41 protein-coding genes and 1 pseudogene are annotated in these 45,599 nt (G+C 59.0%); 9 read left to right on the forward strand and 33 right to left on the reverse strand.

Going from position 1 to position 45,599, the window contains the following annotated elements:
• Positions 1-287: 287 nt before the first annotated feature.
• The 3 genes from ACRC4F_RS07840 to ACRC4F_RS07850 all read left to right on the forward strand — a co-directional run bounded on the left by ACRC4F_RS07840 (position 288) and on the right by ACRC4F_RS07850 (position 4,781).
• Positions 288-1,217 carry a LysR substrate-binding domain-containing protein gene (locus tag ACRC4F_RS07840; RefSeq protein ID WP_438658799.1) on the forward strand — a complete coding sequence of 310 codons (930 nt, stop codon included), beginning with the start codon at positions 288-290 and terminating at the stop codon, positions 1,215-1,217.
• 9 nt (positions 1,218-1,226) lie between these two features.
• Positions 1,227-3,302, forward strand: a complete 2,076-nt coding sequence (gene recG / locus ACRC4F_RS07845) for an ATP-dependent DNA helicase RecG (protein WP_403099836.1) — start codon at positions 1,227-1,229, stop codon at positions 3,300-3,302.
• Positions 3,303-3,380: 78 nt separating this feature from the next.
• The gene (locus ACRC4F_RS07850) at positions 3,381-4,781 is read left to right on the forward strand and encodes an aminoacyl-tRNA deacylase and HDOD domain-containing protein (RefSeq protein ID WP_438658800.1); all 1,401 of its coding nucleotides are present in this window, start codon (positions 3,381-3,383) and stop codon (positions 4,779-4,781) included.
• Positions 4,782-5,110: 329 nt separating this feature from the next.
• On the opposite strand, the gene ACRC4F_RS07855 is transcribed toward ACRC4F_RS07850, so the two are convergent.
• Positions 5,111-5,500, reverse strand: a complete 390-nt coding sequence (locus ACRC4F_RS07855) for a hypothetical protein (protein ID WP_008030620.1) — start codon at positions 5,498-5,500, stop codon at positions 5,111-5,113.
• A 487-nt stretch (positions 5,501-5,987) separates the two neighbouring features.
• Here ACRC4F_RS07855 and ACRC4F_RS07860 point away from each other — a divergent pair, with 487 nt between their 5' ends.
• Positions 5,988-6,371, forward strand: a complete 384-nt coding sequence (locus ACRC4F_RS07860; RefSeq protein WP_438658801.1) for a DUF6124 family protein — start codon at positions 5,988-5,990, stop codon at positions 6,369-6,371.
• Positions 6,372-6,414: 43 nt separating this feature from the next.
• Here the strand turns inward: ACRC4F_RS07860 and ACRC4F_RS07865 are convergent, their stop codons facing one another.
• The 29 genes and pseudogenes from ACRC4F_RS07865 to ACRC4F_RS08005 form a co-directional block, all read right to left on the reverse strand.
• A complete protein-coding gene (locus ACRC4F_RS07865; RefSeq protein ID WP_438658802.1) occupies positions 6,415-6,861 on the reverse strand; it encodes a hypothetical protein in 447 nt (148 codons plus the stop codon).
• A 90-nt stretch (positions 6,862-6,951) separates the two neighbouring features.
• A complete protein-coding gene (locus tag ACRC4F_RS07870) occupies positions 6,952-8,076 on the reverse strand; it encodes a lysozyme inhibitor LprI family protein (RefSeq protein ID WP_438658803.1) in 1,125 nt (374 codons plus the stop codon).
• Positions 8,077-8,174: 98 nt separating this feature from the next.
• Entirely contained in the window at positions 8,175-8,681 is a 507-nt protein-coding gene (locus ACRC4F_RS07875) for a hypothetical protein (protein ID WP_438658804.1), read from the reverse strand.
• 2 nt (positions 8,682-8,683) lie between these two features.
• Positions 8,684-10,441: a peptidoglycan-binding domain-containing protein gene (locus tag ACRC4F_RS07880; RefSeq protein ID WP_438658805.1), complete on the reverse strand. Its 1,758-nt coding sequence runs from the start codon at positions 10,439-10,441 to the stop codon at positions 8,684-8,686.
• An 11-nt stretch (positions 10,442-10,452) separates the two neighbouring features.
• The gene (locus tag ACRC4F_RS07885; protein WP_438658829.1) at positions 10,453-10,851 is read right to left on the reverse strand and encodes a peptidoglycan-binding domain-containing protein; all 399 of its coding nucleotides are present in this window, start codon (positions 10,849-10,851) and stop codon (positions 10,453-10,455) included.
• Between the two features lie 9 nt (positions 10,852-10,860).
• Positions 10,861-12,888, reverse strand: a pseudogene (locus ACRC4F_RS07890) (type VI secretion system Vgr family protein); the annotation flags it as partial.
• 28 nt (positions 12,889-12,916) lie between these two features.
• A complete protein-coding gene (locus ACRC4F_RS07895) occupies positions 12,917-13,918 on the reverse strand; it encodes a serine/threonine-protein kinase (RefSeq protein ID WP_438658806.1) in 1,002 nt (333 codons plus the stop codon).
• Positions 13,915-14,643, reverse strand: a complete 729-nt coding sequence (locus tag ACRC4F_RS07900) for a PP2C family protein-serine/threonine phosphatase (protein WP_438658807.1) — start codon at positions 14,641-14,643, stop codon at positions 13,915-13,917. Before ACRC4F_RS07900 ends, ACRC4F_RS07895 begins: the two co-directional genes overlap by 4 nt.
• Positions 14,643-18,182, reverse strand: coding sequence for a type VI secretion system membrane subunit TssM (gene tssM, locus ACRC4F_RS07905; RefSeq protein ID WP_438658808.1), 3,540 nt, complete (start codon positions 18,180-18,182; stop codon positions 14,643-14,645). The genes ACRC4F_RS07900 and tssM overlap by 1 nt, the downstream gene beginning before the upstream one ends.
• A 13-nt stretch (positions 18,183-18,195) precedes the next feature.
• Positions 18,196-19,071 carry a type IVB secretion system protein IcmH/DotU gene (gene icmH / locus ACRC4F_RS07910; RefSeq protein WP_438658809.1) on the reverse strand — a complete coding sequence of 292 codons (876 nt, stop codon included), beginning with the start codon at positions 19,069-19,071 and terminating at the stop codon, positions 18,196-18,198.
• A gap of 5 nt (positions 19,072-19,076) precedes the next feature.
• Positions 19,077-20,408 (reverse strand): type VI secretion system baseplate subunit TssK, encoded by a 1,332-nt coding sequence (tssK, locus tag ACRC4F_RS07915; RefSeq protein WP_438658810.1) that lies wholly within the window; start codon positions 20,406-20,408, stop codon positions 19,077-19,079.
• 2 nt (positions 20,409-20,410) lie between these two features.
• Entirely contained in the window at positions 20,411-20,911 is a 501-nt protein-coding gene (tssJ, locus tag ACRC4F_RS07920) for a type VI secretion system lipoprotein TssJ (RefSeq protein ID WP_438658811.1), read from the reverse strand.
• Between the two features lie 5 nt (positions 20,912-20,916).
• Positions 20,917-22,113, reverse strand: a complete 1,197-nt coding sequence (gene tagH / locus ACRC4F_RS07925; RefSeq protein WP_438658812.1) for a type VI secretion system-associated FHA domain protein TagH — start codon at positions 22,111-22,113, stop codon at positions 20,917-20,919.
• A 17-nt stretch (positions 22,114-22,130) separates the two neighbouring features.
• Positions 22,131-22,271 carry a hypothetical protein gene (locus tag ACRC4F_RS07930; RefSeq protein ID WP_007894589.1) on the reverse strand — a complete coding sequence of 47 codons (141 nt, stop codon included), beginning with the start codon at positions 22,269-22,271 and terminating at the stop codon, positions 22,131-22,133.
• A gap of 324 nt (positions 22,272-22,595) precedes the next feature.
• Positions 22,596-24,113 (reverse strand): sigma-54 interaction domain-containing protein, encoded by a 1,518-nt coding sequence (locus ACRC4F_RS07935; protein ID WP_438658813.1) that lies wholly within the window; start codon positions 24,111-24,113, stop codon positions 22,596-22,598.
• A gap of 10 nt (positions 24,114-24,123) precedes the next feature.
• Positions 24,124-26,772: a type VI secretion system ATPase TssH gene (tssH, locus tag ACRC4F_RS07940; RefSeq protein ID WP_438658814.1), complete on the reverse strand. Its 2,649-nt coding sequence runs from the start codon at positions 26,770-26,772 to the stop codon at positions 24,124-24,126.
• Between the two features lie 13 nt (positions 26,773-26,785).
• Positions 26,786-27,793: a type VI secretion system baseplate subunit TssG gene (gene tssG, locus ACRC4F_RS07945; RefSeq protein ID WP_438658815.1), complete on the reverse strand. Its 1,008-nt coding sequence runs from the start codon at positions 27,791-27,793 to the stop codon at positions 26,786-26,788.
• Positions 27,757-29,544, reverse strand: coding sequence for a type VI secretion system baseplate subunit TssF (gene tssF / locus ACRC4F_RS07950; RefSeq protein ID WP_438658816.1), 1,788 nt, complete (start codon positions 29,542-29,544; stop codon positions 27,757-27,759). The genes tssG and tssF overlap by 37 nt, the downstream gene beginning before the upstream one ends.
• Before the next feature lie 24 nt (positions 29,545-29,568).
• Positions 29,569-29,871: a hypothetical protein gene (locus tag ACRC4F_RS07955; protein WP_438658817.1), complete on the reverse strand. Its 303-nt coding sequence runs from the start codon at positions 29,869-29,871 to the stop codon at positions 29,569-29,571.
• Positions 29,872-30,037: 166 nt separating this feature from the next.
• A complete protein-coding gene (locus ACRC4F_RS07960) occupies positions 30,038-30,421 on the reverse strand; it encodes a hypothetical protein (protein ID WP_438658818.1) in 384 nt (127 codons plus the stop codon).
• The gene (locus tag ACRC4F_RS07965) at positions 30,418-31,413 is read right to left on the reverse strand and encodes a DUF6402 family protein (RefSeq protein WP_438658819.1); all 996 of its coding nucleotides are present in this window, start codon (positions 31,411-31,413) and stop codon (positions 30,418-30,420) included. The genes ACRC4F_RS07960 and ACRC4F_RS07965 overlap by 4 nt, the downstream gene beginning before the upstream one ends.
• 11 nt (positions 31,414-31,424) lie before the next feature.
• Positions 31,425-31,949 (reverse strand): PAAR domain-containing protein, encoded by a 525-nt coding sequence (locus ACRC4F_RS07970; RefSeq protein ID WP_438658820.1) that lies wholly within the window; start codon positions 31,947-31,949, stop codon positions 31,425-31,427.
• Positions 31,950-31,959: 10 nt separating this feature from the next.
• Positions 31,960-32,367, reverse strand: coding sequence for a type VI secretion system baseplate subunit TssE (tssE, locus tag ACRC4F_RS07975; RefSeq protein ID WP_008150080.1), 408 nt, complete (start codon positions 32,365-32,367; stop codon positions 31,960-31,962).
• Between the two features lie 14 nt (positions 32,368-32,381).
• Positions 32,382-33,857, reverse strand: a complete 1,476-nt coding sequence (tssC, locus tag ACRC4F_RS07980; protein WP_109626782.1) for a type VI secretion system contractile sheath large subunit — start codon at positions 33,855-33,857, stop codon at positions 32,382-32,384.
• Between the two features lie 26 nt (positions 33,858-33,883).
• Positions 33,884-34,399, reverse strand: a complete 516-nt coding sequence (gene tssB / locus ACRC4F_RS07985; protein WP_438658821.1) for a type VI secretion system contractile sheath small subunit — start codon at positions 34,397-34,399, stop codon at positions 33,884-33,886.
• A 32-nt stretch (positions 34,400-34,431) separates the two neighbouring features.
• Complete coding sequence (gene tssA, locus ACRC4F_RS07990; RefSeq protein ID WP_438658822.1) at positions 34,432-35,988, reverse strand: type VI secretion system protein TssA; 1,557 nt, start codon at positions 35,986-35,988, stop codon at positions 34,432-34,434.
• Between the two features lie 652 nt (positions 35,989-36,640).
• On the reverse strand, positions 36,641-36,916 hold the full coding sequence (locus tag ACRC4F_RS07995) for an HU family DNA-binding protein (protein WP_003213368.1): 276 nt from the start codon (positions 36,914-36,916) through the stop codon (positions 36,641-36,643).
• A gap of 192 nt (positions 36,917-37,108) precedes the next feature.
• Positions 37,109-38,257, reverse strand: coding sequence for an NAD(P)/FAD-dependent oxidoreductase (locus ACRC4F_RS08000; RefSeq protein WP_438658823.1), 1,149 nt, complete (start codon positions 38,255-38,257; stop codon positions 37,109-37,111).
• 19 nt (positions 38,258-38,276) lie between these two features.
• Positions 38,277-38,444 carry a rubredoxin gene (locus ACRC4F_RS08005; RefSeq protein WP_007954349.1) on the reverse strand — a complete coding sequence of 56 codons (168 nt, stop codon included), beginning with the start codon at positions 38,442-38,444 and terminating at the stop codon, positions 38,277-38,279.
• Positions 38,445-38,646: 202 nt separating this feature from the next.
• Here ACRC4F_RS08005 and ACRC4F_RS08010 point away from each other — a divergent pair, with 202 nt between their 5' ends.
• Both ACRC4F_RS08010 and ubiA read left to right on the forward strand, forming a co-directional pair.
• Positions 38,647-39,210 carry a chorismate--pyruvate lyase family protein gene (locus ACRC4F_RS08010; RefSeq protein WP_438658824.1) on the forward strand — a complete coding sequence of 188 codons (564 nt, stop codon included), beginning with the start codon at positions 38,647-38,649 and terminating at the stop codon, positions 39,208-39,210.
• Positions 39,210-40,100: a 4-hydroxybenzoate octaprenyltransferase gene (gene ubiA / locus ACRC4F_RS08015; protein WP_438658825.1), complete on the forward strand. Its 891-nt coding sequence runs from the start codon at positions 39,210-39,212 to the stop codon at positions 40,098-40,100. The genes ACRC4F_RS08010 and ubiA overlap by 1 nt, the downstream gene beginning before the upstream one ends.
• 130 nt (positions 40,101-40,230) lie before the next feature.
• Here ubiA and ACRC4F_RS08020 read toward each other — a convergent pair whose 3' ends face one another.
• On the reverse strand, positions 40,231-40,617 hold the full coding sequence (locus tag ACRC4F_RS08020) for a COG4315 family predicted lipoprotein (protein ID WP_438658826.1): 387 nt from the start codon (positions 40,615-40,617) through the stop codon (positions 40,231-40,233).
• A gap of 152 nt (positions 40,618-40,769) precedes the next feature.
• On the opposite strand from ACRC4F_RS08020, the gene phoB reads away from it, so the two are divergent.
• The 3 genes from phoB to ACRC4F_RS08035 all read left to right on the forward strand — a co-directional run bounded on the left by phoB (position 40,770) and on the right by ACRC4F_RS08035 (position 44,291).
• Positions 40,770-41,459: a phosphate regulon transcriptional regulator PhoB gene (gene phoB, locus ACRC4F_RS08025; protein WP_008150066.1), complete on the forward strand. Its 690-nt coding sequence runs from the start codon at positions 40,770-40,772 to the stop codon at positions 41,457-41,459.
• A gap of 81 nt (positions 41,460-41,540) precedes the next feature.
• Positions 41,541-42,827: a phosphate regulon sensor histidine kinase PhoR gene (phoR, locus tag ACRC4F_RS08030; protein ID WP_438658830.1), complete on the forward strand. Its 1,287-nt coding sequence runs from the start codon at positions 41,541-41,543 to the stop codon at positions 42,825-42,827.
• A gap of 123 nt (positions 42,828-42,950) precedes the next feature.
• On the forward strand, positions 42,951-44,291 hold the full coding sequence (locus ACRC4F_RS08035; protein WP_438658827.1) for a hemolysin family protein: 1,341 nt from the start codon (positions 42,951-42,953) through the stop codon (positions 44,289-44,291).
• A 114-nt stretch (positions 44,292-44,405) separates the two neighbouring features.
• Here ACRC4F_RS08035 and ACRC4F_RS08040 read toward each other — a convergent pair whose 3' ends face one another.
• Both ACRC4F_RS08040 and ACRC4F_RS08045 read right to left on the reverse strand, forming a co-directional pair.
• A complete protein-coding gene (locus ACRC4F_RS08040; RefSeq protein WP_438658828.1) occupies positions 44,406-45,302 on the reverse strand; it encodes a peptidoglycan DD-metalloendopeptidase family protein in 897 nt (298 codons plus the stop codon).
• Positions 45,303-45,469: 167 nt separating this feature from the next.
• Positions 45,470-45,599 (reverse strand): integrase core domain-containing protein (locus tag ACRC4F_RS08045; protein WP_438657738.1); only part of this gene is annotated, 130 nt, incomplete at its 5' end.

Genomic DNA, 45,599 nt, shown 5'->3' on the forward strand with positions numbered 1-45,599 from the left:
GAAAAACGCCGCCGCTGAATGCAACACAAGACCCCATGTGGGAGCGCGCCTGCTCGCGATAGCGGTGTAACAGCCAACAAAGATGTTGGATGTGAAGACGCCATCGCGAGCAGGCTCGCTCCCACAGGGGTTATGTGCAACGGCATAAAGGCACCGAAAGGTGCCTTTTGCATATCCGCCAGCGGCAAACCGGCATTACCCAGTGTCACTCACCACATGCACTCTGATAACGTGCGTCTATCGATTGCAGCCGGTATGCTTGGCTCGCAACTTCATGGACGCTTGCTATGACTCTCACAGAATTACGCTACATCGTTACCCTCGCCCAAGAGCAGCATTTCGGCCACGCGGCCGAGCGTTGCCATGTCAGCCAGCCGACCCTGTCGGTGGGCGTGAAAAAGCTTGAAGACGAACTCGGTGTGCTGATTTTCGAGCGCAGCAAGAGTGCCGTGCGCCTGACTCCGGTCGGTGAAGGCATCGTTGCCCAGGCACAGAAAGTTCTGGAGCAGGCCCAAGGCATTCGCGAACTGGCCCAGGCTGGCAAAAACCAGCTGACCGCCCCGCTGAAAGTCGGCGCGATCTACACCGTCGGCCCGTACCTGTTCCCGCACCTGATCCCGCAACTGCACCGGGTCGCCCCGCAGATGCCGTTGTACATCGAAGAAAACTTCACCCACGTGCTGCGCGATAAACTGCGCAACGGCGAGCTCGACGCGATCATCATCGCCCTGCCGTTCAACGAAGCTGACGTCCTGACTTTGCAGCTCTACGACGAGCCGTTCTACGTCCTGATGCCGGCCCAGCACCCGTGGACGCAAAAAGAATCCATCGACGCCGCCCTGCTCAACGACAAGAGCCTGCTGCTGCTCGGCGAAGGCCACTGCTTCCGCGATCAAGTGCTGGAAGCCTGCCCGACCCTGACCAAAGGCAACGACGGCGCCAAGCACACCACGGTGGAATCCAGCTCCCTGGAAACCATCCGCCACATGGTCGCGTCCGGCCTGGGCATTTCGATCCTGCCGCTGTCGGCAGTCGACAGCCATCACTACGCCCCCGGCGTGATCGAAGTGCGCCCACTGTCGCCGCCGGTGCCGTTCCGCACCGTGGCCATCGCCTGGCGCGCGAGCTTCCCGCGGCCGAAGGCGATTGAAATCCTCGCCGACTCCATTCGCCTGTGCTCGGTGGCCAAGCCGCCCGCGCCGGTAGCTGCGGCTTAAGTCGCTGTCATGACCGAGTTGTCGCAAGTGTCGGTAACGGCACTCAAGGGTGTCGGTGAGGCCATGGCCGAGAAACTGGCCAAGGTCGGCCTGGAGAATCTCCAGGACGTGCTGTTCCACCTGCCGCTGCGTTATCAGGACCGCACTCGCGTGGTCCCGATCGGCCATTTGCGACCGGGGCAAGACGCCGTTATCGAAGGCACCGTCAGCGGCGCCGACGTGGTCATGGGTCGCCGCCGTAGCCTGGTGGTGCGTCTGCAGGACGGCACCGGCGGACTCAGCCTGCGCTTCTACCACTTCAGCAACGCCCAGAAAGAAGGCCTCAAACGCGGCACGCGGATTCGCTGCTACGGCGAAGCGCGGCCCGGTGCCTCGGGGCTGGAAATCTATCACCCGGAATATCGCGCCATTACCGGTGACGAGCCGCCGCCAGTGGATGAAACCCTGACCCCGGTCTACCCGCTCACCGAAGGCCTGACCCAGCAGCGTTTGCGCCAACTGTGCATGCAAACCCTGACGATGCTCGGCCCCACCAGCCTGCCCGACTGGCTGCCGACCGAACTGGCCCGGGACTATCAACTGGCGCCGCTGGCCGATGCGATCCGCTACCTGCATCACCCGCCCGCCGATGCCGACGTCGATGAACTCGCCCTCGGCCATCACTGGGCGCAGCACCGTTTGGCCTTCGAAGAACTGCTGACCCATCAGCTGTCCCAGCAACGTTTGCGCGAAAGCATGCGTTCCCTGCGCGCGCCGGCGATGCCGAAAGCCACCAAGTTGCCTGCTCAATATCTGGCCAACCTCGGGTTCACTCCGACCGGCGCACAGCAACGGGTCGGCAACGAAATCGCCTACGACTTGAGCCAGCACGAACCGATGCTGCGGCTGATTCAGGGCGACGTCGGAGCGGGTAAAACCGTGGTCGCCGCCCTCGCCGCGCTTCAGGCGTTGGAGGCCGGTTACCAGGTCGCGCTGATGGCGCCCACCGAGATTCTCGCCGAACAACACTTCATCACCTTCAAACGCTGGCTCGAACCGCTGGGCATTGAAGTCGCGTGGCTGGCCGGCAAGCTCAAGGGCAAAAACCGCGTGGCCGCGCTGGAGCAGATCGCCAACGGCGCACCGATGGTGGTCGGCACGCACGCGCTGTTCCAGGACGAAGTGCAGTTCAAGAACCTCGCGCTGGCGATCATCGACGAACAGCACCGCTTCGGCGTGCAGCAGCGCCTGGCCTTGCGCCAGAAAGGCGTCGGCGGGCGGATGTGTCCGCATCAGCTGATCATGACCGCCACGCCGATTCCGCGGACGCTGGCCATGAGCGCTTACGCCGACCTCGACACCTCGATCCTCGACGAATTGCCGCCCGGCCGAACCCCGGTCAACACGGTATTGGTCACCGATACACGGCGCGTCGAAGTCATCGAACGGGTACGCGGTGCCTGTGCCGAAGGGCGTCAGGCCTACTGGGTGTGCACGCTGATTGAAGAATCGGAAGAGCTGACCTGCCAAGCGGCGGAAACCACTTACGAAGACCTCACCGCCGCCCTCGGCGAGTTGAAGGTCGGCTTGATCCACGGCCGCATGAAGCCCGCCGAAAAAGCCGCCGTCATGGCCGAATTCAAGGCGGGCAACCTGCAACTGCTGGTCGCCACCACCGTGATCGAAGTCGGCGTCGACGTCCCGAACGCCAGTCTGATGATCATCGAAAACCCCGAACGCCTTGGCCTCGCGCAGCTGCACCAGCTACGCGGCCGTGTCGGTCGAGGCAGCGCCGCCAGCCATTGCGTGCTGCTCTACCATCCGCCGCTGTCGCAGATTGGCCGTCAGCGCCTGGGCATCATGCGTGAAACCAACGACGGTTTTGTCATCGCCGAAAAAGACCTCGAACTGCGCGGCCCCGGCGAAATGCTCGGCACGCGCCAGACAGGCCTCTTGCAATTCAAGGTCGCCGACCTGATGCGCGACGCTGATTTACTGCCCGCCGTGCGCGACGCCGCCCAGGCCTTGCTGGAGCGCTGGCCGGATCACGTCAGCCCGCTGCTGGACCGCTGGCTGCGCCATGGGCAGCAATACGGCCAAGTGTGAGCACCGTCGCAGTTTGTGGACGATGCTTTTAAACAAGCTGGTTATACTCCTGCAATTGTTTGAATACGGATACAGACCATGACAGAAGCTGCCCTCGCCCCCGACACCCTGCACGCTCCGTCTGTTATTCGGCTGCTGCTGGGCAAACTGGGCATTGCCTACGAAGAAGTGCTCGATCACCACGGCCTCAACGCCTCGCGCAAAGTGCAGGCGGTGCTGGTGGACGATGCGGTCGGCGCCCTGATGGTGCTGTTCCCGCAAAGCCAGTTGCTGGACCTCAATCGCCTCGCCGAACTGACCGGCCGCCGCCTCACCGCGGTGCCCACCGAACGCCTGGTGAAAATGCTCGGCAAGCACAACCTGAGCCTGCTGCCCGGCCTGCCGGCGCTGACCAGTTCGCCGTGCCTGTATGAAGAAAGCCTGCTGCGTGAACCGAAGTTGCTGATCAACTCGGGCGAGCCGGGCCTGCTGCTGGAAATCACCAGCGAAGATTTCAAGACCATGCTGACCAAGGCCAGCGCCGCGAACTTCGGCGAGAACCTGACCAGCATCCGTCCGAACCTCGACCGCCCCGACGATGACCGCGAGGAAATCACCCAGGCCGTCCAGGCGTTCACCGCGCGGCGCATCCAGCAACGTCTGGAAGCAACCATCGAAATTCCACCGCTGGCCGAAACCGCGCAGAAAATCATCAAGCTGCGCGTCGACCCCAACGCCACCATCGACGACATCACCGGCGTGGTCGAAACCGACCCGGCGCTGGCCGCCCAAGTCGTCAGCTGGGCCGCGTCGCCGTACTACGCCTCGCCGGGCAAAATTCGTTCAGTAGAAGATGCGATCGTGCGCGTGCTGGGTTTCGACCTGGTGATCAACCTCGCGCTGGGCCTGGCCTTGGGCAAAACCCTGAGCCTGCCCAAAGACCATCCGCAACACACCACGCCGTACTGGCAGCAATCGATCTACACCGCCGCCGTCATCGAAGGCCTGACCCGCGCCATGCCCCGCGCCCAGCGCCCGGAAGCCGGCCTGACCTACCTCGCCGGCCTGCTGCACAACTTCGGCTACCTGCTGCTGGCCCACGTCTTCCCGCCGCACTTCTCGCTGATCTGCCGCCACCTCGAAGTCAACCCGCACCTGTGCCACAGCTACGTCGAGCAACATCTGCTCGGCATCAGCCGCGAACAGATCGGCTCCTGGCTGATGCGCTACTGGGACATGCCCGACGAACTCGCCACCGCGCTGCGCTTCCAGCACGACCCAACCTACGACGGCGCTTACGCTGAATACCCGAACCTCGTCTGCCTGGCCGTCCGCCTGCTGCGTGGACGCGGCATCGGCTCCGGCCCGGACGAAGACATCCCCGACGCCTTGCTCGAACGCGTAGGCCTGAGCCGCGACAAAGCTAACGACGTCGTCAGCAAAGTGCTTGAGGCTGAAGTGCTGCTACGCGAACTGGCTTCGCAATTCAGCCAAGCCTAAAGCACGAACGGCAAGCCCCACTCCCACAGGATTCACACAATCCCTGTGGGAGCGGGCTTGCCCGCGATGAATCCAACTCAATCCAACTGAATCACCACAACCCCTTGTGGGAGCGAGCCTGCTCGCGATGAATCCAACTCGGTATCTCTGAATCACCACAATCCCTGTGGAGAGGGGATTTATCCCCGTTCGACTGCGCAGCAGTCGCAAACCCCGCCAACACGGTACGCCTGATACAACACAGTCTCAGGTTTCAGGGCCGCTTCGCAGCCCAACGGGGCGGTGCGACGCTTCGCCAAGCCCCCTCGCCACAGGGTTAGTCATCAACCTCAAACCTTGGCTTTAGCCTTCGCCTTCCGCGGCTTCAAATACTTGGTCAACCCCTGAAACCAGATCACCAACGCCGGGTTGCCCTTGATCTGAATCGACTTGTCCTGAATCCCCGTCATAAACGCCAACTGCTTGTTCTTCGCCTGCATCGTGGCAAAGCCATACGCCGCATCCTTGAACGCAATCGCAAACGCCGGCTCGGCATACACGCCCGACTTGCTGGTAATGCGCTGATCCTTCACAAAGAAATGCCGCGCCACTTTCCCGTCCAGGGTCTGTAGCTGGAACACCAATTCCTTGTCACCCAACTGCTGCTGAAACGCAGGATTAGTCCGACTGGCCTTACCCATCAACAAACCCAGCATCCACAGAAGAAAACGAAATTTCATGCGCACAGCCTCAAGAGAAAAGTGAACGGCCGGCGCAGTGTAGCGGCTTCAAGCGAGAACGCCACTGTTGTGCAGCGATAGAAGAAGATGCCGTGGTTTTTGACGCTGATGACTACCAAGTCATTGACGAAACGAGGGTGTTTAAAAGCGTGAAGCTTTTGATCTTTCTACGCTCGACTCCATCGGATATTTCCTTCAACACGTGGTGCTGTTCGTGAACTAGGCAGTCTTGGGCTTCATCGATAGGCTTTGTTCGTCACCGCAAAATCGGTGACACGGACGTGCAAGTCCGAATCCAGGTGCGCAATTGCTTATGGCTATTCATCGAGCGTTTTCCTATGCTCGCGGATCGTTATGGCAGCTGTGCGTCGGAGACCTTCGGGTCTGCCGGTTCCTGGATCGGTCTTGCACACCAACGCACAGCTGCCACCACTTTCGAAGTGCAAAGCGAAACGGTGTCGGTCTCTTAATTCCAGGAGATACATCTATGATCAAGCCAACACCGAATCCACCACAAAACGAAGCCACATCCCCCTACGAATCCCTCGATTCGAAGAAACTCCACGAAGCCGCCGAACGCGCGCTCGACCACCATTTCGCCCCACCACCCGGCGATAAACCCAAGCCTCGCAAAGGCAACCTCTTCGCCGTCTCGCCCGACATCGACACCGAAGCCCTCCTGGCCAACGCCTCGGAAGACCTGCTGTCCATCAGCGCCATCGCCGCCAACCTGGCCGACGACGTGGACGGAGCACGTCGCTCATTAGCCTTGGCGCTAAGCAGATTGGCGGATGGGGTGCGGTTGTTGGTAGAGCGAGCGCTGGATCACATTGATTCGCCCAATCCGGCGGAGCATCGGACGAAGGTGTAAGCAGGAACGGAGCGCGCCAGCATTGGCGCGCTCCCAAAGATTTCTACAGTGCGAAATCCGAGACTTCAGTAAGCATCCAACATTGCCCACGCACGAAGCGATACTCAACCACGTAGTCCGTATCAGGCTTTTGCAAAATGGCCGTCGCCTTATCCCCTCTCTGCTCTTTGACGGTTAGCATCAGACCTTCAGCCTCTCGCTTCGCACGCTCAGGCACGAGTGGAAACTTGATCTGATCGTCACTCAGCGAACGCTTTTCCTGTTGCGGCTCAGGCTCAGCATCCACAGTCACCAGAAAACTAAGGGGGCGTTGGACGAAGACCTTTTGAATAACCGCACTCTCAGAGAAGGAAGCGAGGAAAGTGTTGAAGTCAGAGGATGGGCAGACAACGTCAGCAGTTTGAGCGCGTGAACCCAGTGCAGGGACGGCATAAGCGAGAGGCAAAATCAAAAGAGCGCTCAGTACTAATCGATTGAAAAATCGATTCATCCAATCATCCTTAAAAAGCTCCAATTACGAGTCTTTGGAAAAATTCGGAGAGGGGAACACCTGTCTTCAATAAATATATCTCCATTCTCTTTAATCATCCGGTGCGATAGCAATCTTCAGAAGAGGACCATGAAGGTACACAATAGCCTCGCGACCATTAATGTCTACCGGCGTAGGGTTCTGAATCAAATCCTCACCATCTCCACTTACTATCTTGGTAAGTGTCTTATCCAAAATATTGGCACGCCATATTGTTATGCTGCCGTTCTTAAAATAAAAAATGGGCCGCGACTTACTCCAAATCGGGCTGTGAATATACCAGTCATTCCCCGGTGTATTGACAGGCGCAACAGTTTCCTCTCCAGAGGAGTGCGAATAATATGCCTTTATAGGTCCAAACATCTCAATGCTACCGAACAGCACCCCGCCTATGGCGTGTTCAGTGCTATTTGACCACTGCCGAATTAGTAAACTAGTCTCCTTCGATTGTGAATTCGACCCCAGCTTGTAAACCATTCCTTTCTGCTGATTCCTAGTTATCTGCTCCCGATAGTAAAAAGACCCATTTAAAATTCCGGCAAACCTTTTCCCCTCGTCATTACCGCCTAAATTTAGCGCACCATCGAATCCGATATTTTTAGCGATGGCATAAGTAATGGGTGGTGTAATTGGGTTTTTATCCACATATTCATACAGATTCCCCCTATAAGCTGACAACTGTATATCGTAGTGTCCTTCGAAAATGATGACGTGCAACATTCCTGACAGCATTTCTGCGGAAAGAAGATAACGCTCAGTGACGCCTTTCTCGTTCGGAAGCCCCGTTAACTCCACGGTTTTCCATGAGCGGGAACTCTGCGCATATACTTTGTCTGCCGGCAGAAGTTTTATATCTTTCTCGGCAACAGGAGAAGTTCCTGGCAATGGTGTTAGGAAACTAATTTGTTGATCATAAACGTCTTCCAAACACTCGATTGATTCGCAGGTGTTGCGCTGCGTCTCAAGCCATTCGCTTTCAATAACCTGAAACGTACGTTTATTTTTCAATGGTTTGAAAGCGGCGTTTAGCTGTTCATCCAGGGCGGACAAAGAAGGAGTACCGCAGATCTTTCTCTCTACTTCTGCTGATGCCCTACTACAATCAAAACTTGCTGAGTTAGTATATGAGCAAACAAACAACGCGACCCACAAGAGGAAACTTTTATCTCTAATCACAAAAAATCAATTCCATTCGACAAGACTGAAAGGGGACAGATTTATTTATCGATAGCGAATGCGCCTAATAATTAAACCCATCCCTCTTCGCAAATAGCTTACTCGGACTTCCCCTCATACTTTTTCGATTCGGGATTAAAGCTCCAATTATGAGGTGTGGTTAAAGCATCTTTCCCCTTATAACGAACATTCCCATCACCATCTCTCTGATAGGAGTAAACTTGTATATCTTTGAAACCACTAATAGTTTCAGGAGCCTTATCTAAAACCTCAACCTTAGCAAAATAGTCGCCGCCGACAAACTTCAAATAACCCTTGCACTGAATTAGAAAGCCGTATGTTTTATCTTTGCTAGAGCCTTCACTACCGTAGGAAGTAAAGATAAAGTCTTTTATACCATCGCCGTTGAGATCACCGTTGTAAACTACCTTCCCTTCTTGAACTGAAAATTTATCGCCACTTAACCTCGATAGCGTGTCGATCTGATCCCCGTCTTCGGACCATTGTGAAATAAAGTGCTTCGCCCCCCCAGACGTATCACACACATCTACGGTGGCGGCACTAGCCAAAGGAGAAAACACTAGAAAAGCAAAAATGTATTTCATAGTTAAACTTCCAAGACAAAGGTATTTCTACCAGTTCTAACCGAGCCCTGAGGCTGAGTTGCACCGAAAGCGATACTTGTGGTGATCGTCGAGTTGATAGCAGCAGCAGCCGACAACAATTTTTCTGTCAGCGCCACCTCATGCGCGTCCCCCCAACTAGCCACCGCAGACTGCCAATTTACACCGGCTGTTCCATTTACCGCCTGCTGTACGATTGGCGTGATTTTCTCATAGTCATCATTTACGACATGAGATGGGCGATAGACATGCCACCTTAGAAGAATTGCTACCGATTTTTCCGAAGTAAAAACTTTACCTAAGGTACTGGTTACGGTCGCGGCTCCAACATGAAAAGTAATTTCTTTTTTCATGATATCTGCAACCCTGACCTTGGCCATCGACCACATAGTTGTTTTGTAATCTTGTAAAGTTCTGCCGGCCATTCCCATTCTATAAAACCAGTGCCATGTTTTTAAGTAATGTGCTTCTTCTTTGGTTTTCAACAATTCGTCAAACTCTGTATCCGCATGACTTTGCTGGGCCTGAACAAAAGTGTCATTTGTCAGCTTAACCCACCCGGAATAAGTCTTCAAATCATCCGCGTACAATCTGGAGTCGCCCCAATCATATATCGGATACAAGCCAAAATTTCCAAAAACTTTATTGAACGTCTCGTTGCTTTTATGCTTTAAATACGCAATAAATCCAACAAACTCCCCTTTCCCATACTTTCCATTGTTAAAAAGCCCCATAGTCCAGTGGCATGGCCCAGCGGAGATCAAAGCATTATCCCACGCGTTCAACACATCAAAACGTCCAAAGCATTCTGCCTCTGCTACCACTCGGATCGTGCGATATGTTGATAACGCAGGAGTATTAAGCTGTGAAGGATTGATTGCTGCGCCCGTTATATTTTTAACCGACATATCAGCTTCAGGGGACCAACTATGTGCCTTAGTAGCATTGGGTCCGCCAAAGCTACCTGACTGATAATATCCTACGGACTGATAATCAACTTGAGTTCGCTCGGCAGGAAACTCAAAATAATCTGAAAAATCTCTAACTAGAATTCTGGGCGCTCCGGGAGTGAAACTGTCATGAGCCCATATATTACAACCTGCCGGGGCCAAATTACTTCTTACACCCTGACTCATCGCCCATGCTTCAAACACAACTGGGCACCTGTAATCATTATCCAACCAATGTTCAATGGCTATTCTAGTCTTCTCGTTTACAACACCGCTTATTGGACCATCATACTTCGCTGCGTTAACTACAGACTGGAGACTATCAACATAATAACTGGCAGGAGCAGTAGTAGAACCACTTACCGAGGGAGCTTTACCCGCTTTAGCTACAATGGCTGCAGAGCTATCAAAATATACGTCCAAGTTGTTTACTTTTACGGGCGCCCCTGATTGATCTAGCAAAAGTTGACCCTGCTTTTCTGGTCTAACACATGCCACCCGGTTCATAGATGCATATATCTGAAACTCTCTCACTGCCCAACCAGTGCGAATCCCAAATCCTCCATCCGGCTTACCAGCCACTGAAAATCCTAACGTAACAAGATCTTCTTGCAGCTTTCTCACATGTTCAGGAACAGCAAGTGCAGCACTACTGCCCAAAAATGCCGCTGCCGTCTCGGCGCTAACTACCGTTAACACTGGATTATCGTTGCCTCCCCAACGCGGAGGTGTGTTCTGCGCAGGTTTCCCATCGTGATCACCACGGCGGAGGTCAAAACTTCCATAAATCATCACTTACTCCCTCACGCAATGTGCTGCTCTTGCAGCCGTTTTATATCAGTGGCTGATAGATAATCTTTATCTGTCAACTCGCAAGACCGATGAAAGCAACGGGCGGCATGCTTGGTTTTCGGACCATTCTCGCCATCGATTTTCCCGTAATAAAAACCGAGATTCTTTAATCGTGATTGAAGCCCCTTAATATCCGAAGCATTTGATTGCGCGCTTAAATCGAGTTCCCAAATCCACGGTTGCGATTCAGTTCCAAAAGGGTAGAAAGTAAGCTTCCCCTTTTTTGCACTTGGCGGGACTGGTTGATCTACAAAGCCTTCAGCAGACGTCGTACCTTTATAAGTCACTCCATCGACTTCCAAAACATATGGCTGTCCCGATATACCTTTCTTCTCGTACGGGCGCTTCATTTGAATTCTGAAACTTTTCTTAGGTGCTTCTAAGGGCAGCGGACTCGGCGCATTCCCCAACGCCTGATCCATCAAACTCCCCGCCTTATCCTTATCCGCCGCCCCCGGCAGCACCGGCGGTTTAATCCCAATCCCCGTCCCGCTCCCCGCCGAACCACCCGCATTAATCTTCACCACCGGCCCAACAACCGTCACCCCACCGGCATCCAGCTTGATAAAGCTCCCCCCCCCAAAAATGGTGAGTTCGCTGCCAGCCTCGATAACAATCTTCGCCCCAGCCTTCAGATGTATCTCTTTCCCAACGCTAGTCAGCTGCGCAGTCCCCAGCTTCACATGTTGGTTCTGCCCAATCGTCAGGTGATCATCCAGCCGCGTTTCAACCTTGCGATCAGCAATCGTGGTGCGATGCTCTTCAGCCTTGAGCTCGGTGTAGGTGTTCTTGACCACCGTATCGTGGCGTTCGTTACCCACACGAATCTTCTGATCATGCTCAATGTTTTCATCCCAATCCCGCTGGGCATGAATGAAGATCTGCTCCGCTCCCTTCTTGTCTTCAATCCGCAACTCGTTGAACCCACCGCCCCCGGGAGAGCTGAGGGTTTTGAATACGGTGCGAGTCTTGTTCGCCGGCAGTTCGTAGGGAACCTGGTTTTCCTTGTGATACAGGCACCCCGTCACCAACGGCTGATCAGGATCCCCTTCAAGGAACGTCACCAGCACTTCCATCCCGATACGCGGAATGACTATCGCGCCATACCGATCCCCGGCCCAACTCGAAGACACGCGCATCCAGCAGCTGGTTTTGTCATCCGCCAAGCCTTCGCGGTCCCAGTGGAATTGCACTTTGATGCGGCCGTACTGATCGCAGTGAATCTCTTCGCCTTTGGGCCCGGTGACCATGGCGGTCTGGCTGCCGAGGACGCGGGGTTTGGGGTGTTGCAGCGCGGGGCGGTAGAACACGGTCCACGGGGTGGCGAGGAAGCGGTTGCGGTAGCCCTGGTGGAAGTCGTCTTTGTTGTCGGTGGTGTCGCTGGTCACGGACTCTTCGAGGACTTGCGGTTGTTTGCCTTCGTGGACGATTTCGGTGAGCAGCCAGAGGTCGTTCCACTCGGTGCGCGGGTGGTCGGACATTTCCAGGAAGTGGCCGCTGACCAGGGTGGTCTGATCGCTTTTGCCTTCGGCTTGCTGGTAGTCGGCGCGGTGGCGTTCGAGGGCGCGTTGGCTGAGGAATTTGCCGCGCGCGCGGTCGAGGAAGCGGCCGGGGTAGTCGTAGTCTTCCAGATCCGGTTCGGTGCTTTCGCCGTCAGGTTTGTAGGCGGCTTCGAGTTGCAGACGTGGTTTTTCGAAGTCGTAGTCGCGGCGGGTGACGCGGCCGGTGCGGGTTTCGAGGCGCAGTTTGAAGCCTTTGATCACCGGTTCGTCGGCGACCATGCCGCTGCCTTGCACGTACGCCGTCGGCTGGCCGAGTTTCGGGAATACGGTCTGGTCGTCGCCGAACACCAGCAGATGAGCTTTCTCGCTGTGCTGGAAGTGGTAGTGAATGCCTTCCTCTTCGCACAGGCGCTGGACGAAGTGCAGGTCGGTTTCGTCGTACTGCACGCAGTAGTCGCGATCCGGGCAGGGCTGGCTGAGCTGGAAGCGGTAGGCGTTGCCCTTGATGCCGTGCTCGTCGAGGATCAGCGCGATGATTTTCGGCGCGGACATCTGCTGGTAGATGCGCTGGTTGGTGCGGTGATGCAGGTATTGCAGTTGCGGCACCAGGGAGACTTTGTAGCGGGTCAGGCGTTTGCCGGCATCGCCTTGGGTGACGCGGTAGATCTGGCCGTGGATGCCGGAACCCTGAGGGTCGAACGCCAGGAACGCCTGTTTGTGCAGGAGTTTTTCCAGGTCCAGATCGGGGTTTTCGCTGACCAGTTCGAGGTCGAAGCGATACGGCTGGCTGATGCCTTCGGTGCCGGTGAACGACAGCACTTGCAGGTCGCCCACATAGTCTTCAACGGTCAGGCTGAAATGCGTTTCGTTAGACGGGTTGAACATTGCTTGCTCCCTGTTCGGTAGTCATCCGTTACGCCCGCAGTCGCAGGCGTTGCAGCAAAGACGAAGTGGCGCCCAGGGCGTCACGCAGTTGGGCGGCGGTGATGGTGCGCTTGGCCGCATCGAAGGCCAGCGCCGTTCGCAGGGCTGGCCAGCAGTGTTTCGGTAGATTCCGTGGAGCGTGGAGCTCGCGGTCGAGGTGCGCGTCGCGGGCCTCGATCGACGACAAGCGGCGGAACGGGTGTTTGCCGCCCGCCAGTTCGTAGAGCACGCAGGCCACGCCGTACACATCGGCACTGGCCGACAGCGGTTGGCCTTCGAGCAGTTCCGGGGCGGCGTAGCCCGGGGTCCAGGCGTTGAAACGGTCGCGGCTCAGGTGTGGCAGGCCGGGCAAGATGCCCTCCTCGGCCTGGCCCAGACCGAAGTCGAACAGGCGCACGCCTTCTTCGCTGAGCATCACGTTGCTTGGCTTCATGTCACCGTGCAGCACGCCGCGGGCGTGGGCGTAGGCCAGCGCGTCGAGCAGCGGCAGCGCGATGTCGCGCAGTTCTTTCCACGGCAGGCCCAGGGGGCGCTCGCAGAGTAATTTGTCCAGGGTCAGCCCACGCATGAGTTCCATGGTGATGAAGGCGCGCTGGCAGTCGGTGTCCACTTCAAAGGTGTGAAAGCGCAGCACGTTGTCGTGGCGCAGGCGTCGGGTCAGGGCGAACTCGCTGTAGAGCAAGGCGCTGGCGTCCGGCGATTCGGCAAATTCTTCACTGAGGATTTTCAGCGCGATGTAAGGGTCGGGATCGCCGAACTGTTCGCTCAGCAAGTCCCGTGCGCGGTAAACCGCACCCATGCCGCCAGCACCGAGCAGACGCTCGATGCGGTAACGGCCTGCGAGCACGTCGGGCATTTCGCCGACGCTGGCCTTGGTTGGCGCCAGCGCCGGCTCAGCTTTGTGAGATTTGGCGAACGCAAAGTAAGTCAGGTTATTGGCTTCCTCGTCGGTCACCAGCAGGTCGTCGAGCGGCGGCATGAGTTGGGTCATTGTCGGATCACCACGGCAGTCAGGTTGTCCCGGGCCGAGCCACGCAGGGCGCCATCGAACAGACGCTCCAGCGCAACGTGCGGCGCGGTCAGGCTCAGGGCGTTGCCCAAGGCATCGCTGCTGAGCCCTTGGTACAAACCGTCGCTGCACAACAGGAACGTATCGCCGGGGTAAACCTCGAGTTCGAGCACGTCTAGCGTCAGCACATCAGCCGCGCCGACCGCACGGGTCAGGGCATGGGCCGATGGATGCGCACGGGCGTCCTCGATACTCATGTTTTGCTCGTCGATCAGTTGCTGTTGCAGCGAATGGTCCTTGGACAGCTGATACAAGCGCTGGCCACGCCACAGGTAGCAACGGCTGTCGCCGGCCCAGATGCAGGCCGCGCGATTGCCTTCCACCAGCAGCGCCACCACGGTGCTGCCCATGATGCTGTCGTGGCGCCCGGCCGTGACGGTCAACTCCTGGCCCAAGCGGCGATTCAACCAGTGCAGGCACTGGCGAATGCCTTTGAGTCGTTCGTCGAAGTCATCCTGCACCGGCAATTCCGCCAGGCTGGCGACGATCAACTGGCTGGCGATGTCGCCACCCTGATGACCTCCCATGCCGTCCGCGACCACCCACAGCCCCTGCTGTGGACAGTCGAGAAAAGCATCTTCGTTGCGCGCCCGAACCTTGCCCGGATCGGTACGCGCAGCGCTGCGCCAGGGACTGGCAACCAGCATCAGAGCTGCACCGGCATACGGAAGGTACGCAGCACGCCCATGTCGAACGGGTTCGGCGTGCGCTGGCTGCTGAGCAGGTAATTGGCGCGCAGGCCGCCTACGTCTGCTTTCAGCACCAGCACGTCGCGACCGCTCAGGTACTCGGTCTGCATCAAGTCGAACAGACGGAACAGCGACCATGGGCCAGTGTTCTTTTCGATACCGATCGGGCGGCCGGCCATTTTGTCGAGGACCAGGCTGGTGCGACCGTCTTCAGCGTCGGTCGGCCATTTGAACGACACCGGCACGATCGGGCCGTGGCGGTATTCGATGGTCTTGTCGCCAAACTTGAACTCGGAACGGCTGACGGCCGGGTCGAGGGTGTACGGCTCCAGTTTGAACTGCACTTGCGGCTCGGCCGGGTTGACCGAGAAGAAGCTCTGGCGGATCACTTGGGCCGCGGCCATCTGGTCGAGGTAGACCTTGGAGATCGGCATGCTGTGACCGTCAATGCTGCGCAGGCGGTAGTTGCCTGGATCGCCAACGACGAACGGACGCATGTAGGTTTCGAAGAAGCGATCGTTGATGCCCTGCGCCTTGAAGAACTCGCGGAAGTCGCTGATCGCGACGTCGCTGGTGCTGTGGGCGCTGAACGGGTAACGCTTGTTGATCGCCTTGCCGTAGAAGCTGTACAGCTCGCTTTGATAACGCTGGTTCAGGTACTGGTAGGAATCGTTCAGCACCAGACGCCAGGTGTCTTCGGCCAGCACGTTGAACCACACGCTGACCGGACGCGGCAGACGGTTGGAGGCATTGCGCAAGGTGCTCAGCGCATCACGCTGGCCGCTCATGCGGGTCTTGGCCATTTCGAACGCGGCCTGATCCGGGGAACTGGCACGCGCCAGGCTCGCCAGCTGCAGTTGCAGGTCGTTGAGCGCCGCGAGTGCCGGGGTCAGATCAGCGGCCGGGCCGTTGTTGTCATCCAGCAAACGATGCAGCGGTTCGAAGCGCCGTTGCAGGGATTTCTTCGCGGTGTCCGGCAGGTTTTTCATCGCCGCCATGTCCGAGGCCTGATCCGCTGCGGCGGACGCCAGTTTGCCCAGCTTGCCCAACTTGCCTTTCTGCTCGCCCAGCGCTGCAGCGGCATCCGCCGCTTGATCAACCGGTTCGGCTTCTGCCGGGAACCGGGTGTTCTCGCGCACTTCCACCAGCAGTTGCAGCACTGGGGAATTGGCGGAAGTCAGGCCCGCCAGTTGCTCGGCGCCCTCGCCCGCATCGTTGATCGGTGGCAACGCCACCTGACCGACCGCTTCACTCCAGAAGTTGGCGTAGTCGCGGAAGTACAGTTGCTCCAGTTCGACCATCAGTCGACGAAGGTCCATGCCGCTGATGCCCGCGCCTTCGCCCAGCACCCAGTTGTCACGCAGGATGTCGGTGACCAGCGCACTGCCCTGGACCGAGAAGTACTGCTGATAACCCTGTTGGGTGTAGAAGCCCGGGATCACGTAATCGGCGCCGACAAACAGCGAAGCCTGCGGACCGATGTGTTGGCTCAAACGGTATTCCGGCAGGTTGCGGGCCTGCTCGCGCAGCATCCGGTAAACCACGTTGGCCAGCGACTCGCTGCGCAGCACCTGACGCGCTTGCGCCACCAGTTGATCGTTCAGCGGGTAGATAAACGGCTGCTTGAGCAAACGCTCGAAGTGCGTGTTCAAACCGTTCTGCACCGCGGTGTTGCCGGCGTAACGCTGGGACCAGTCAGTGGCGACCCAATCCTTGAGCCACGCCGCATCGCGACGATCCTTCATGTTCAACATCAGGTACGCGCGCAGGCTGTTGAGCAGGCGTTCGCGGTCCTTCATGTTGGCGCGGATCTGCCCTTCCAGCAGCGTTGCGACCTTCGGCAGCAATTGCGCTTCGAGCTCACGCTCGTACGCTGCCTTGACCACCGGATTGACCTCTTCACCCTGGTACAGGCCGCCACGTTCGTGGTACGACACGTCACCTTTTTTCGGGAAGACCTGGGTCGCCGCGTAGCTGGTATCGAGGGTCTTGAGCACCGCCATGGAATCATCACGCGAGGTCAGGGCCGAGCGTTGTTGGGTCCAGTTGGTCGCCAGGTTTCGCAGGTTTTCCAGACGCTCGTAGTTGGCGGAGAAACCGCCGGCCCACAGCATGCCGAACAGCGCCAGTGCCGCCAGTGCGCCGACGTACAGCGCACGCTGGCCCCAATGGATGCGGCTGCGTTCGCGCTTGTCCAGTCCGGCCAGGTCAGCCTCGGGGAAAATCACCCGGCTGAGCAAATGGTGAATGAACCGCGAACGGCCACTGCGCAAGGTCGGCAGCATGCCGGCACTCATGCCCAGACTGGCGCCGATGCCGGCGGTGGTCTGGTCCATTTCCTGGGTCAGGTGCGGTGCGCTGGTCAGGTAAAAACCGCGCAGCTGGCTGACACGCTGGTAGCGGTTGCCGGTGAACGCCATGTCGACGAACAGGCACAGGCGCTCGCCGATCTGTCCCAGTTGATGCGGGAAGTCGAGGATGCGGCCACGGCGCTGGGTGTCGCGCTCCTGGTGCATGCGCATGATCACTTGGCTGTTCAGGCGACGCAGCAGCTCTTCGAACTCGGCGCGCAGGACGGCAACGTCGGTGCCGCTCTGGTCTTTGCGGAAGCTGGTACCGAGCACCTGATCGCTTTCTTCGCGGGTCAGTTGATCGAAGAATTCGTCGAAACCGAGCAGCTTGTCCGCCTTGCTCAGCACCAGATAAACCGGCACATCGACGTGCAGTTTCTGATGCACGTCTTGCAGACGCGCACGCACCTGGCGAGCCAGGGTGTCGAGGTCTTGCTCGGTGTTGCCCAGCAGCAGTTCAACCGGGATGGTCACCAGCACGCCATTCAACGGGCGGTTGCGACGACGCTTGCGCAGCAGGTCGAGCAAGGTGCTCCAGGCGCTGCCATCGACTTCGGCATCCGGCTGGGTCAGGTAACGTCCGGCGGTGTCGATCAGCACACCGTGGTCGGCAAAATACCAGTCGCAATGACGGGTGCCGAGGGTGTCGCGGGTCAGCTTGCGGTCGATCTTGTTGATCGGAAACTCAAGGCCCGAAAAGTCCAGCAGGCTGGTCTTGCCGCTGCCCTGCGGGCCGATCAGCAAGTACCACGGCAAGTCACTGCGCCAGCGTTCGCTGCGACCGCGATACAGGCTCGAGGTCTTCAGGGTTTTCAACGCATCCTTGAAGCGCACGCGAAGCTCTTTCTGTTCTTCGTCGATCAGCTCGTCACGGCGGATTCGGTCCTGGCCGTCTTCGGTGTCTTCCACGGCTTTTTTACGCACACCGGCGCGCCAGCTGACGAAGACCATGGTCAGGCCCCAGATCAGGAACAGCACACTGATGGTCAGCAGGCGGGAGGTCGAACCTTCCCAGAACTTGTAGTCATCAACGGCCAGCAGCGGCCCGGCGAACCACACTAGCAGCGCCAGAAACAGCACCACCAGCAAGGTCCAGACCCAGGTCTTGCGCAAGAATGCGCCGACTTTCTTGAAAAACTTTTTCATCACACGTCCCTGTTTACTGCTGCGACTGCGGCTGGACCGCGGCCGGATCTGGCTGCTGAAAAGGTTGCAGAACGGTATCGCGTTGCTCGCCCAACACCCAGGCGAAACCCGAATACATCACCACCAGGCAGACCACGGTGAACAGCACCACCATCCACGCCGGCACGATGCGCACCAGGCTGCGGCGCTGATCGTTCAAGCCTTCCCAGTGCGGCGACAATTCGCGAGGCACATCACCGCGCAACTGACGAATCTGGCGATACAAGGCGTCGCGGATGCCTTCGAGTTCGAGCATGCCGCGCGCTTGTACGCGGTACTTGCCTTCAAAACCGAGGGACAGGCACAGGTACATCAGCTCCAGCATCGGCAGGTGCTTGACCGGGTTTTTCGACAGGCGATCCAGCAGCTGGAAGAACTTCTCGCCGCCGAAGGTTTCGTTGTGGAAGCTGCTGAGCAGGCTCATTTGCGACCATTCGCTTTCGTTGCCCCACGGCGTGGTCACGACGGCTTCGTCGACCACGGTGCAGAGCACGTAACGCGCGGCCATCACCTGGCTGCTTTCGGCGCCGTTGTGCAGCGCCCGCACTTCAAACAGTTTCAGCCCGGCGGTCAGTCGCTCGTTGAGCGCGTACATGTCTTCGCGGGTGTCGCTGTGCTTGAGGCGCACCACTTCCGACAACAGGTCGGAACCGGCAGCCACCAGCGAATTGAGGCTGATGTTGAAGGATTCCGCCGGGCGCAGACGCGCGGCGTAGATCATCCGTTCTTCGAGCTGTTCGAAACGCGGCGGTGCGGCGAAATCTGTCAGCGGACTCTGCGCCGGGCCGTGGCCCTGACGGTCGAGCAGGACGGTTTTATCGTCCTGGTTGTGTTCCATGTCCTTGATCATGTCGGTCAGTTCCTGATGGCCCAGAATTTCAGTTCAAGCTCGGCGAATTCGCCGGACACGTGGAACGCGAAGCCGCCGGAGCGCTCGAGTTGTGCCAGGTCTTCGGAACTGAGTTCGAGAATGAAATAGGTTTTGTTGGAGTGGAACGCGATCTGCCGCGGGGCCACCGGCAACGGTTTGACCTTGATGCCCGGCAGGTGCAGGTTAACCAGTTGGCGGATGCGCTCCACCGGGCCGACCTTGAGGTGCGCCGGCAAGCGATGGCGCAGTTCTTCGGAATCGCAGTTGGCACTGGCGGCGAGCACGAACGAAGCCGAGCCCAGCAGTTTGTGGTCGTGCAACGGCGAAACAATGATGCCGTACTGACGCGCTTGCAGGACCAGTTCGATGGCGTGCTGTTCGAGCACCATCGACAGCACCTGACGAATCGCTTCCATCAGTTTGCGGAAGCTCGCGCCCTGGTCGCTGTGCTGATAACGGCTGTCCAGACGCGGGCGTTTGCTGTCGCTGGAAAAGGTCGCCAGATCACCGAGCATGGTCAGCAGCGTGCGGTACAACTCTTCCGGGTGAACCTGCTCCAGGCCGAGGTAATGGCGCAGCAGCAGTTCGGTGCGGTTGATCAGTTGCAGCATCATGAAGTCACCGACTTCCGCGCCACCGACCTTGCCGTTGGAACGGATGCGCTCGGCGATGGTGTCGCCCCGGTGGCCGAGCATGCTGATCACTTCTTTCAGGCACGACAGCAGGTAGCTGGAGGCATGCGCCTGAATGTAGGTCGGCACGAAATCCGGATCGAGGCTGATCACGCCATCGGGCGTGGTGTCGAGCACGTCGCAGATTTTCAGCTTCACGTAGGCCTGATCACTCTGCTGCTCGCCGAGCAACAGTTTGAAGTCCGGGCGACCGCAGCTGACCTGGCTGGTGGAATCATCGCCGGCGTTGGAGTCGGCCACTTCCGCTTCGTACGCGGTGTAACGCGCCAGCACGTCGGATTGCTCAGGGCGACGGGACTCGATGTGATTGCCGGTAACCAATGGCAACGCCAGGTAAATCGGCGTGTTGCCAGTGTTCGGCGGCACGTCGAGTGCCAGCGGCTCGGTGTTGCCGCCCAGTTCGAACAGGCTGCCGTCCGGCAGAATCCCCGAAGCCTGGCTGATCACCAGTTTGCCCATGTTGAGGAACTGCAAGTCGATGTCCAGGTTCAGGAAGCCCCAGGTGTAGCTGCCCAGCAACTGGGTGCGGGTCTTCATCTGGTGGTCGTAATAACGGTCGTTATGCTGGAAGTGCTGCGGACGCAGCAGCATGCCTTCCTGCCAAATGACTTTATGGGAATTCATGTTCAGTCATCCGCCTTGGCGAGCGTTTCGTTGCTGTTGCGAATACCGGCCTGATCGAGGGTCAGGTCTGCGTCGGTGACTTCCACCGGAGTGATTTGCACCGTGTAGCGCCATTTGGTTTCCGGCAGGTCACGGTAGGCGGCGAGGATGCCGACGTAGCGGCTGCCCTCCTCCACGCTGAGCTTGAGTTCGATGGTTTCACCCGGGCGCAGCTCGAGTTCTTCGCTGGCCACCAGGTCCGGGGCCAGGGATTCCTTGGCGCGCTCGTACAGGCTGAAGAAGTCAGCGTTTTCGAAGGTCACCGGGTGCTTGAGCTCGAACAGGCGCACGACAATCGGCGACGGACGCCCGTTGAGGTCCGGGTTCAGCTGATCGCTGGCGGTGAGCTTCAGGTTGAGCTTGGTGACGTGGGAATACGGCGACAGCGACGAGCAGCCGGCCAGCAGCACCAGGGCCGCGAACGCCGTCAGCGTCTTGAAAAAAGCGGTCGAGCAGCGAGACATGCGCATCATCCTTGGTGGTCGGTGTGAAGGGTGGAAATCAGGCGAATCTGTTCTTCGTAGGCCTGGGCGAAGTCGCGGGCCAACAGGCGTTCGCTCCAGTCATCGTCCTGGCGCAAGGCCTGGTGATAACGACCGTACGCTCTCCAGCGGCTGCCGGACGTGGCCATGAGCGGCTTGTTGTCGCGCTCGAAACGCAAGGTCAACTGCTCGGGCGAGAAGTGATCCAGCGTGCCGCGAACGGCGGCGCGGCTGGCGGTCAGCAAGGCCACCTGATGCGCCTGCAAATCGCGGAACGAGCGAGAGATCGCTTGCTCGGCAGGCAACTGGCCCGGCTTGTTCGGCTGCAACAAAATGCCCAGCGCTTCACCGGCATCGACGGCGAATTTCAGCGGGTTTTTATTGGTGCCTTGAACGATGGTCTGGGCCAGGCGCAGTTCGTTTTTCAGTTCGCTGCGAGTGCGCAGGCTCTGCTGCAATCCGCCGACGCTCTGCTTGAGCAGGCGTGCCGCGTTCAGCGCCAGCGCTTCGCGCGCGTCGTGATCTAGACCTTTGAGGTCCACGCCCAGCGCTGCGCCGAAGCGCTCCCAGAAACCTTCGCTCTGCCGCTCGACGGCTTTCGGCGCAGGGGCAGGCTCGGGTTCTGCCGGGGCGTTGATCAGCTCCGGAACCATCAGGCTTTCCATGTCGATGCGCGCGTAATCGGCGCGCTGACGGGTGTCCTGTGGAGCGTTGTTTGGCGAGATCAGTTCGTCGATCTCCGAATACACGCGCTCTTGCTGATCGAGGGCGTTCAGCGGGTCGAGGTCGAGGAACGCATCGTCCGGAATGATGCTGCCGGCCGCTTGCGGACGGCCGACTTCCACGTCGAAGGTCGCCGGGTCGCGCACCAGTCGCGCACGGATCTCGAAATCACCCAGCACGTACACGCTGCCGTGTTCGATGCGCATCGCTTCGCCTTTGCGCAGGCGCGCGCCGCTTTCGCTGTCCTGGATACCGTTGCTGCTGGTATCGGTCAGGAAAAACGTGCCTTCGCGGTAGCTGATCAACGCGTGGTGGTTGGACAGGTGACGCTTGCGGTCGGGAATGATCCAGTCGCAGTCCTCGCCCCGGCCGATCACGCCACCGGCCTGTTTGAAGGTCTTCTGGCACAAATCCGTGGGCACGAACTGCTTGGTGTTCAGCATTTCGAAAACCAGTTCCATGGTGATACTCCTTGCGGTCACTTGCCGCGATTGACCGCCTGCGGATCACCCAATGGGCGATAGGTGTTGTCGTTGTATTTGTAATTGCCGCTACAGCCGCCGAGGCCGCATAGAACGACGAGGGTCAGCAGGACGGCTTGCCAGTGACGAACAGGCATCAGAGGGTCTCCATGGGTAGACAAAGCACAAAGCGCCGACCCGGTTGGGCGGCGCTGTTAGAAGCGGATGAGGTTGATTGGAAGGCTCTATTCCAGGGCCTATAGCCAATCACCGGGGAACTTGTGATCCCCTGTGGCGAGGGGACTTGTCCCCGTTGGGTCGCGAAGCGGCCCCAAAACCGGCTACCTCGTTTATTCAGGCAAACCGAGTTGGCCGGATTGCGACTGCTGCGCAGCCGAACGGGGATAAATCCCCTCGCCACAGGGAATGCGCTAGCCACAGGGGGCATTCCAACCTGAGAGGTCGGGCTGTAGAAATCCAGATCAACCATCGAAATCACCCAGGTTGATATTCAGGCGCCCAAGGCGATAAAGCAGCGTGCGCCGTGGCAGGCCGAGTTCGCGGGCGGCGAGGGTCTGGTTGCCGTCGTTTTTGCGCAGGCAATCGAGCAGCAGGCTGCGTTCGACCTGCTCCAGGCGTTCGCGCAGGTTCAGGCTGTTGTCTTCCGGCATGGCTTCCATGCGCAGGGAGAAATGCTCGGCCAGCAACTCGCCGCCCTCGCACAGCAGAACGGCACGTTCTACCAGGCCTTTGAGTTCGCGCACGTTGCCGGGGAAGGCATAGCCGGACAGGTGATCCAGCGCCGCATCGGACCAACGCACCGCGTCACGCTGCAAGAACGAGCAAGCCTTGTCGGCGAAGTGCCGGGCCAGGTCGAGGATGTCGCCTTCGCGCTGACGCAGGGCCGGCAACTCGATCGGGAATTGCGCGAGGCGGTAGTACAAGTCCTCGCGGAATTTGCCTTCGCTGACCAGCACCGACAAATCCCGGTGGGTCGCGGCGATGATGCGCACGTCGATCTTGTGCGTGTCGTTAGACCCCAGCGGACGAATCTCGCCTTCCTGCAGAACCCGCAACAGCTTGGCTTGCAGGGACAACGGCATGTCGCCGATTTCATCCAGCAACAAGGTGCCGCCATTGGCCGCATCGAACAGCCCGGCACGGTCACGATCAGCGCCGGTGAACGCGCCTTTGCGATAGCCGAACAGCTCGCTTTCCAGCAGGTTTTCGGGGAACGCCGCGCAGTTCTGCACGATGAACGCCTGGGAACGGCGCGGGCCGCAGTCGTGGATGGCGCGCGCGACCACTTCCTTGCCGGTGCCGGTTTCGCCACGCAGCAGCACGGTGTACGGGCTGTGCAGGACTTTGCTGATCAGCGAGTAGGTCTGGCGCATTGCCTTGCTCTTGCCGATCAAACCGTAACCGCTGGCGCTTGGGACACTGACCTTGATCGGTCGTACGTCACCGCTCGGCTGACGCAAACGCTGCAGCAAGTGCAACTGGCCGAGCACGAACGAACCCAGTTGCCCGAGGGAATCGGCGAAGCCTTGCAGGTCGATGTGCCGGCGACTTGCGCACAGCAGCAAGCCTTCGACGGCTTTCTGTTGATTGACCAGCGGCACGCACAACAGCGACTGCCAAGGCGTGGCCTGCGGCGGCAGGAAACTGGTTTCGTGCAGGCTGCCGCTCAACTCGCTGAGGCTCACCACGCGGTTCTGGCACAGGGCGAATTGCAGCAGTTGTTCACCGTTGTAATCCGCCGGCAGGCTCTCCGCTTCCCGGGGTTGCAGGATGCCGTTGAGGCACTCGGCGTTCATCCCCAGGCAGGTGTGAGTCGCGTCCAGCAGGTACAACTGCGTTAGCTCGCAACCACTGAGCTCGGCCAAGCCGCGCACGAAGTCACCCAGCAGCGCAGCACCGTCCGCAGCGCGCGACAGGCTGGCGAACTGCGCCAGCAAGGCTTCGGCATAGACCAGCGGTTGCGGCACTTGAGTGAACATCACACCCACCTCAGGCGAACTCGCACGTCACGCTGGCGCCACCGTCGAGCGTCGCGTGGACACGCTTGAGGCTTTCACCGGTGGCCATCGCATCGAGCAAGCGGTCGGCCACCAGCGGCAGCACGTGCAGGTCGAGCAAGTGGTCGATCAGACGCGCACCGCTGTCGCTTTGGGTGCAGCGTTCGGCCAGGTGATCGACGAGGTCCTGGGAGTAAGTGAAGTCCAGCTGACGACGGTTCAGGCGCTCGCCCAGACGCCCGAGTTTGATCTCGATCAGCTCGCGCAGCACCGGGCCACCGACCGGGTAGTAAGGCACCACGCGCATCCGCGCCAGCAGTGCCGGTTTGAAGTGCTTGCTCAGGACCGGGCGAATGGTTTCTTCGAGCACTTCGGCCGATGGGCGTGCGCCGTTTTCGCAGAGCTCGCTGATGCGGTCGCTGCCCAGGTTCGAGGTCATCAGGATCAACGTGTTGCGGAAGTCGATCTCGCGCCCTTCGCCGTCGTTGGCCACACCTTTGTCGAAGATTTGGTAGAACAGGTTCAGCACGTCCGGATCGGCTTTCTCGACTTCATCCAGCAACACGACCGAGTACGGTTTCTGGCGCACGGCTTCGGTGAGCATGCCGCCCTCGCCATAACCGACGTAACCTGGTGGCGCACCGATCAGGCGCGAGACGGTGTGCTTCTCCTGGAACTCGGACATGTTGATGGTGGTGATGAAACGATCACCGCCGTACAGCAAGTCCGCCAACGCCAGCGCGGTTTCGGTCTTGCCGACGCCGCTCGGGCCGACCAGCAGAAACACGCCGACCGGTGCGTCAGGTTTGTTCAGACCGGCAGCGGTGGCGCGCATCGAGCGGTCCAGGGCGTGAACGGCTTGTTCCTGACCACGAATACGTGTACGCAGGTCGGTGGCGAAACTCGCGACCTTGGCATTGTGTTCGCGGGCCAGTTGCGCCAATGGCACACCGGTCCAGGCGCTGATTACTTCGGCGACCAGACGCGGGCAGACTTCGAAGCTCACCAGACGTTCTTTGACCTGAAGCTCGGTCAGCGCTTTGTGAGTGTCGTTGAGAGCGGCTTCCAGGGTTTCGACGCTGTGCGCTTCGTCCACCGGCAGCGTTTCGATCACGGTGCCTTCGGCGTCTTCCTCAACCGTAACGGTCGGTTCGACGGCAGCGGCTTCGCGCGCCTTGGCCAGTTGCTGACGCAGGTCCAGCAGACGTTCGGCCAGTTCTTTCTGGTCGGTCCACAGGGTTTCCAGCGCGACCATTTCCTCTTCTGCGGTCGCAAGGCGATCTTCCAACGCGTCCAGCGCTTCGTGATCGATCAGCAAGCCGGCTTCAGCATCACGGCGCAGGGCCTGACGCTGACGACCACCTTCAGCCAGTTCGCCACGCAGACGCTCAAGGCTTTCCGGGGCGGCGGCGAGGCTGATGCGAACGCGGGCGCACGCGGTGTCGAGGACGTCGACGGCTTTGTCCGGCAGCTGACGGCCCGCGAGGTAACGCGCAGACAACTCGGCTGCCGCAACCACCGCGTCATCGCGCAGGTAGATGCCGTGGCTCTTCTCGTAGACCTGAGCCAGGCCACGGAGGATGGTCACCGCTTCACTGACGGTCGGTTCGTGCAGTTGCACTGGCTGGAAACGACGGGCCAGGGCCGGGTCTTTTTCGAAGTACTTCTTGTACTCCGCCCAGGTGGTGGCGGCGATGGTGCGCAATTCGCCACGAGCCAGGGCTGGCTTGAGCAGGTTGGCCGCATCGGATCCGCCGGCATTGCCGCCCGCGCCGATCAGGGTGTGGGCTTCGTCGATGAACAGGATGATCGGTTTCGGCGAGGCTTTGACTTCGTCGATCACGCCTTTGAGGCGACGTTCGAATTCGCCTTTGACGCTGGCGCCCGCTTGCAGCAAGCCCATGTCCAGCGACAGCAGCTCCACGCCTTTCAGCACTTGCGGCACTTCACCGGCGGCAATGCGCGAAGCCAAACCTTCGACGATCGCGGTTTTACCGACGCCGGCTTCACCGACCACAATCGGGTTGTTCTTGCGGCGACGGGCGAGGATGTCGACCATCTGCCGGATCGCACCATCGCGGCACAGCACCGGGTCGAGTTTGCCGTCGCGGGCCTGTTGCGTGAGGTTATGCGTGAAGCGCTCCAGCAGCGATTCGCCGGGTACAGCGGGTTTGCCGGTGGCCGGTTGCTCTTTCTGCGACAGGGCGAACTCCTTCAGGCGCTCGATGTTCAACTTGGCCAGCAACGACTGGTAGCGGCTGCCGGCGTAGCGCATCGGGTTGCGCAGCAGCGCGAGGATCAACGCGGCTTGTTCGACCTGGCTCTGGCCCAGTTCAAGGTTGGCCACCAGCAACGCGTCTTGCAGCCACTGCACCAGTTCCGGGGCGAACACCGGGTTGCGCGAGGCGCTGTGTTCGACCCGCGATTGCAACGCGGCGCTCAGCTCGCCGGCATCCACTTCGGCGTCTTGCAGCGCGCGTGCGAGCAAGCCTTGCGGGCGCTCCAGCAGGCCGAGCAGCAAGTCTTCGACGAGGATTTTGCTGCCGCCACGGGCGACGCAACGCTCGGCAGAACTTTCCAGATCACGACGGGTTTCGGCGTCCAGCGCCTGGATAAGTTGTTGCAGGTCTACGTTGATCATTGGTCATCTGTCCTTAATGAATTTTGCTGCCCAGGGTCACCACGCCGTCCGCTTTTTCGCGGCCCAGCCAACTGGTCCATCCCAGGCGACAGGCGTTTTGCTCACCGATGCGCAGTTCGCGGATTTCTTCCTGGCGCAACACCAGGCGAATGTCGTAATCGAGCGGGTCACGCAGGGTGAACCGCACCAGCGCGCACAGCGGCTGGTAGCCGAAACCGATCGGCAGGAATTCGTGGAAGCGTTGCCAGTCGAGCTCGCGGATGTGGATGCGGAATTTGCCGCTGCGGTCGCGCACGTGTTCGCCCAGCACCAGGTCTTCACCGAGCAGGCTGTTGGCGCGGCCCAAACGATTGCGCTGTTCTTCGAGAATTTCCACGCGGCGCTCGATGCACTGCTCGATGGTCAGTTCGGCGTGCTTGAAGTAGTAACGCAGCACCGCTTCGATCAGCGCCGCTGAGTGCGCGCGCAAGCTGAGCAAACCGAGGTACGGCAGCAGGCGTTTCCAGTTCAGTTCCTGGGCCTTGCGGATCTCTTCACCGCCGAGGCCGATCAAGGCAAACAGCTGCGCCGAGAACGGGTCGAGGGCGCCGCTCTCGAAACTGGCGCGGTAACGGTATTTACGCCAGATCGGCAGCATCAGCCGTTGCAGGCGATGGTGAAACAGGTCGAGGAAGTTGCGGGTCGGGTTGCCGTCTTCGCTGTCGCCCAGGGCCTGTTCACCGTAGAACGCCGGCAGCGGCGAACCGGAGCCGACCAGGCCGATCAGGTTGAAACGCAGGCGCGCGCGCATCTGCCCGTGCTCGTGGAAAAACTCCACGCGATCGACGTCGCTGCCAGGGAAACCCAGGCTCGGGTTGGCCTGGAATTCGAGCTGGTCGTACAAATCGTCCTGGCTCAGGTGCGGGTGAGCCTCGCGCAGCCGGTCAACCACCAGCAGCACGGCCTGAAACAGCGAGTACTCGCGTATTCCTCGGGTCAGTCCGCTTAAAGAAGCGGCTGAAGGCCCATACGTGGTGTCCATTGGTACACCTCTCCCTGTGTGCTTTTTACCCGCAGCTCGTGGTACGAATTGAGACTGGCGTAAAGCGCGAAAAACTCGTTAAGAACCGAGGCGAAAACGAACAGGTCGCCCTCGCCGATATACCCTTCCGGGTCGATGGTCAGTTCGGTGCGCAACCCGCGAACCGGCAACCCCCGGTGCAACCGGTCGACGTGTTGGTGCTTGATCGACTTGAGCCCGCCCAGCAGGCGTTTGCTGACTTTTTCAGCGTGTTGGTCGTAGTAGCGCGGCAGGTCGTAGGTTTCCAGAATCACCTTCAACGCATTGACGTCGGCCAGCGACAGGTAGTTGAGCGACATGTTGCTGATCAGCTTCCAGAGGAAGTCACGGTTCAGCGGTGGCGCGTAACTCGAGGTAGCCGGAGTGATGTTGCGGAAACTCAGGAACTCCGGCGTCTCTTCACAGGCCTGGCTGATGTCGCCGAGCTTGAGCTTTTTGGGCAGGTTCTGGTTGGTGCACATCAGCTCGATCGACAGGGTTTCGTGAGCTTCGGTGTGGCGGATGCCGAAGCTCAGGTAGGTGTCGAGTCCGTCGTGCAACAGCGACGAACGCTGGCGGATGCTGTAATGCGGACGGCTGTTGGGCACGTCGAAACTCGGGTCGTGCTCGAAGGATTCGAACGGCACGTATTCCTGATAACCGAGGCCGCCGGGCTTCCAGCCGGTCACGGTTTCCACCGAGAACACGCCGCAGTTTTGCAGATCGAATTCGGCGGGCAGCAGCAGGTATTCGTCCTGCTTGCCGTCGAGGCGGATCGGCAAGGCGTCGTGCTTGAACAGATTCACAATCGGCGTGCAGTAGAGCTTCACGTTGTCCAGCGTCGGACGCATGCGCATGATGCCGCTCTTGCGAATGTCGAAGCGCAGCTCGAGGCCGCGCATCTGCTTCAACGTGTCTTCCGGCAATGCCTTGAGCATGTCCAGGCCGTTGACGTCGACGAACAGGAACTTGTCCTGGAAGGCGAAGTATTCCTGCAAGTAGCGATAGCCACGGAAGGTGTTCAGCGGATACGGGATCAACGCTTCTTCTTCGGCAAAACCCACCGGCTGTACGCGGTCGCCGGGCATCTTGAACGCCATCGGCATGCCGTTGACGCCGTTGATGGGCTTACCGGCGCCGTCCAGCGGGATCAACTCGATGCCTTCCAGGTTGCGCAACAGGCTGAGGTACAGCATCTGGCTGATGTAACGCTCGCCCGCGAAGTGCAGACGCAGACGGCTCAACTCCAGCTCACCAAGGTGACCGTCAGCACTCATCTCCAGACGCAGGCTCAACAACGAACCGTCGCCCTTCACCGAGTAATTCAGCGCGGCCAGATCCAGCGGCAAGACTTCGGTCGGGTAGCAGGTGCGGAAGCGGCAACGCACGTCATCGATTGGCACGCTCTCGACCGGCGTGTCGCGCTCGACCATCAACGCAGGTCCCGAACGCTTCAACGGATCGAACTGCAAAATGCTGAACGCCGGCAGCGGCCGCATGTAGTTGGGCCACAGCAGGTGCATCAGGGAATGACTGAGCTCCGGCAGCTCGTCATCGAGCTTCTGGCGCAGGCGTCCGGTCAGGAAAGCGAAGCCCTCAAGCAACCGCTCCACGTCTGGATCCCGCCCGGCCTGGCCGAGAAAAGGTGCCAACGCCGGGCTACGCTCGGCGAATCGACGACCTAACTGGCGAAGTGCGGTGAGTTCGCTTTGGTAGTAGTGGTTAAAGGACACGGAGTACCTTCCTGGTGGTGGATCTCATGAAAAAACTGTCCTGTAGAGCGCGACTGTCAGACCGGCAACTACGTAACCGGCGATGAGCAGGTACGGCAGAAAAGCCAGCCAGCCAAACATCATCGGGAACCCGGCGAGGCTCCCCAAAAACACATGGGACAATCCATAAATCACCCATGGGGCGGCGTAAAAAGGGATGAACGTCAACGGTGCGCGCCATACACCTCTCAAAATTTGCTGTTCGGTTTTCCCGTTCATTACTCGCGTCGCCCACAGGGCAAAGGCGATGTAGGCAGGGATGCCAAATGTCAGGACGTAAATCGCCAAGAACTGCTCCCGGCCTGCAACCCTCGAATATCCCTCTGACCAATCGAGGAACAACAGAACCACGGACACGACAGCGGGTGTCCACAGGGCAATCTTCAAGAACCTGAAACGACTAAGGCTGATCAACGGCGATCACACCTAGAAGGGGTTTCTTGATTTACGAACCTCAACGACATTCAGGAACCATCCAACTTTCCCAGCCATCTGCACCGGGGTACAACACCATTTCTCCTTGAAACTCAGGAGCAACTCCGGCATTGCCCTCTCTCATCCACAAATACCACTCAGAAGTCTTGAGCAGTTCTCCATCCTTGGTATACACACGATAAAAATACTGACTGCTAAACATTTCCAGAACACGACCCACCATACCAACTGCCTGATAATTCGGAACATATCTGGCGATATAGCACTGCGCTGATGGGCTCCAGTATTTTTTTACTGGTTGCGCTTCCCACGAGCTTTGTAGTTTCAATCCAAAAAGAATCAAAACCGGCATCATGACGACAAATAAACAAATCAGAATAAGCCTTCTAACTTTAAGCTTCATGGCGAAACCGCCGGACGATTAGTTTTTTGCATATACTCAGCAAAATCCGCGGCAGATAAGTAGATAAGAATGGAAGTGGGGATTTTTTTCACGTTGGAATAGACAAACAAATCCCCGCCTTTGCCATGCTGTGCCCGGTAGCAGTTAAAGCTATCGTTAGTAACCTTGAAGTATTTCTTTCCCTCACGCTCTACGCTAGCTGGCCCGCTGAGGTACTCGTAGTAGTCAGGCTTGATGACACCTTCCGAATTCCAGTAACCCAGCAACTGATCCTTGCCGTCTTCATTCAGGAAGTCGTAGGTATCACGGATATAGCAACCGACTTCATGGATACGCAAAGAAGCAGCACTATTTTTGGTTTTAGGTGCAGTAGAAAACTTGGTGATTGCAATTTTTACTATAAAACCACCGAGAGCACCGTATACATCGTCCATCGGATTATCTTTCTTCTCAGTGACCGATAATCCGATGGGTCTAAAATTAGCCTGTGTAGTTGTTTCCAACCCTATCGCATCAAGCCCGCTAAAATCATGAAACCCCATAACGAGATCTTGATTTTGCTCATCAAAAATTCCAAGTTTGCGCATGCGAGTCATAAACTGCAAAAGGCCGGGTGTCAGCTGACTCGGAAAACCACTCTTTCGACCAATAACCTCATTGTATTGACTTGCACTTGATAACTTTGCATTCAACTCATCAATAATCACGCCGGTGTGTGGAGATGCACTGGTTAGCCAATCAAAATCAAGATCCCCAAACAGTTTTTCCTGAGTGATCTTGTCAAGTGCAAGACGTCCTTCTTTTTCGTCTGAACTCATGACAAATCCATCACCGTCGAACCAGCGCTGCATGATTCGAGCAGATTCCTTCCAGCCAAGCTTCGACATCACACCGGGAATGTCTGTAATTTTGAAATCTTCAACAGTCGCTTCCACGCATTTTGTATCAGACGAGGGAGTGAGTTGTGCCGTGACAGGGGCTGGAGCTGTCATGTGAGAATCCCTTATGCAATCACGAGAGAGGACTGTGGGTCGAACGTGAGCGTGACGCTTTCCGCCGAGTCAGAGGCCATCGCTGCCGTCTTGCCTTGCGCATCCGTGATCCCTTTAAGTTCCTTCCCAGAGGCTGTACGCAAGGTATAAGCACGCTCAGCTATGGGAGCTCCGGTTTTGGGATCACGCACTATAAATTGCTGAGTGAAAGGCCACTGCAGCACTACCGGCAACGGCGCCACAAACGGCACCGCCGAATGCGAATTCCCGATAATCACCGTCCCGGACCCAGCCGTAACCTTGTTGCCATGAGTCCCAACGGAATCCACCGTCGCGGCCGGTTTCCCATTGATCAAAACCGTCGTCGCCAACCCGCCAACCATCGCACCACCACACGCCGAGGCATCGCCTTGGCGGGCGGCCGCGAGGCCGTCGAAGAAGACGTCGCCGGAACCGGCGGCGATCGGGTTGGTGCCGTGGCCGGGGAGCGGGCAAGCGGTGGGGTCGGATACGCGTGCTGCTGGTTTGCCGGACATACGAATCTCCTTAGTTGACCTTGACTTGACCGCTGCCATCCAGGCGCGCGGCGAAACTGACCTGGCGCTTGAAACCATCAACTTCCAGCAGGCCTTCGATGCTGAAGGACAGACGAAGCTGATCGTGATCACGCGGCAGGGAGATGACACGCACATTGCTCAGGCGTGGCTCGTAGGCTTCGATGAAATTTTCGATGGCCAGACGGGCCTGACTCAGGGAGTCGTGCAGGCTCAGACGCATGTCATTGAGATCGGGTAGCCCGTAATCGGACAGCGTTTGCACGCTGCCCGCACGGGTGCTGAGCATCTTGGCCAGATGGGCAGCCACGGACGCCATGGCGGAGACCTCGCGGCTCCAGCCGACGCGTTTGTCCGCGTCGCCACCCAGGCGTTCGAAAAGGCTGCCGTATCCAGTCATGAGTCAGGCTCCGCTTACTCTTTGTCCAGCTTGCCAACCAGCGACAGGGTGAAATCGGCACCCATGTACTTGAAGTGCGGACGCACGTTCAGGCTGACGCGGTACCAGCCAGGCTCGCCTTCGACATCGCTGACGATGATCTGGGCAGCGCGCAGTGGACGACGGCCACGGACTTCGGCGCTCGGGTTTTCCTGGTCGGCCACGTACTGGCGGATCCACTTGTTGAGTTCCAGCTCGAGGTCGGTACGTTCTTTCCACGAACCGAGTTGCTCGCGCTGCAGCACTTTCAAGTAGTGAGCCAGCCGGTTGACGATCATCATGTACGGCAGTTGGGTGCCGAGCTTGTAGTTCAGCTCTGCCGCCTTGCCTTCTGCGCTGATGCCGAAGAACTTCGGCTTCTGCACCGAGCTTGCGGAGAAGAACGCCGCATTGTCGGAGCCTTTGCGCATGGTCAGGGAAATGAAGCCTTCCTCGGCCAGTTCGTATTCACGACGGTCGCTGACCAGAACCTCGGTAGGAATCTTGGTTTCGATTTCGCCCATGCTTTCGAAGTGGTGCAACGGCAGGTCTTCAACCGCGCCACCGCTCTGCGGGCCGATGATGTTCGGGCACCAGCGGAATTTGGCGAAGCTGTCGGTCAGCTTGGTGCCGAACGCGTAGGCGGTGTTGCCCCACAGGTAGTGCTCGTGGCTGTTGGCGACGGTTTCTTTGTACACGAACGATTTGACCGGGTTTTCTTCCGGGTCGTACGGGTTACGCAGCAGGAAACGCGGCACGGTCAGGCCAACGTAGCGGGAGTCTTCCGACTGGCGGAAGCTCTGCCATTTGGCGAATTGCGGGCCTTCGAAGTGATCTTTCAGATCCTTCAGGTCCGGCAGGCCGGTGAAGCTTTCCAGGCCGAAGAATTTCGGGCCGGCCGCAGCGATGAACGGCGCGTGGGACATGCAGGCAACGCTGGACACGTACTGCATCAGTTTCACGTCCGGCGAGCTTGGGGACATGAAGTAGTTGGCGATGATCGCGCCTACCGGCTGACCACCGAACTGACCGTATTCAGCGGTGTAGATGTGCTTGTACAGGCCCGATTGCATCACTTCCGGCGAATCGTCGAAATCGTCCAGCAGGTCTTCTTTGGAGACGTTGAGGATTTCAATCTTGATGTTTTCGCGGAAGTTGGTGCGGTCGACCAGCAACTGCAGGCCACGCCACGACGATTCCAGGGACTGGAAGTCAGGGTGGTGCAGGATTTCGTCCATCTGGCGGCTGAGCTTGGCATCGATCTCGGCGATCATGCGGTCAACCATTGCCTTCTTGACCGGCTCACCGTTGTTCTGCGGCTTGAGCAGCTCTTCGATGAAGGCCGACACACCGCGCTTGGCGATGTCGTAGGCTTCGTCGTCCGGCGTCAGGCGGGTTTCGGCGATGATGCTGTCGAGAATGCTGTATTCGCCGTTCTCTTTGCTCTTTTGCTGTGCTGCGCTAGTGCTCATTGTTGGCTTCCTTGGCTGATGGTGGCTCAGACGTTCTGGGGGGCGTCCTGGGCTGCGGCGTTCAGGCCCAGCTCACCCAGTACGCGACCGCGGGATTCGTCGTCGGCGAGAACGCCTTCGATAGCTTTGCGGAACGCAGGCGCGTTACCCAGCGGGCCTTTGAGGGCCACCAGCGCGTCGCGCAGTTCCATCAGTTTTTTCAGCTCGGGCACTTGCTCGACCAGCGAGGCCGGGTTGAAGTCCTTCATCGAGTTGACGCGCAGTTTCACGGCCAGTTCTTCAGTGTCACCTTCTTCCTGAAGACGGTTCGGCACGCTCAGTGTCAGGCTCAGCTCTTGCTTGGCCAGCACTTCGTCAAACGTCATCTTGTCGATGCTGATCGGCTTGCGATCTTCGACTTTGCGTTCGTCCTTGCGGTGGGTGTAGTCACCGATTGCCAGTAGTTTCAACGGCAGTTCGATCTCTTCCTGGGCACCACCGGTGGCAGGTTTGAAAGTGACGTTGATGCGTTCCTTGGGGGCTACCGAGCCTTCTTTGGCCATGGCTTTTCTCCTTGCGGTTGTGGCCCTGGGGCCTATTCGAGTACCACTTCGAGATCGAGGTGGCACAGCCTGCGATAAATCTCTTCCTTGCGTTCACGTACGGCATGGTTCTGCGGCAACAACTCGCAGCAGCTATGCAGTAAATGCAGCACTTCCAGCGCAAGATCGGGCTCCCAGGCGTTCAGACCTGAGTCCTGTAATGTTTGGTCGAGTGTTTCGAGTTGGGTCTTGGCCAGTTCGTATTTCTTGGCCATGAAGCACAGCCGCGCGAGGGCGAACTGCCAGAAGAATCGGACGCGTCCGCCGTGGGCGCTTTGCAGGCCCTGCTTAAGGATCTGCACGGCAGCCTTGAGGCCGTCCTTGCGCAGGATCGGCATCACTTCTTCGAGGGCCACTTCCCAGGCTGGCTGGGTATCGGCGACTTCGACCTTGCGCGGCGCACTGGCGCTTTGCAGGTGCGGCATGACGTTGGCGCTGATCCAGGCGCGAGTGGCTGGATCGGCGAACGGCGCGCCGTCGTGGAAACGCAATTCGACGATGCCGGGCAGGCGCTGAATCAAAAGCGCGAAGTGGATTTCCACTTCGCGCATGGCCATCTCGGCGTTCAAGCCCTGGAGGCATTCCCAGACCATTCGCTGGCCGTCGAACCAGAACGGCGCCTTCGCCAGGCTCGCCTCCAGTTCCACCAGCAGATCGGCGTATTTGGCCTGATCGTAACGGTCCTGATAGGCCTTGAGCTTGTCGGCGGGCAAGCCGCGCAGCACGGTGATTTGCTCGGCGTTGCGCTCAGGCACCGCGTCGATGGGCAGCCACAACAGCGTGCGATTGAGGCGCAGGGCGCGCAGGTCGGTGGCTTTCTGCTTGAGCCACCAGGCACACAATGGACGCGCGCTTTCCTGCTGGGCGCGCAGGGCCTTGTGGGCTTCTTTTTCGTTGTCGATCGGTGCGCCGGGGGTGAACAGTTGCGTGGCGGCCTGTTTGACCTGGGCCACCGCAGCGCCCACCACGCCGGGTTCCGGCTGGTTGTCGGCGGCGCGTTGCACCATGTTTTTCAGGCGGCGGGAGATTGGCAGCAGCAGCGGCGCATCGTCGCCCAGGTGCTCGGTGCAGGCGGCATCGAGGCCTTCAAGGTGTTCGACCAGCCGCCGGAACATCGGCAACTGCTCTTTGATCGCGACGTTTTCGGTCAGCACCTGCTCGAGACGCGGCACCAGCCAACTGATCGCAGCGGAGCGGGTACGGGCCTTGCTCGGGTGAACGTCGGCCCAGTGGTTTTCGCACAGATGGTGCAGCAGACCAAGGCCGGCCAGCAGGCCCTGGAACGATTCGCGCTGGTACAAGGCCCAGGTCAGCCAGGCGCCGACCCGCAAATCCTTGGACTGGGTGCGCAGCAGGTTTTCGCTGTTTTCACGGATTTTCAGCCAGTCGATCTGACCGCTTTCGTGCATGGACGAAGCTTTCGCCAGCTCGCTTTCGAGTGCTTCATATTCGCTCGAAAAGCGAACGTCCTCGCCCGCGAAATTCTCTTTGGAAACAGAGGCTTTTGCGAGATCAAGGTAATGAGCAGAAAGTTTGCTTGAGTAGGACATCCATGGCCTTTATTTAGGATTACGGTCGAACGCCAATTGCAGTTGCAGGGGCGCGGGACAGTATCAAAGAGCTGCGATGAGTCTCATCCAATTGAGTTCGTGCTCTTTCAAGTGGGCGCATCGTAATCACAATGATGGCCACTAGCAAGCATCTGATTAAACAACAAGACGAACTGTTGTTTATTGCGTGTAGGAGATCTCCCTATATGCGCAAGGGGATTCCCTGATACCGATTTAATATTTACCCCTCCAGCCGATAGCCCTGAAACCATTGAGGCAGAGCGGCCGGTAAAACTTTCATCAAGCCGTGGCCGACACCTCCCCCAATGGCGGACGTGAAGCATGCCAACAATAGAGGAGGATGAATGTAGGAATGATCCGAAAGATTGCTGTCATCTGCGAACAAACCAACGCGGACAACAGAGCATTAATAAAGTGCCAGCAAAATGATGGCACTTTATATACAGCATTATTTTTGTAAGGCGTTTCGCAAACAATTGGAGCTGTGGACAGTTGTTTTCCAACCTGTATTAATCAGTCCACGAAACATATACAGAAACTGAACGCCGCCCATAAAAAATGGGCACCCGACTCAATCGGTGTGCCCATTTTTCAATACGGTTCTCCCCGTTATTCAGGGAGTTCGCCGCAATTATGGATTAACGCTGTCTTTCAATGATTTGCCTGGCTTGAACGCAACAGTGTTGCTGGCCTTGATTTTGACAGGCTCACCGGTTTGCGGGTTTTTGCCGGTGCGGGCACCGCGGTGGCGTTGCAGGAAGGTGCCGAAGCCGACCAGCGTCACGCTGTCCTTGCGGTGCAGGGCTCCGGTGATTTCTTCGAGAACGGCGTTGAGAACGCGGTTGGCCTGCTCTTTGGTGAGATCTGCTTTTTCCGCGATGGCGGCGGCGAGTTCTGGTTTACGCATTAGTGAAGCCCCTTTGACGGTTTTTTGTTGTTATGTCCGTGCTGTTCTCGTTGGAACAGCGCCCAAGGCGCCGCAGGTGCTCTACTCTGCGGCAGACGGGAGTGAGAATGGCACGCACGGAAGAGCCGCGCCAGTCTCGGCGCGACCTTTGTAGGGGCAAAAGCGGGGTGATTCCGACAGAACGACCGGTATTTACGCCAGCAGTGCCGGAAGCTCTTTGTTGAGGGCCAGTTTTTCCATCACCGCCGCGCCTGTCAGGGCATAACCGAGCAGTTTTCCGCTGGCATCACGGCACAAAACTTTGATGTCCGCGCCCTGCCCTTCGACGGTCCAGACGCCCTCGGCGCCCCGTGGTGGCGGCGAAACCACCAACGGACAGACCGGGGTTTTCACGGTAATCGGCATCGGGCCATAACTCACGGCGGTAGGGTTGCCGGCAAGGGTTTGCGCCAGCGCTCTCGCACAGCTCATGAGGGGCATGACGTACAACAGATTCAGCCCATCGACCTCGGCGCAGTCGCCCAGCGCATAGATATTGGCGTGGGAGGTTTTCAGATGGCGATCGACCACCACGCCACGATTGACCTGCACACCGGCCGCTGCCGCCAGATCGATACGGGGACGCAGGCCAATGGCCGAGACCACCACGTCGCAGGGAATCACCTGACCATCGGACAGATGCGCTTCCACGCCGTCCGCGACGCGCTGCAAGCGATTGAGCACCGGCCCAAGGTGGAAGCGCGCGCCGAGGCTTTCGAGCCCGGCCTGAACGGCCGCAGCTGCCGCCGGGTGCAACAGGGTCGGCATGACTTGCTCGCACGGTGCAACCAGTTGCACCTCGAAGCCCCCGAGGATCAAGTCATTGGCGAATTCGCAGCCGATCAGGCCGGCACCGAGCAGCAACACCCGGCGCTTGCCCGCCGCGGCGGCACGAAAGCGTGCGTAATCTTCCAGGTCGTTGATCGGGAAAACCACATCCGTTGCATCGCCTTCGATAGGCACCCGCACGGTTTCCGCGCCCCAAGCCAGGATCAGGTCGCGATAAATCACCGATTCCTCACCGATCCACAGGCGTTTATGGCCCGGATCGATGCCGCTGATGCGCGTGTGGGTACGCACTTCGGCCTTCAATTGCTCGGCCATGGCGCCCGGTTCGGCCATGCTCAGGCCGTCCGCGTCTTTGTTCTTGCCGAAACCGGTGGAGAGCATCGGCTTGGAGTAGGAGCGTCCGTCATCGGCGGTAATCAGCAGCAGCGGCGTTTCGCCATCGAGCTTGCGAAACTCGCGGGCCAGGTTGTAGCCAGCCAGCCCGGTGCCGACGATCACGACAGGTGCGTTCATTCCTTACTCCTCAAATGTCTTAGTTGATTTCGATCATTTCGAAATCCATCTTGCCGACGCCGCAGTCCGGGCACAGCCAGTCTTCCGGCACGTCTTGCCACAGCGTGCCCGGCGCAATGCCGTCGTCCGGCCAGCCGTCGGCTTCGTTATAAATCAGGCCGCAGACCACACATTGCCACTTTTTCATTCAGGTACTTCCTCAGGATTCAGGCTTATTGCCGGCGCGGACGGTCGCCAGGTGGATCGATGCCGTCCGGCTCAGGGGCGTTTTGTACTGATCGGGCCCGGCAGATGCAAGCCTGTTCGGCGCAACGGCGGCCCGGACCAATCAAAATCGCTGGCTGACATGGTAAGCTCGCCGCCTCATTTGCTGCCAATAATGACTCACTGTGCCGCACTCAAAATTCCCCTCCGCGACCCCACTGTGGCTCCCTCAAAGCCAACTGACGCCCCTCCCCGACACGTCTACCCTCGACTGGCTGTTCGACGAAGGCTCTCTGACCCGACGCCTGATCCGTTTGTCGAATGACGGCTTCAGCGTCACGCCGCTGTTTGAAGGCTGGCAGACGCTGCGCGCCGACGAATGTGCCGCGCTGGAGCTGGAGGAAGGCAGCGAAGGCTGGGTGCGCGAGGTGTATCTGCGCGGTCACGGCGAGGCCTGGGTGTTTGCCCGAAGCGTCGCGGCGCGCAGTGCCTTGCAGGGCGACGGCTTGCACATGGATGAATTGGGCAGCCGTTCCCTGGGTGAATTGCTGTTTTGCGATCAGGCGTTCCAGCGTCGCGCCATCGAGGTTTGTCACTATCCTCAAGAATGGCTGCCGCTGGAGTCCCGGGCACCCGAACTGTGGGGCCGTCGCTCGCGTTTCGACCGTGGCACCTTGAGCGTGCTGGTGGCCGAGATCTTCCTGCCGACCTTGTGGCTCGCCACCCGCGCCCACCCGGAGAACTGTTGATGTATCAGAGCCTGCTCAAGTCCCTGAACCGCTTGAACCCTCGGGCCTGGGATTTCATTCAGCTGACCCGCATGGACAAACCCATCGGCATTTATCTGTTGCTGTGGCCGACGCTGTGGGCGTTGTGGATTGCCGGTAAAGGTTCGCCGTCGCTGGCCAACGTAGTGATCTTCGTGCTCGGCGTGGTGCTGACCCGCGCTGGGGGCTGCGTGATCAATGACTGGGCGGACCGTAAGGTCGACGGCCATGTAAAGCGTACCGAACAGCGCCCGCTGCCGAGCGGCAAGATCAGCTCTAAAGAAGCGCTGGTGTTCTTTGCATTGCTGATGGGCGTGAGTTTCCTGCTGGTGTTGTGCACCAACGCGGCCACGATCTGGTTGTCGTTCGGGGGTTTGGCACTGGCTTTCACTTACCCGTTCATGAAGCGCTACACCTATTACCCGCAAGTGGTGTTGGGCGCCGCGTTCTCCTGGGGCATGCCGATGGCGTTCACCGCCGAAACCGGTGAACTGCCGGCAGCCGCATGGTTGCTGTGGATCGCCAACCTGCTGTGGACCGTGGGCTACGACACCTATTACGCGATGACCGACCGCGACGACGACTTGAAGATCGGCGTGAAATCCACGGCGATTCTATTTGGCGAAGCAGACCGGGTGATCATTCTGATCCTGCAAGGGTTGGCGCTGGGTTGTCTTTTGCTGGCCGGATCGAAATTCGAGTTGGGCGGCTGGTTCCACCTGGGATTGTTGGCGGCGGCGGGCTGTTTTGCGTGGGAGTTCTGGTACACCCGTAGCAAGGACCGGATGCGTTGCTTCAAGGCGTTTTTGCACAACCACTGGGCGGGGTTGGCGATTTTTGTGGGGATTGTGCTGGATTACGCGACGCGCTGAAGAAACACAAAGCCCTGTGGCGAGGGAGCTTGCTCCCGCTGGGCCGCGAAGCGGACCCAACATCTGCGAGTGCTGCGCACTCGAGCGGGAACAAGCTCCCTCGCCACGGGCTTAGCCAGCTGCTACAGGCTTACATTTTCGGCCCTTGGAGGATGTGCCACTTGTCCATCTTCTTGTCGCCCGTCATGTCTCCTGGCTTCTTGTCCTGAACGAAGTAGTACAGCGGCTTGCCGTCGAATGCCCACTGCATCGTGCCGTCGTCACGCTTGATGATGGTCCACTTGCCTTCATCCTTGTCAGTCGCCTTGGCCATCAATGGCGGCCAGTTCTCTGCGCACTTGCCGGTGCACGCCGACTTGCCGCCCGTGTCGTTGTCGAAGGTGTACAACGTCATGCCTTTGTGGTCGACCAACATGCCGTCTTTAACCATGCCAGGGTCTTCAGCGAAGGCCATTGTCGGTAGCGTCAGCGCAACGGTAACCAGCAGAGCCTTCCAGGATTGAGCGATGTGCTTCATGGAAACCTTCCTTTTGTGGTTGTCAGGATTCGGACTTAGAGCTTAGTTCAGGATCATGACAATCGCCGGTCGACTAAAATACTGTCACACGACTGCAATAATTCCGTTATCTAATGCGGCGCAAGACAGTTAAATGACAAGAGGATTAAGGCATGGTTGGCAGGAGCATTCTGATCGTCGACGACGAAGCGCCCATTCGCGAAATGATCGCCGTTGCGTTGGAAATGGCCGGCTATGACTGCCTGGAGGCTGAGAACTCGCAACAGGCCCATGCCATCATTGTCGACCGCAAGCCGGACCTGATCCTGCTCGACTGGATGCTGCCCGGCACGTCCGGCATCGAGCTGGCCCGGCGCCTCAAGCGCGATGAGCTGACCGGGGACATCCCGATCATCATGCTCACCGCCAAGGGCGAAGAGGACAACAAGATCCAGGGCCTGGAAGTCGGTGCTGACGATTACATCACCAAGCCGTTTTCCCCCCGGGAGCTGGTGGCGCGCCTTAAAGCCGTGCTGCGCCGCGCAGGTCCTACCGATGGCGAGACGCCGATCGAAGTCGGCGGCCTGCTGCTCGACCCGATCAGCCACCGCGTGACCATCGACGGCAAACCCGCCGAGATGGGACCGACCGAATACCGCCTGCTGCAATTCTTCATGACCCACCAGGAACGTGCCTACACCCGTGGCCAGTTGCTGGATCAGGTCTGGGGCGGCAACGTTTATGTCGAAGAGCGCACCGTCGACGTGCACATCCGCCGCCTGCGCAAAGCCCTCGGCGATGCCTACGAGAATCTGGTACAAACCGTGCGCGGCACCGGTTACCGCTTTTCGACCAAAGCCTGACCAAGACCTTTACCGCCCGACAAGCTGACAAGGACGCGTGTTCAATTGAACCAGAACTGGCATGGCACCCTGATTCGCCACATGTTGTTGCTGGTGACCGGCTGTTTGGTGATCGGCCTGATTACCGGCTACTACGGCTGGAGCCTCGCCGCGGGCCTGGGCCTTTACCTGGCCTGGACCCTCAAGCAATTGCTGCGGCTGCACGAATGGCTGCGGCTGCACAAACCCGACGAAGCACCACCCGACGGCTATGGGCTGTGGGGCGAAGTGTTCGACAGCATCTATCACCTGCAGCGCCGTGACCAACGCGTGCGTGGACGTCTGCAAGCGGTGATCGATCGAGTTCAGGAATCCACCGCTGCCCTGAAAGACGCCGTCATCATGCTCGACAGCGATGGCAACCTGGAATGGTGGAACCGCGCCGCCGAAACCCTGCTCGGCCTCAAGACGCCGCAAGACAGCGGTCAGCCGGTCACCAACCTGGTACGCCATCCGCGCTTCAAGGAATACTTCGAGCAGGACAGCTACGCCGAACCGCTGGAAATCCCGTCACCGATCAACGATCGCCTGCGCATTCAGTTGTACATCACTCGCTACGGCAACAACGAACACTTGATGCTGGTGCGTGACGTGACGCGCATCCATCAGCTGGAACAGATGCGCAAAGACTTCATCGCCAACGTGTCTCACGAATTGCGCACACCGCTGACGGTGATCTGCGGCTACCTGGAAACCCTGCTCGACAACGTCGAGGAAGTGAACCCGCGCTGGACTCGTGCCCTGCAGCAAATGCAGCAGCAAGGCGGGCGCATGCAAACCTTGCTCAACGACTTGCTGTTGCTGGCCAAGCTGGAAGCCACAGATTACCCGTCGGACAATCAGCCCGTGGCCATCGACGGTTTGTTGCAATCGATCATGAGCGACGCCCAGCAATTGTCCGGACAGAAAAACCAGCGCATCACCCTGGAGGCCGATCCGACGATTCTGCTCAAAGGCAGTGAGGCCGAGTTGCGCAGCGCGTTTTCCAACCTGGTGTTCAACGCAGTGAAATACACCCCGGCCGAAGGCAATATCCGCATTCGCTGGTGGGGCGATGAGCAAGGCGCACACTTGAGCGTGCAGGATTCCGGCATCGGCATCGACAGCAAACACCTGCCGCGTCTGACCGAACGATTTTACCGCGTCGACTCCAGCCGCAACTCCAACACCGGAGGCACCGGCCTGGGTCTTGCGATCGTCAAACACGTATTGCTACGGCATCGCGCGCGGATGGAAATCAGCAGTGTGCCGGGGCATGGCAGCACGTTTACCTGTCATTTCGCACCTGCCCAGGTCACGAAAACCCGGGTCATCAGCACCGCCGACTGATACCGGCCAGCACTCGCCACTAGGCAATCGCCCGGTCAGCCGCTACATTGGCTGACTTGTGCCTGCCTTTCAGGTGCACTTTTTTCTTTCCTTTCGAATACACGGAACCCGCAAAACTCCATCATGGACCCTTCCCCTGGCTTGACCCTCGCGACACTCTTCGCCGATTTCGGCATGATTCTTTTTGCTCTGATCCTGGTTTTGCTCAACGGCTTTTTCGTTGCGGCGGAATTCGCCATGGTCAAGTTGCGCTCGACCCGGGTCGAGGCCATCGCTGAAAAAAACGGCTGGCGCGGACACATCCTGCGCACCGTTCACAGTCAGCTCGATGCGTACCTCTCGGCGTGCCAATTGGGTATCACCCTCGCCTCCCTGGGCCTCGGCTGGGTCGGTGAGCCGGCGTTTGCGCACATCCTCGAACCGGTGCTGAGCGCCGTTGGCGTCGAGTCCGCCGAAGTGGTCAAAGGCGTGTCGTTCTTTACGGCGTTCTTCATCATTTCGTACCTGCACATCGTGGTCGGCGAGCTGGCGCCGAAATCCTGGGCCATCCGCAAACCCGAGCTGCTGTCGCTGTGGACCGCAGTGCCGCTGTACCTGTTCTACTGGGCCATGTACCCGGCGATCTACCTGCTCAACGCCAGCGCCAACACGATCCTGCGGATCGCCGGCCAGGGTGAACCCGGCCCGCATCACGAGCACCATTACAGCCGTGAAGAACTGAAACTGATCCTGCACTCCAGCCGTGGCCAGGACCCGAGCGACCAAGGCATGCGTGTGTTGGCCTCGGCGGTGGAAATGGGCGAGCTGGAAGTGGTCGACTGGGCCAACTCCCGGGAAGATCTGGTGACGCTGGAGTTCAACGCGCCGCTCAAGGAAATCCTGGCGATGTTCCGTCGCCACAAGTTCAGCCGTTACCCGGTGTACGACAGCGACAGCCAGGAGTTCGTCGGCCTGCTGCACATCAAGGATTTGCTGCTGGAATTGGCGGCCCTGGACCATATCCCCGAGTCGTTCAACCTCGCCGAGCTGACCCGGCCGCTGGAGCGCGTGTCGCGTCACATGCCGCTGTCGCAGTTGCTGGAGCAGTTCCGTAAAGGTGGTTCGCACTTTGCCCTGGTCGAAGAGGCCGATGGCAACATCATCGGTTACCTGACCATGGAGGACGTGCTTGAGGTGTTGGTCGGCGACATTCAGGACGAACACCGCAAGGCCGAGCGCGGCATTCTCGCGTATCAGCCGGGCAAGCTGTTGGTCCGTGGCGATACGCCGCTGTTCAAGGTTGAACGCCTGCTGGGCATCGACCTGGACCACATCGAAGCAGAAACACTCGCCGGGCTGATCTACGAAACCCTGAAACGGGTGCCGGAAGAGGAGGAAGTGCTGGAAGTCGAAGGTTTGCGGATCATCATCAAGAAGATGAAAGGGCCGAAGATCATTCTGGCCAAGGTGTTGATGCTGGATTGATGCGCTGATCCGGAACCGGGTCGATCCCATCGCGAGCAGGCTCGCTCCCACAAGGGCTACGCATAACCCTGTGGGAGCGAGCCTGCTCGCGATAGCGTCAACACAGGCAACACATCACTGCTTGCCCAACGCAAAGTTGGGCAACGCCCCGACCGGCTGATTGAACTGATACGGAATCGATACCAGCCCCAACCCCGTATTGCGCTGCACCACGAAGTGCAGATGCGGCCCGCTGCTGTTGCCGGTATTGCCCGACAGTGCCAGCGCACTCCCCACCGCTACCCGTTGCCCCTCGCGAACGCTGACCGAGCCTTGCTTGAGGTGAAGGTACACGCCCATGGTGCCGTCATCGTGCAGCACCCGCACGAAGTTGCCCGACGGATCAGTCCCGCGCCCGGTCTGGGCATTCTCGGTTTTCACCACCACCCCGCCACGCGCGGCAATGATCGGCGTGCCTTCGGGCATGGCGATGTCCATGGCGTAACGATTCTTGGCGCCGAAATGGCTGTACTGGCCGTTGGCGCCCTGACTCAAGCGAAACGGCCCGCCACGCCAGGGCAACGGATACCGATAGGCCATGGTGGCCCCTGAAGGGTCGCCCAGTGAATATTCGAACCTTGGGGTGTACGCCAACGGCCTTCCGGCCTTCGTCGCCGTGAGCAGCGCCAGACGGATGTTGCTGCGCGCTGGCATCACCCGGCGAATCGGCCGGCTCGGCGCACCGCTGACGTTGTTCAGCCCGGCAAAACTCAGCTCGATCTCGACCGGCGCGTACAGGTCGTTGCGCACGTAGATGTTGTCCACGCCCTTCTGCTTTTTGATATCGAGGTACACCTGACCCTCAAGGTGCTCGACCATGCGATCACGAAAAACGAACACCTGGGAGCCTTTCGTGGGGCGGTCGCTATAGGAGACCACGCCATTGGCGTCTTTGGACTTGTAGATCGTCATGGACACAGCCGAGGTGGAGGCCATGAAAAGACCACAGAAAAACAGCAGGCGCGCGAGCATGGGCAAGAGTCTGTCGAGTAAGGCCTGGGGAGGAGCCTAGCAGCTGCAATGGACCCGGGTCGTCGGCAGATGTTTCAAAATGGGCAGGGAAAGGGATGTGCGGTGAATTTGTGGGCCCCATCGCCAGCAGGCTAACTCCCACAGGGGAATGCATTCCAATGTGGGAGCTAGCTGTGTAAACCCACCACGTTGTTCACGGATGCTATTCGGCTAATCGGTGGCAAATAACTCAGGCTGGCATGCGGGCGATGCCAGTTGTACTCGTGCAGCCACGATGTCAGGTAGGTCGCACGTTGA

Origin of the sequence: Pseudomonas sp., from assembly GCF_051660785.1 — a bacterium.
GTDB lineage: Bacteria > Pseudomonadota > Gammaproteobacteria > Pseudomonadales > Pseudomonadaceae > Aquipseudomonas.

What these genes read in the sequence shown, in the direction of transcription:
- ACRC4F_RS07995 (WP_003213368.1), bottom strand. Translation starts at nt 36,916, where the DNA reads ATGCGTAAACCAGAACTCGCCGCCGCCATCGCGGAAAAAGCAGATCTC.
- ubiA (WP_438658825.1), top strand. Translation starts at nt 39,210, where the DNA reads ATGTATCAGAGCCTGCTCAAGTCCCTGAACCGCTTGAACCCTCGGGCC.
- ACRC4F_RS08020 (WP_438658826.1), bottom strand. Translation starts at nt 40,617, where the DNA reads ATGAAGCACATCGCTCAATCCTGGAAGGCTCTGCTGGTTACCGTTGCG.
- ACRC4F_RS07935 (WP_438658813.1), bottom strand. Translation starts at nt 24,113, where the DNA reads ATGTTCACTCAAGTGCCGCAACCGCTGGTCTATGCCGAAGCCTTGCTG.
- ACRC4F_RS08040 (WP_438658828.1), bottom strand. Translation starts at nt 45,302, where the DNA reads ATGCTCGCGCGCCTGCTGTTTTTCTGTGGTCTTTTCATGGCCTCCACC.
- tssK (WP_438658810.1), bottom strand. Translation starts at nt 20,408, where the DNA reads ATGAATTCCCATAAAGTCATTTGGCAGGAAGGCATGCTGCTGCGTCCG.
- tagH (WP_438658812.1), bottom strand. Translation starts at nt 22,113, where the DNA reads ATGGAACTGGTTTTCGAAATGCTGAACACCAAGCAGTTCGTGCCCACG.
- ACRC4F_RS07840 (WP_438658799.1), top strand. Translation starts at nt 288, where the DNA reads ATGACTCTCACAGAATTACGCTACATCGTTACCCTCGCCCAAGAGCAG.
- ACRC4F_RS07900 (WP_438658807.1), bottom strand. Translation starts at nt 14,643, where the DNA reads ATGCTGGTTGCCAGTCCCTGGCGCAGCGCTGCGCGTACCGATCCGGGC.
- tssE (WP_008150080.1), bottom strand. Translation starts at nt 32,367, where the DNA reads ATGACTGGATACGGCAGCCTTTTCGAACGCCTGGGTGGCGACGCGGAC.
- ACRC4F_RS07850 (WP_438658800.1), top strand. Translation starts at nt 3,381, where the DNA reads ATGACAGAAGCTGCCCTCGCCCCCGACACCCTGCACGCTCCGTCTGTT.
- ACRC4F_RS07855 (WP_008030620.1), bottom strand. Translation starts at nt 5,500, where the DNA reads ATGAAATTTCGTTTTCTTCTGTGGATGCTGGGTTTGTTGATGGGTAAG.
- recG (WP_403099836.1), top strand. Translation starts at nt 1,227, where the DNA reads ATGACCGAGTTGTCGCAAGTGTCGGTAACGGCACTCAAGGGTGTCGGT.
- tssJ (WP_438658811.1), bottom strand. Translation starts at nt 20,911, where the DNA reads ATGTCTCGCTGCTCGACCGCTTTTTTCAAGACGCTGACGGCGTTCGCG.
- ACRC4F_RS07970 (WP_438658820.1), bottom strand. Translation starts at nt 31,949, where the DNA reads ATGTCCGGCAAACCAGCAGCACGCGTATCCGACCCCACCGCTTGCCCG.
- tssA (WP_438658822.1), bottom strand. Translation starts at nt 35,988, where the DNA reads ATGTCCTACTCAAGCAAACTTTCTGCTCATTACCTTGATCTCGCAAAA.
- ACRC4F_RS07880 (WP_438658805.1), bottom strand. Translation starts at nt 10,441, where the DNA reads ATGATTTATGGAAGTTTTGACCTCCGCCGTGGTGATCACGATGGGAAA.
- phoB (WP_008150066.1), top strand. Translation starts at nt 40,770, where the DNA reads ATGGTTGGCAGGAGCATTCTGATCGTCGACGACGAAGCGCCCATTCGC.
- ACRC4F_RS07875 (WP_438658804.1), bottom strand. Translation starts at nt 8,681, where the DNA reads ATGAAATACATTTTTGCTTTTCTAGTGTTTTCTCCTTTGGCTAGTGCC.
- ACRC4F_RS07965 (WP_438658819.1), bottom strand. Translation starts at nt 31,413, where the DNA reads ATGACAGCTCCAGCCCCTGTCACGGCACAACTCACTCCCTCGTCTGAT.
- tssH (WP_438658814.1), bottom strand. Translation starts at nt 26,772, where the DNA reads ATGATCAACGTAGACCTGCAACAACTTATCCAGGCGCTGGACGCCGAA.
- tssC (WP_109626782.1), bottom strand. Translation starts at nt 33,857, where the DNA reads ATGAGCACTAGCGCAGCACAGCAAAAGAGCAAAGAGAACGGCGAATAC.
- ACRC4F_RS08000 (WP_438658823.1), bottom strand. Translation starts at nt 38,257, where the DNA reads ATGAACGCACCTGTCGTGATCGTCGGCACCGGGCTGGCTGGCTACAAC.
- ACRC4F_RS07860 (WP_438658801.1), top strand. Translation starts at nt 5,988, where the DNA reads ATGATCAAGCCAACACCGAATCCACCACAAAACGAAGCCACATCCCCC.
- tssM (WP_438658808.1), bottom strand. Translation starts at nt 18,182, where the DNA reads ATGAAAAAGTTTTTCAAGAAAGTCGGCGCATTCTTGCGCAAGACCTGG.
- ACRC4F_RS07865 (WP_438658802.1), bottom strand. Translation starts at nt 6,861, where the DNA reads ATGAATCGATTTTTCAATCGATTAGTACTGAGCGCTCTTTTGATTTTG.
- tssB (WP_438658821.1), bottom strand. Translation starts at nt 34,399, where the DNA reads ATGGCCAAAGAAGGCTCGGTAGCCCCCAAGGAACGCATCAACGTCACT.
- phoR (WP_438658830.1), top strand. Translation starts at nt 41,541, where the DNA reads ATGTTGTTGCTGGTGACCGGCTGTTTGGTGATCGGCCTGATTACCGGC.
- ACRC4F_RS08005 (WP_007954349.1), bottom strand. Translation starts at nt 38,444, where the DNA reads ATGAAAAAGTGGCAATGTGTGGTCTGCGGCCTGATTTATAACGAAGCC.
- ACRC4F_RS07895 (WP_438658806.1), bottom strand. Translation starts at nt 13,918, where the DNA reads ATGACCCAACTCATGCCGCCGCTCGACGACCTGCTGGTGACCGACGAG.
- tssG (WP_438658815.1), bottom strand. Translation starts at nt 27,793, where the DNA reads ATGGACACCACGTATGGGCCTTCAGCCGCTTCTTTAAGCGGACTGACC.
- ACRC4F_RS07930 (WP_007894589.1), bottom strand. Translation starts at nt 22,271, where the DNA reads ATGCCTGTTCGTCACTGGCAAGCCGTCCTGCTGACCCTCGTCGTTCTA.
- ACRC4F_RS07885 (WP_438658829.1), bottom strand. Translation starts at nt 10,851, where the DNA reads ATGAAGCGCCCGTACGAGAAGAAAGGTATATCGGGACAGCCATATGTT.
- ACRC4F_RS07960 (WP_438658818.1), bottom strand. Translation starts at nt 30,421, where the DNA reads ATGAAGCTTAAAGTTAGAAGGCTTATTCTGATTTGTTTATTTGTCGTC.
- ACRC4F_RS08035 (WP_438658827.1), top strand. Translation starts at nt 42,951, where the DNA reads ATGGACCCTTCCCCTGGCTTGACCCTCGCGACACTCTTCGCCGATTTC.
- icmH (WP_438658809.1), bottom strand. Translation starts at nt 19,071, where the DNA reads ATGATCAAGGACATGGAACACAACCAGGACGATAAAACCGTCCTGCTC.